Annotated in this window: 56 protein-coding genes and 2 tRNA genes (1 of these 58 only partly in view); 28 read left to right on the plus strand and 30 right to left on the minus strand. The window is 63.3% G+C overall.

The window, feature by feature from the left end; all coding sequences use genetic code 11:
- Window positions 1-564 precede the first annotated feature (564 nt).
- Window positions 565-750, plus strand: coding sequence for a hypothetical protein (locus tag AX724_RS02345; RefSeq protein ID WP_231736447.1), 186 nt, complete (start codon window positions 565-567; stop codon window positions 748-750).
- A 181-nt stretch (window positions 751-931) separates the two neighbouring features.
- Here AX724_RS02345 and AX724_RS02350 read toward each other — a convergent pair.
- A tRNA-Ser gene (locus tag AX724_RS02350) sits at window positions 932-1,022 on the minus strand.
- 102 nt (window positions 1,023-1,124) lie between these two features.
- Between AX724_RS02350 and AX724_RS02355 the strand changes: the two genes are divergently transcribed.
- On the plus strand, window positions 1,125-2,015 hold the full coding sequence (locus AX724_RS02355) for a peptidylprolyl isomerase (protein WP_066763285.1): 891 nt from the start codon (window positions 1,125-1,127) through the stop codon (window positions 2,013-2,015).
- Here AX724_RS02355 and AX724_RS02360 read toward each other — a convergent pair.
- Window positions 2,012-2,473: an Lrp/AsnC family transcriptional regulator gene (locus AX724_RS02360; protein WP_066763174.1), complete on the minus strand. Its 462-nt coding sequence runs from the start codon at window positions 2,471-2,473 to the stop codon at window positions 2,012-2,014. The genes AX724_RS02355 and AX724_RS02360 overlap by 4 nt on opposite strands.
- A 153-nt stretch (window positions 2,474-2,626) precedes the next feature.
- Between AX724_RS02360 and ald the strand changes: the two genes are divergently transcribed.
- Window positions 2,627-3,742: an alanine dehydrogenase gene (gene ald / locus AX724_RS02365; protein ID WP_066763286.1), complete on the plus strand. Its 1,116-nt coding sequence runs from the start codon at window positions 2,627-2,629 to the stop codon at window positions 3,740-3,742.
- Window positions 3,743-4,057: 315 nt separating this feature from the next.
- Entirely contained in the window at window positions 4,058-4,888 is an 831-nt protein-coding gene (locus AX724_RS02370; protein WP_066763181.1) for a sulfite exporter TauE/SafE family protein, read from the plus strand.
- Between the two features lie 58 nt (window positions 4,889-4,946).
- Here the strand turns inward: AX724_RS02370 and AX724_RS02375 are convergent, their stop codons facing one another.
- Window positions 4,947-6,185, minus strand: a complete 1,239-nt coding sequence (locus tag AX724_RS02375; RefSeq protein ID WP_066763183.1) for a phospholipase D-like domain-containing protein — start codon at window positions 6,183-6,185, stop codon at window positions 4,947-4,949.
- 86 nt (window positions 6,186-6,271) lie between these two features.
- Between AX724_RS02375 and rpoZ the strand changes: the two genes are divergently transcribed.
- Window positions 6,272-6,616, plus strand: a complete 345-nt coding sequence (gene rpoZ / locus AX724_RS02380; RefSeq protein ID WP_066763185.1) for a DNA-directed RNA polymerase subunit omega — start codon at window positions 6,272-6,274, stop codon at window positions 6,614-6,616.
- Window positions 6,617-6,740: 124 nt separating this feature from the next.
- Here the strand turns inward: rpoZ and AX724_RS02385 are convergent, their stop codons facing one another.
- Together AX724_RS02385 and ung are read right to left on the minus strand one after the other, a co-directional pair.
- On the minus strand, window positions 6,741-7,058 hold the full coding sequence (locus AX724_RS02385; RefSeq protein ID WP_066763189.1) for a glycine zipper 2TM domain-containing protein: 318 nt from the start codon (window positions 7,056-7,058) through the stop codon (window positions 6,741-6,743).
- Window positions 7,059-7,171: 113 nt separating this feature from the next.
- A complete protein-coding gene (gene ung / locus AX724_RS02390) occupies window positions 7,172-7,864 on the minus strand; it encodes a uracil-DNA glycosylase (RefSeq protein ID WP_066763191.1) in 693 nt (230 codons plus the stop codon).
- 85 nt (window positions 7,865-7,949) lie between these two features.
- On the opposite strand from ung, the gene AX724_RS02395 reads away from it, so the two are divergent.
- The 3 genes from AX724_RS02395 to AX724_RS02405 are packed head-to-tail and all read left to right on the plus strand — an operon-like array spanning window position 7,950 to window position 10,531.
- Window positions 7,950-9,005, plus strand: coding sequence for a serine hydrolase (locus AX724_RS02395; RefSeq protein WP_066763194.1), 1,056 nt, complete (start codon window positions 7,950-7,952; stop codon window positions 9,003-9,005).
- Window positions 9,006-9,056: 51 nt separating this feature from the next.
- Window positions 9,057-9,419 carry a DUF962 domain-containing protein gene (locus AX724_RS02400; RefSeq protein WP_066763196.1) on the plus strand — a complete coding sequence of 121 codons (363 nt, stop codon included), beginning with the start codon at window positions 9,057-9,059 and terminating at the stop codon, window positions 9,417-9,419.
- A 44-nt stretch (window positions 9,420-9,463) separates the two neighbouring features.
- On the plus strand, window positions 9,464-10,531 hold the full coding sequence (locus AX724_RS02405; protein WP_066763198.1) for a GNAT family N-acetyltransferase: 1,068 nt from the start codon (window positions 9,464-9,466) through the stop codon (window positions 10,529-10,531).
- On the opposite strand, the gene AX724_RS02410 is transcribed toward AX724_RS02405, so the two are convergent.
- Complete coding sequence (locus AX724_RS02410; RefSeq protein ID WP_066763199.1) at window positions 10,509-11,378, minus strand: cupin-like domain-containing protein; 870 nt, start codon at window positions 11,376-11,378, stop codon at window positions 10,509-10,511. The two genes, AX724_RS02405 and AX724_RS02410, sit on opposite strands and share 23 nt — an antisense overlap.
- Window positions 11,375-12,505 carry a GNAT family N-acetyltransferase gene (locus AX724_RS02415; RefSeq protein WP_066763201.1) on the minus strand — a complete coding sequence of 377 codons (1,131 nt, stop codon included), beginning with the start codon at window positions 12,503-12,505 and terminating at the stop codon, window positions 11,375-11,377. Before AX724_RS02415 ends, AX724_RS02410 begins: the two co-directional genes overlap by 4 nt.
- A 156-nt stretch (window positions 12,506-12,661) precedes the next feature.
- Here AX724_RS02415 and AX724_RS02420 point away from each other — a divergent pair, with 156 nt between their 5' ends.
- The 4 genes from AX724_RS02420 to AX724_RS02435 all read left to right on the plus strand — a co-directional run bounded on the left by AX724_RS02420 (window position 12,662) and on the right by AX724_RS02435 (window position 16,336).
- A complete protein-coding gene (locus AX724_RS02420) occupies window positions 12,662-13,663 on the plus strand; it encodes an NAD-dependent epimerase/dehydratase family protein (RefSeq protein WP_066763203.1) in 1,002 nt (333 codons plus the stop codon).
- 362 nt (window positions 13,664-14,025) lie between these two features.
- Complete coding sequence (locus AX724_RS02425; protein ID WP_231736448.1) at window positions 14,026-14,934, plus strand: KpsF/GutQ family sugar-phosphate isomerase; 909 nt, start codon at window positions 14,026-14,028, stop codon at window positions 14,932-14,934.
- 5 nt (window positions 14,935-14,939) lie between these two features.
- Window positions 14,940-15,740, plus strand: a complete 801-nt coding sequence (locus AX724_RS02430) for a 3-deoxy-manno-octulosonate cytidylyltransferase (RefSeq protein WP_269454110.1) — start codon at window positions 14,940-14,942, stop codon at window positions 15,738-15,740.
- Between the two features lie 5 nt (window positions 15,741-15,745).
- The gene (locus AX724_RS02435) at window positions 15,746-16,336 is read left to right on the plus strand and encodes a histidine phosphatase family protein (RefSeq protein WP_066763206.1); all 591 of its coding nucleotides are present in this window, start codon (window positions 15,746-15,748) and stop codon (window positions 16,334-16,336) included.
- A gap of 7 nt (window positions 16,337-16,343) precedes the next feature.
- On the opposite strand, the gene dmeF is transcribed toward AX724_RS02435, so the two are convergent.
- Window positions 16,344-17,330: a CDF family Co(II)/Ni(II) efflux transporter DmeF gene (gene dmeF, locus AX724_RS02440; RefSeq protein WP_066763208.1), complete on the minus strand. Its 987-nt coding sequence runs from the start codon at window positions 17,328-17,330 to the stop codon at window positions 16,344-16,346.
- A 5-nt stretch (window positions 17,331-17,335) separates the two neighbouring features.
- Complete coding sequence (locus AX724_RS02445; protein WP_066763210.1) at window positions 17,336-17,608, minus strand: metal/formaldehyde-sensitive transcriptional repressor; 273 nt, start codon at window positions 17,606-17,608, stop codon at window positions 17,336-17,338.
- Between the two features lie 75 nt (window positions 17,609-17,683).
- Here AX724_RS02445 and crtY point away from each other — a divergent pair, with 75 nt between their 5' ends.
- The 4 genes from crtY (at window position 17,684) to AX724_RS02465 (ending at window position 21,895) form a co-directional block, all read left to right on the plus strand.
- The gene (crtY, locus tag AX724_RS02450; protein ID WP_066763213.1) at window positions 17,684-18,826 is read left to right on the plus strand and encodes a lycopene beta-cyclase CrtY; all 1,143 of its coding nucleotides are present in this window, start codon (window positions 17,684-17,686) and stop codon (window positions 18,824-18,826) included.
- Complete coding sequence (locus AX724_RS02455) at window positions 18,826-20,313, plus strand: phytoene desaturase (protein ID WP_066763290.1); 1,488 nt, start codon at window positions 18,826-18,828, stop codon at window positions 20,311-20,313. The genes crtY and AX724_RS02455 overlap by 1 nt, the downstream gene beginning before the upstream one ends.
- Complete coding sequence (locus AX724_RS02460) at window positions 20,314-20,895, plus strand: TIGR00730 family Rossman fold protein (RefSeq protein ID WP_066763215.1); 582 nt, start codon at window positions 20,314-20,316, stop codon at window positions 20,893-20,895.
- Between the two features lie 103 nt (window positions 20,896-20,998).
- Window positions 20,999-21,895: a phytoene/squalene synthase family protein gene (locus AX724_RS02465; protein ID WP_269454111.1), complete on the plus strand. Its 897-nt coding sequence runs from the start codon at window positions 20,999-21,001 to the stop codon at window positions 21,893-21,895.
- A gap of 140 nt (window positions 21,896-22,035) precedes the next feature.
- Here AX724_RS02465 and AX724_RS02470 read toward each other — a convergent pair whose 3' ends face one another.
- From AX724_RS02470 to araD1, 13 genes are all read right to left on the minus strand, one after another.
- Complete coding sequence (locus AX724_RS02470; protein ID WP_066763294.1) at window positions 22,036-23,475, minus strand: ammonium transporter; 1,440 nt, start codon at window positions 23,473-23,475, stop codon at window positions 22,036-22,038.
- A gap of 13 nt (window positions 23,476-23,488) precedes the next feature.
- Window positions 23,489-23,827 carry a P-II family nitrogen regulator gene (locus AX724_RS02475; protein ID WP_004209785.1) on the minus strand — a complete coding sequence of 113 codons (339 nt, stop codon included), beginning with the start codon at window positions 23,825-23,827 and terminating at the stop codon, window positions 23,489-23,491.
- A 154-nt stretch (window positions 23,828-23,981) separates the two neighbouring features.
- Window positions 23,982-24,557, minus strand: coding sequence for a DUF924 family protein (locus tag AX724_RS02480; RefSeq protein WP_066763217.1), 576 nt, complete (start codon window positions 24,555-24,557; stop codon window positions 23,982-23,984).
- A 127-nt stretch (window positions 24,558-24,684) separates the two neighbouring features.
- On the minus strand, window positions 24,685-26,127 hold the full coding sequence (tldD, locus tag AX724_RS02485) for a metalloprotease TldD (RefSeq protein WP_066763295.1): 1,443 nt from the start codon (window positions 26,125-26,127) through the stop codon (window positions 24,685-24,687).
- A gap of 91 nt (window positions 26,128-26,218) precedes the next feature.
- Window positions 26,219-26,446: a zinc-finger domain-containing protein gene (locus AX724_RS02490; protein WP_066763220.1), complete on the minus strand. Its 228-nt coding sequence runs from the start codon at window positions 26,444-26,446 to the stop codon at window positions 26,219-26,221.
- A 46-nt stretch (window positions 26,447-26,492) separates the two neighbouring features.
- Entirely contained in the window at window positions 26,493-26,657 is a 165-nt protein-coding gene (locus tag AX724_RS23850; RefSeq protein WP_197421450.1) for a hypothetical protein, read from the minus strand.
- Window positions 26,658-26,929: 272 nt separating this feature from the next.
- Window positions 26,930-27,005, minus strand: a tRNA-Val gene (locus AX724_RS02495).
- 48 nt (window positions 27,006-27,053) lie between these two features.
- Window positions 27,054-28,076 carry a winged helix DNA-binding protein gene (locus AX724_RS02500; protein ID WP_066763222.1) on the minus strand — a complete coding sequence of 341 codons (1,023 nt, stop codon included), beginning with the start codon at window positions 28,074-28,076 and terminating at the stop codon, window positions 27,054-27,056.
- Window positions 28,077-28,296: 220 nt separating this feature from the next.
- Complete coding sequence (locus tag AX724_RS02505; protein ID WP_066763223.1) at window positions 28,297-29,148, minus strand: D-amino-acid transaminase; 852 nt, start codon at window positions 29,146-29,148, stop codon at window positions 28,297-28,299.
- Window positions 29,149-29,325: 177 nt separating this feature from the next.
- Window positions 29,326-30,840 carry an RNA polymerase factor sigma-54 gene (rpoN, locus tag AX724_RS02510; RefSeq protein WP_066763224.1) on the minus strand — a complete coding sequence of 505 codons (1,515 nt, stop codon included), beginning with the start codon at window positions 30,838-30,840 and terminating at the stop codon, window positions 29,326-29,328.
- A 46-nt stretch (window positions 30,841-30,886) separates the two neighbouring features.
- The gene (gene lptB, locus AX724_RS02515) at window positions 30,887-31,669 is read right to left on the minus strand and encodes an LPS export ABC transporter ATP-binding protein (protein ID WP_066763229.1); all 783 of its coding nucleotides are present in this window, start codon (window positions 31,667-31,669) and stop codon (window positions 30,887-30,889) included.
- 190 nt (window positions 31,670-31,859) lie between these two features.
- Window positions 31,860-33,428, minus strand: a complete 1,569-nt coding sequence (locus AX724_RS02520; RefSeq protein ID WP_066763231.1) for an alpha-N-arabinofuranosidase — start codon at window positions 33,426-33,428, stop codon at window positions 31,860-31,862.
- 60 nt (window positions 33,429-33,488) lie between these two features.
- Entirely contained in the window at window positions 33,489-34,481 is a 993-nt protein-coding gene (gene araD1, locus AX724_RS02525) for an AraD1 family protein (protein WP_066763233.1), read from the minus strand.
- Window positions 34,482-34,660: 179 nt separating this feature from the next.
- Between araD1 and AX724_RS02530 the strand changes: the two genes are divergently transcribed.
- Entirely contained in the window at window positions 34,661-35,425 is a 765-nt protein-coding gene (locus AX724_RS02530) for a FadR/GntR family transcriptional regulator (RefSeq protein ID WP_066763235.1), read from the plus strand.
- Window positions 35,426-35,505: 80 nt separating this feature from the next.
- Here AX724_RS02530 and AX724_RS02535 read toward each other — a convergent pair whose 3' ends face one another.
- Complete coding sequence (locus AX724_RS02535; protein WP_066763237.1) at window positions 35,506-36,813, minus strand: sugar MFS transporter; 1,308 nt, start codon at window positions 36,811-36,813, stop codon at window positions 35,506-35,508.
- A 127-nt stretch (window positions 36,814-36,940) separates the two neighbouring features.
- Here AX724_RS02535 and AX724_RS02540 point away from each other — a divergent pair, with 127 nt between their 5' ends.
- A complete protein-coding gene (locus AX724_RS02540) occupies window positions 36,941-38,101 on the plus strand; it encodes an aldose epimerase family protein (RefSeq protein WP_066763238.1) in 1,161 nt (386 codons plus the stop codon).
- A 254-nt stretch (window positions 38,102-38,355) separates the two neighbouring features.
- On the opposite strand, the gene AX724_RS02545 is transcribed toward AX724_RS02540, so the two are convergent.
- Window positions 38,356-38,598, minus strand: coding sequence for a hypothetical protein (locus AX724_RS02545; protein WP_066763239.1), 243 nt, complete (start codon window positions 38,596-38,598; stop codon window positions 38,356-38,358).
- Between the two features lie 218 nt (window positions 38,599-38,816).
- Here AX724_RS02545 and AX724_RS02550 point away from each other — a divergent pair, with 218 nt between their 5' ends.
- Window positions 38,817-40,715: a potassium transporter Kup gene (locus AX724_RS02550; RefSeq protein ID WP_082733376.1), complete on the plus strand. Its 1,899-nt coding sequence runs from the start codon at window positions 38,817-38,819 to the stop codon at window positions 40,713-40,715.
- Window positions 40,716-40,721: 6 nt separating this feature from the next.
- On the opposite strand, the gene AX724_RS23855 is transcribed toward AX724_RS02550, so the two are convergent.
- From AX724_RS23855 to AX724_RS02560, 3 genes are all read right to left on the minus strand, one after another.
- Window positions 40,722-40,874 (minus strand): hypothetical protein, encoded by a 153-nt coding sequence (locus AX724_RS23855; protein WP_197421451.1) that lies wholly within the window; start codon window positions 40,872-40,874, stop codon window positions 40,722-40,724.
- A gap of 19 nt (window positions 40,875-40,893) precedes the next feature.
- On the minus strand, window positions 40,894-41,604 hold the full coding sequence (locus tag AX724_RS02555) for a hypothetical protein (protein WP_066763240.1): 711 nt from the start codon (window positions 41,602-41,604) through the stop codon (window positions 40,894-40,896).
- 64 nt (window positions 41,605-41,668) lie between these two features.
- The gene (locus tag AX724_RS02560) at window positions 41,669-42,880 is read right to left on the minus strand and encodes a toxic anion resistance protein (RefSeq protein WP_066763241.1); all 1,212 of its coding nucleotides are present in this window, start codon (window positions 42,878-42,880) and stop codon (window positions 41,669-41,671) included.
- Between the two features lie 156 nt (window positions 42,881-43,036).
- On the opposite strand from AX724_RS02560, the gene AX724_RS02565 reads away from it, so the two are divergent.
- Both AX724_RS02565 and AX724_RS02570 read left to right on the plus strand, forming a co-directional pair.
- A complete protein-coding gene (locus tag AX724_RS02565; RefSeq protein WP_066763242.1) occupies window positions 43,037-43,357 on the plus strand; it encodes a DUF485 domain-containing protein in 321 nt (106 codons plus the stop codon).
- Window positions 43,354-45,048: a cation acetate symporter gene (locus AX724_RS02570; RefSeq protein WP_066763243.1), complete on the plus strand. Its 1,695-nt coding sequence runs from the start codon at window positions 43,354-43,356 to the stop codon at window positions 45,046-45,048. Before AX724_RS02565 ends, AX724_RS02570 begins: the two co-directional genes overlap by 4 nt.
- Before the next feature lie 207 nt (window positions 45,049-45,255).
- On the opposite strand, the gene AX724_RS02575 is transcribed toward AX724_RS02570, so the two are convergent.
- Window positions 45,256-46,806, minus strand: a complete 1,551-nt coding sequence (locus AX724_RS02575; protein ID WP_066763244.1) for a S10 family peptidase — start codon at window positions 46,804-46,806, stop codon at window positions 45,256-45,258.
- Between the two features lie 210 nt (window positions 46,807-47,016).
- On the opposite strand from AX724_RS02575, the gene typA reads away from it, so the two are divergent.
- The 7 genes from typA (at window position 47,017) to AX724_RS02610 (ending at window position 53,117) form a co-directional block, all read left to right on the plus strand.
- Complete coding sequence (gene typA / locus AX724_RS02580) at window positions 47,017-48,837, plus strand: translational GTPase TypA (protein ID WP_066763247.1); 1,821 nt, start codon at window positions 47,017-47,019, stop codon at window positions 48,835-48,837.
- A 209-nt stretch (window positions 48,838-49,046) separates the two neighbouring features.
- Entirely contained in the window at window positions 49,047-49,538 is a 492-nt protein-coding gene (locus AX724_RS02585; RefSeq protein ID WP_066763249.1) for a helix-turn-helix domain-containing protein, read from the plus strand.
- Between the two features lie 67 nt (window positions 49,539-49,605).
- On the plus strand, window positions 49,606-49,950 hold the full coding sequence (locus AX724_RS02590; RefSeq protein ID WP_066763253.1) for a hypothetical protein: 345 nt from the start codon (window positions 49,606-49,608) through the stop codon (window positions 49,948-49,950).
- A 5-nt stretch (window positions 49,951-49,955) separates the two neighbouring features.
- Window positions 49,956-50,432, plus strand: coding sequence for a hypothetical protein (locus tag AX724_RS02595; protein WP_231736449.1), 477 nt, complete (start codon window positions 49,956-49,958; stop codon window positions 50,430-50,432).
- Window positions 50,410-50,877, plus strand: coding sequence for a MarR family transcriptional regulator (locus AX724_RS02600; RefSeq protein ID WP_066763254.1), 468 nt, complete (start codon window positions 50,410-50,412; stop codon window positions 50,875-50,877). Before AX724_RS02595 ends, AX724_RS02600 begins: the two co-directional genes overlap by 23 nt.
- A gap of 86 nt (window positions 50,878-50,963) precedes the next feature.
- On the plus strand, window positions 50,964-52,277 hold the full coding sequence (locus tag AX724_RS02605) for a NupC/NupG family nucleoside CNT transporter (RefSeq protein WP_066763256.1): 1,314 nt from the start codon (window positions 50,964-50,966) through the stop codon (window positions 52,275-52,277).
- A gap of 138 nt (window positions 52,278-52,415) precedes the next feature.
- A complete protein-coding gene (locus AX724_RS02610; protein WP_066763298.1) occupies window positions 52,416-53,117 on the plus strand; it encodes an HAD family hydrolase in 702 nt (233 codons plus the stop codon).
- On the opposite strand, the gene egtD is transcribed toward AX724_RS02610, so the two are convergent.
- On the minus strand, window positions 53,114-54,073 hold the full coding sequence (gene egtD, locus AX724_RS02615; protein ID WP_066763257.1) for an L-histidine N(alpha)-methyltransferase: 960 nt from the start codon (window positions 54,071-54,073) through the stop codon (window positions 53,114-53,116). The genes AX724_RS02610 and egtD overlap by 4 nt on opposite strands.
- Window position 54,074: 1 nt before the next feature.
- A protein-coding gene (gene egtB / locus AX724_RS02620) for an ergothioneine biosynthesis protein EgtB (protein WP_066763259.1) crosses the window boundary here: on the minus strand, window positions 54,075-55,296 show its 3' portion. Its footprint extends 47 nt past the window's final position; only the last 1,222 of its 1,269 coding nucleotides appear in the window; the start codon falls outside the window, past its right edge; its stop codon occupies window positions 54,075-54,077.

Here is a 55,296-nt window from a genome sequence, read left to right on the forward strand (position 1 = left end):
AAAGGGGGTCCCTCTTCGACGCCGATCGGGGGTCCCTTTTGAACGCCGTTTGACAATCTGACACCGCACGAAATCACGTTTACCGGGCCAGCAGCGGACGCTCGGCCGAGGTGCCCCCGCCGACCGTCGCTTGAAGCGCGCTAGGGCAGCCACCGCGGATTCGTCGATCGGGTAACCACCGGATTGGCGGAAGTTCATGTCAACATGCTGATAGGGCAAATCAGAACTATCGATCCCAGCTATCGGCTGGACCCGCTCGAGTTTCCGACAACGCTCGAAGGGCAGGCAAATCTGATACGCCAGCTTCGTCTCGAACGGGCAGTTGCCTTTTATCGGCTGAAGGGAGAGACCCCACCGTTACAGGTCGAGGTGCTGCGATATCTTCAGGAACTAACGGATGATGCCTAGAGCAGGGTGTCAAGAAATTCGACGGTGGCCGCTTGAAAGTCCGTTTATCGCGCGAAGAGGCCATCGGGAACTATGTGGACCGTGAGGTCAGGATAAACTTGAAAAGGGCTTCCTGAGCGCAACATCGACACGGCCTTCTTCGCGCTCAACGAAGGATTGAAAACCATCCGCAAGAAAGTCGGTGAGGAGAATTACCAGATGCTCGTCGCGCTGTCCCACAAGACGCGGGCGCATTTCGAAGCCGATCCCGAAGACGAGACCCAGGACGGTATCAAGGGCCGGGATTGCATCATTGAGATGGAAGATATTCTGAAAGCCAGCACTCGGGGCAAGTCACGCTGATTTCGAGCTTTTGCCCTTCTCAAATCCGGTAGCACGCAAAAGGCCAAGAGAGAAAGTCGACCGAAAATGCAGGATTTACACATATTCGGTGGTTCTCCGGCGTGTGAATGACACCAGAAAAGGCCAGAACCCGCCTCAAAAACGGGAAATATATCCTTTTTTATCAACAAGTTAAATGAAATGGCGGAGCGGGAGGGATTCGAACCCTCGATACGCTTTTGACGTATACTCACTTTCCAGGCGAGCGCCTTCGACCACTCGGCCACCGCTCCGCATGCACTGGAAGGCGGCTCCCTATCGCCATGCGGGCGGCGAGGCAAGGGGCATTGGCGAGGGCTTTACTTTATCCGTGATGCCCTGTTTCATGGGGCATGATGCATCGCCCGCTTGCCCTATCCCTGTCCCTTGCTTTGCTCCCGTCCGCGGCGTGGTCGGCCGACGCGCCCGCCACGCCCGCCGCCGTTGTGGCGCAAGCGCCGGCAAGCGCATGGCTGCCTGTTCCGGCGGAGGAATTGCTGGTCCTGACGATCAAGGGCGGACGACGCGTCCTGATCCAACTCGCGCCAGCCTTCGCGCCGCGCCATGTTGAAAACATCCGCTTGCTGGCCGCGCGGCACTGGTGGGATGGAACGAGCATCAACCGGGTCCAGGACAATTATGTCGTGCAATGGGGTGACGCCACCGAGAAGAAGCCGCTGCCGCCCGGCCTCTCTACCACCAGCGCGCAGGACTATGTCATGGATTTGACGACGCGCAGGATGCGCATCACGCCGCTTCCCTATGCTGATCCCTATGCCAGTGCGACCGGCTTCAGCGGTGGATGGCCGATGGCGATGGATGGAGGTTCTGCCTGGCTGCCCCATTGTTACGGTTATGTCGGAGTGGGCCGCAATGTTTCACCCGATGCCGGGACGGGGGCCGAACTTTATGCTGTCATAGGCCAGGCGCCGCGCCAACTCGATCGCAACATCGCTGTGGTCGGACGGGTTGTTGACGGGATGCCCGCGCTGTCGAGCTTGCCGCGTGGCACCGGAGATCTGGGCTTTTACACAGCGAAGGAGCGCAAGACGCCCATCCTGTCCGTTCGCCTCGCCAGCGAGATGCCAGAGGCGGTCCGCCCCCGTGTCGAGGTGATGGATACAGGTTCGGACAGCTTCGCCGACTATCTGCGCCTGCGCGCCAACCGCAAGGACGATTTCTACGACCGCCCCGCCGGAGGCGTCGATATCTGCAACGCTCCGGTGCCCGTCCGCATGCGCAACTAAAGGCTCCGCACGCGATAGCCGCGCCAGTCGCGGATGCGGCGGATTGCAAAGCTGGTGCGGATCGCGGCGACGCCCGGCAGGCGGGCGAGGCAGTCGCGGTGGATCGCATCAAAGCCTTTGAGGTCGGCCGCTGCCACGCGCAGCAGATAATCGGCCTGCCCGGCCATCAGGTGGCATTCCAGGATTTCGGGGAAATCCGCCACTGCCGCTTCGAACCGATCCATGGTTTCCCGGCTCTGACTGGTGAGCGACATTTCGACGAACGCATGAAGGGTAATGCCAAGCACGTCGGGATCGAGACGGGCGGCATAGCCTGCAATCAACCCCGCTTCCTCAAGCGCCTTGACGCGTCGATGACAGGCGGAAGAAGAAAGGCCGATTACTTCGCTCAGTTCGGTTACGGACTTGCGCGAATCCGTTTGAAGCGTTTCCAGCAAAGCGATGTCGAAGCGATCCATAGGATGATATCCCTGATAATGCCAATATGCCGGGATAGTTTCCCGATCCGTTCGTGAACAGGGATAAAATCAGGGAACTTTCCCTGGCCCGCTCGCGCTATGATCGGGCCAGCGGCCGGCTTCGGCGCGCCGATGGGATATTGGAGAGCCTGGATGATCGTCGGGACCGTCAAAGAAATCAAAAATCACGAATATCGGGTGGGGCTGACTCCCGAAAGCGTGCACGAACTGGCCAGCCACGGTCATCAGCTGCTCGTCGAAAGCGGTGCAGGCGACGGGATCGGCGCTGGCGATGACCTGTATGTAAAGGCAGGGGCGGAGATCGTTTCGACCGCTGCGGAAATCTTCGATCGTGCTGAGATGATCGTGAAGGTCAAGGAGCCGCAGGCCGGTGAACGCGCCATGCTGCGCCCCGGCCAGATCCTCTATACCTATCTCCATCTGGCGCCGGATCCCGATCAGACGCGTGACCTGATCGCCAGCGGCGCGACCTGCATCGCCTATGAAACCGTGACGGATGCGCATGGCGGCCTGCCGCTGCTGAAGCCCATGAGCCAGGTTGCCGGACGCATGGCGATCCAGGCGGGCGCGACTGCGCTCGAAAAGGCGCATGGCGGACGCGGCGTGCTGCTCGGCGGCGTACCGGGCGTATTGCCGGCAAAGGTGGCGGTGATCGGGGGCGGCGTCGTCGGCTTCAACGCAGCGCAGATGGCGGCGGGACTTGGTGCCGACGTCACCATTCTCGACCGCAGCCCCGAAGTGCTCGAGAAGCTAGGCATGTATTTCGAAGCTCGCGCGAAGACGCGCTTTTCAAACCGGGCGAACCTGGCGGAATGCGTGGCCGAGGCCGACCTTGTCATCGGCGCAGTGCTCATCCCGGGCGCGGCCGCGCCCAAGCTGGTGAGCGCGGACATGCTCAAGACCATGAAGAAGGGTGCGGTGCTGGTGGATGTCGCCATCGATCAGGGCGGATGCTTCGAAACCAGCCATGCCACGACCCATGCCGATCCCACCTATATCGTGGATGGCGTCGTCCATTATTGCGTCGCCAACATGCCAGGCGCGGTCGCGCGGACCAGCACCTACGCGCTCAACAATGTCACCTTGCCCCATGCGCTGCGCATCGCGGAACTCGGTTGGAAGGAAGCCTTGCGCACGGACCCGCATCTGCGCGCTGGCCTGAACGTCTGGAACGGCAAGATCACCTATCGCGCGGTCGCCGATGACCTTGGCCTGCCCTATACCCCCGCCGAAGAGGCGGTCGCCTGAACCCTTCGCGAGACGCTCCGACCAGCGCTTGAAGAAGAAGCGCCAGCCTTCCCTTGGGCTGGCGCTTCTTCTTTTTTGGCCATTCCCCCTCGGCCTGACGCAAAGGACGTCGAACCGGGGTGAGGGTTTGCGGACCATCATTCGTCTAGGGCCAGCAGGGGGACATTGCCACATGCCCCCCATGCAGCTTTGTTCCGCCGAAGAGAGGCATGGTCTAGACGTGATGGTCGATTTTCCTACATTCGCAGCCTTGATACGACAGGGTGTATGCCGCAATATCGTTGCGCCCCGTGGCGGACAGGGAGGGGCGAAGTAATGCATCTGGACGTCATGACCTGGCTGGTGCCGCTTGTCGCCATGCTGGCCGCCGGTCTGCTGGCGGGCTTTGCCGCCGGCATCTTTGGCATCGGCGGCGGCTTCGTCGTCGTGCCGGCGCTGCTTGTGGTGTTGCCGCTGCTCGGCGGGACCAAGGATGCCATCGCTCATGTCGCGATCGGCACATCCGCCGCGACCATCATCGTGACTTCCATCCGTTCCCTGATGGCCCATGCCAAGCGAGGAGCGGTGGAATTCGAAGTGCTCAAGACCTGGGCGCCGTGGATCATCATGGGCTGCGGCGCGGGCGTGCTGCTTGCCAGCCATGTGGACGGGCGCACGCTGAAGATGATCTTCGGCTGCGGCGTCATATTGATGTCGTTGAACTTCCTGTTGCCCAAGGTCAGCGGCAAGGTGGTGAGCGACACCATGCCCTCCGGCATCATCCGGGTCGGCATCGCGGGCGGCCTCGGCACATTTTCGTCCTTGCTTGGCATCGGCGGCGGCACCATCGCCATCATGGTCATGACGCTGTGCGGCCGCACTATCCACCGGGCGATCGCGACGGCGTCCGGCATTGGCACCCTCATTGCCGTGCCGACGACGATCGGTTTTGCCATCATAGGCCTCAAGGAAGGCGGGCTGCCCTGGGGGTCGCTGGGCTATATCAACATCCCCGCAACCCTGGCGATAGCGTCCATGTCCATGCTGACCGCGCCGCTTGGCGTCGCCGCAGCGCACAGCCTGCCCGCGGGCCCGCTGAAGAAGATTTTCGGCGTCTATCTGCTCATCATCGGCGCGCTGATGCTGCGCAACGGGCTGAAGATCTAGAGGGCTGAAGATCTAGGGGGCTGGAGGACGGCGGTTGCCCTGCGCGCCGCCGACCATTTCAGTCGGCGTCGGGATCGCGGAAGTTCAGCCGCCTCGTAACCGTATAGTCCAGCACGCCGACCAGCAGATAGCTGATCCACTGCTTCAAAAGGGTGAGCGGGGTGCGTCCAGCCCTGTGGGCTTCCAGGCTGATGACCCGGCTGTCCGCTTCCTCCCGGTCGATAAAGGCGCGAACATCTCTCGCGAAGGCGTGGTCCTCGATCCGCAGCATGAGCTCCAGATTGAGGAAAAGGCTGCGCATGTCGAAATTCGCCGACCCGACGAAAACGGCGTCGTCGATCACGATCAGTTTCATATGCAGCTTGCAGGATTGGTATTCCGCAATCTTCACGCCGCGTTTGAGCAGGGGGCCATAGAGCAGCCTGGCGGCGGCGACCGTGGCCCCATTGTCCGATTTCGCTGGCAGGATGACACGCGCGCCCTGACGCCGGGCAGCACGGGCGATCCGCTTCAACATGCCGCGGCCTGGCGAGAAATAGGCTTCGACCATGTCGACCCGAGACGCTTTCTCAAGATCATGTTTCACCACCTGCGCCCAGGGGCTCAAGCGACGCGTCGGCCCGCCGATCAGCCAGCGGAAGGGTGTATCGGACGCCAGCCGGCGGGGAGGGCGCCAGCGCCTGACCATTCTGCGCAGGTCTCGGAAGCGCTGGCGTCGGCCCGATACCCAGCGCCAGATCTGGCCGTACCAACCGCTCATCGCCGCGACCTGATCGCCTTCTATCCACAGGCCGACATCGCGCCAGCAATCGGTGGCAGGGATGCCGAAATAGCCGTCCTCGACATTGAATCCGCCCATCAGCAACCGGCTATCGTCGGCCATTGCCATTTTCTGGTGGTTGCGGATCAGATAGCGGGTGGACCTGCGCGTGCCGAACCGCGCGAACCGTGCGCCGGCCTTCACCAATGGATCGAAAAAGGCGTCCGGCGTGGCGCTGGATCCGAAGGCGTCGATCATCAGCGTAACAGCCACCCCGCGCGCGCGCGCCGCGATCAGCGCGTCGCGTACGAGCGTACCGCTGCCGTCGGCCGCAAAGATATAATAATAGAGCTTCAGGCTGCTGCGCGCGCCCCCGATCAGCGCGATCAGCGCATCGCGCAACGCTGGCCCTTCCACGATCAGGCGAAGCTGGTTGTCCCACAGGTCGGCGACGATCGTCGATGCGTCGTTGAAAGGTGGGGCGGATGTCACGGTCGCCATCGCGCCGTCATGCCGTGTTCGAGGGGGATGCGCCATGGCTTTATGGGCTTTTCATTGACTCTTAAGGGGCAGGCTGTTAGGCGATCGCTTCGACATTTCCATTGCTTGTTCAGGAGGCCCGTTTGGCCCGCGTTACTGTCGAAGATTGCGTCGACAAGGTTACCAATCGTTTCGATCTCGTTCTTCTTGCTGCGCAGCGTGCGCGCGAGATTTCGGGTGGTGCTGAACTGACGCTCGATCGCGATCGGGATAAAAATCCGGTCGTTGCCCTGCGCGAGATTGCCGAAGAAACCATATTGCCCGCCGATCTTCATGATTCGGTTGTCGCGTCGCTGCAGAAGGTGCAGATCGACGATGATGATACGCCTGATGAGATTGGTTCGATCGCACAGTCGGCGGAAGCGCTGCGCCTGACCGCTGCTGCTCCGCCGAGGAACCAGAATATCGGCGGCGACTACGACGGCTGAACGACGGACAAGTTTGGAGAGGGAATGAGGCCCGGCCTGCGCAAGCAGGACCGGGCCTCGACCGTTTTAGGCGGAAAATTTGGAAAGCCAGGGACGTTCAGCGACGACCCTGGCCCCCTTCGGATCAACAGCGCGAATTGCGGTCGATCGCGCGGCCGGCCAGCGCGCCTGCGCCCGCTCCGATGATCGTGCCCGGAGCGCGGTCGCCGCGGGTGTCGACGGCCCGGCCCAGCAGCGCGCCGGCGACACCGCCGAGCAGCAGGCCGGTCGTGCCGCCCGACTTGCGGCAGCGATAGCGATAATCGTCGCGATAATCGCCGCGACGGTCATAGTCGCGGTAGTGGCGTTCGCGATGGGGACGCGCCTCGGCAGCCGCTGGAACAACCGAAGAAACGGTGGCGGCGGCGAGCGCGGTAGCCAGAATGGCCTTGCTGATCTTCATTGTCTTCTCCTCCAGACGATGACTCATTGACTGTGAGGAGCGTTATGCGTCCGGTCTCATGGGCCGAAGCTGAACCGAGCCGTTATTCTGCGTTCAGCAAATTGTGTTAGCGATCAGGGATCGAGCGCCGGCAAGGCCCAGTCGATCGCGCCGCGGCCATGGGCCTCCAGAAAGGCGTTGGCGCGGGAAAAGGGACGCGATCCCAGGAAGCCATTATGTGCGGACAATGGGGAGGGATGGGCAGATTTGATCACCAGATGGCGGTTCTGGTCGACGAACCCCGCCTTACGCTGGGCATAGGCGCCCCATAGCATGAAGACGACCGGCTTTTCGCTCTGCGCCACCAGACGCACGACTGCGTCGGTGAAGAGTTCCCAACCCTTGCCCTGATGCGATGCTGCGCGGCCCATCTCGACCGTTAGAACGCTGTTGAGCAACAACACACCTTGCCGCGCCCAATGTTCCAGAAATCCGTGGCGCGCCGGAACGATCCCCAGGTCCGCCTGCATTTCCTTGTAGATGTTTACCAGTGAAGGCGGCGTTCGCACACCGGGGCGCACGGAAAAACACAGGCCATGCGCCTGGCCCTCGCCATGATAGGGGTCCTGCCCCAATATCACTGCCTTCACTTGATCCAGCGGCGTCAGGTCCAGCGCCCGGAAATATTCGCTGCCCCTGGGAAAGACGCGCTTGCCGGCTGCTTTTTCGGATTGAAGAAAGCTTTTGAGATTCTGCATATGAGGCGCAGCGAACTGCTCGGTCAGGGGTTTGCGCCAACTTTCGTGCAGCTTGATCGTCTCGCTCATGCGTCCTGTGATGGCCCGTCCTGCAAAGTGCTGTCAACGGCGTGAACCTACTTGCCTCGCCGCTTGTGATTCGCGACAGTGGCGCATGGATTTTCTTCGTCCGATCAGCGTCCTTACCGCTTTCAGCCTGTTCGTTGCGCCGCTGCCGGGCGCAGATGCGTTCGGCCCGCCGCCCAAGCCGCTGCTCCAGCAAACGGCCGAGGCGAAGTTGCTGGGAGAGTTCGCCCGTTTCGCCACCCTGTCGGACGGCACGGTCGGGATTGCAGTGCGCGACCTTCAGACCGGGGAAACGCAAGCGCTGAACGGCGATACGCTCTTTCCCATGGCCAGCGCCTACAAGGTTGCGGTCGCCGGGCGCATCTTCGCCTTGATCGATGCAGGCCAACTCAAGCTCGAAGACCAGCTCGCCCTGGACCCCGCCTTGGCGAGTGAAGGCGGGATCGCCTGGATGTTCTCGCAGCCTGGCGCGCACCTTTCCGTCGATCGCCTGTTGCAACTGATGATGCAGAAGAGCGACAATAACGCCACCGACGTTCTGGTGGCACGGGCAGGCGGTCCGCAGGCAATCACCCAGTTCGTGACTGGACTTGGCGTGCGGGGCTTGCGGGTGGACAGCGACACGGCGCACCTTCTGTATCGCGCCATGGGCATTCATCCGCTCTCGGGCACCTTCAGACAGAATGCGGAAGCCGCGCGCAAGGCCGATCCGCAAATCGCCGTGCGCGACATCCGGGATCTTCCGAACATCGCCTTTGCCGCCGAGCCGGAGGACACATCGACGCCCACGGCCATGCTCGATCTGGTCACCGCGTTCGAGGCTGGGCGCGCCCTGTCGCCGGCAAGTACGCAGCGGCTCTTCACCATCATGGCCGGATGCGAAACGGGCAAGGCGCGGATCGTTGGAATGCTCCCGCCCGGCACGGCGGTCGCGCACAAGACCGGATCGCTCAATGGCGTTGGTAACGATGTCGGGGTGGTGCGGCTGCCGGACGGGCGGCGGTTCGCCGTTGTGATGTTCGTCATGAAGGACAGCAAAGGCCATGTGTCGCGGGACCGCGTGATCGCCGAAGCGGCGCGTGCGGCATATGATTATTTCCTCTACGCCCCGGACAGGGAGCACGGTCGGGCGCACAACGCTTAACGCCGACGACATAGATCGTTACGCTGCCAGCCCAAAAGAGGATGGCTGGTGATGCGTATAAAGAGCTTCCGCGATTTCTGGCCTTATTATCTGCAGGAACATGCACGGCCCGGCACGCGGGCGCTGCACTATACGGGCACCAGCATCGTCGTGGGGCTGCTCGCGACCTTGCCCGTGTCGCGTCATTGGTGGACGGGATTGGCGCTGCCGCTCGCCGGCTATGGCTTTGCCTGGGCGGGCCACTGTCTGGTCGAACGCAACCGGCCGGCAACGTTCCGCTATCCATTTTGGTCGCTTCGCGCGGATTTCGTGATGTGGCAACGCTTCCTGACTGGCAGGATCGGCCGGGATCTTGAGCTGGCAGGCGTCAGGACCGACGGCACGGTCGATCCTGCGCGGCGAATCCTCGCCTGATCGATCCGCTTGACCGGCCGTCGCGCTCTGCCACAAAGAGCGCGATGTCTCTTGCCGCCACATTCACCCAACTCGATCGCAGCAGCCTGGCCCGGCGTTGGCAAGCGTTGGAGGCTCGGTCCGACGCCTCCTTTTTCCTACGCTGGACCTGGATCGGCGCCTGGCTGGACAGCTATCCGGTGACGCCCGAGTTGATCGCCGTGACCCGCGAAAATGGCGAGGATATCGCGCTGGCGCTGCTGGGTCACGCGATGATGCCTCGGCTGCTGGGAAGCGCGGCGACCCTCAGCCTCAACCAGTCGGGGGATGCCGCTGCTGACAGGCCCTATATCGAATATAACGGCCTCCTGGTGGCCCGGGGCAAGGAAGAGGACGCTGCTCAGGCTGTCCTGGCGGCCCTCATGCGTCGGCGGGACTGGCGGATCCTGCGTCTTGGCGGCGTGGTTCCGGGTTCGCCGCTCCTGCAATTGCCGGCCCGCCGCCATCTTCGCGTCGACGTCTCTCCCGTCTATCAGGTGGATCTCGGCGCGGTTCGATCCGCTTCCGGCGACTATCTCTCGCTGCTCAGCGCCAACACGCGCAGCCAGATACGCCGGGCGATGAAGGATCGTGATTCCGGCTTGCCCCATGTGACCGTCGCCACATTGGATGAAATCGGACCCTGGCTGACGGAAATGGCGGCTCTCAATGCGGGGCGCCATGCCGACAATGCCTGGGATGATGAAGGCTTTCGCAGTTTCGTTGCGACGCTCGCTGCTCGTGGCCTCACGACCGGCGATGTCGAACTGCTTCGCCTGGACGATGCCGGGGGCATCGTCGGCCTGTTGCTCAATTTCGTCCAGGATGGCGTCGCGATGAACTACCAGTCCGCCTTTGCCGAGGCGCGTAGCGCGAAAGACAAGCCTGGCCTTCTTTGTCATGCCGCCGCCGTTGGTCACTATGCTGACCGGGGCCTGTCTCGCTACTCGCTTCTCGCAGGCAAGGATCGATACAAACAGAGCCTCTCCACCTGCGAGGAGCAATTGGAGTGGTGGCAGATCGAGCGGGTCAGCCCTCGCCTGGAGCTGGAAGCGATATTACGTCGCCTGTTCAGGCGCCCAGCTTCCGCATGAAGCGGTAAGCGAAGCGGCGAAGGCCCTGCCGTTCGGGCCTATTACTGACTTTCCCCGTCGGCAGCCCCCGCCTGCGCAGAAGCGCGTTGAAGCTGTGCAATTCGCCTTCCGCGACGCTCCGTTCCGACCGCCATGTCACGGACAGGCTGACCGACACGGTCGGCCCGTTTTCTACGAAGTGGGGGGCCTTTACCGGCACATGGATGGCGTCTCCCGGCTCGAGCCTCACGGCCATGCCCCGCGCCTTGAATCCATCCTGCCAGACGAGATTGCGGTGACCGCCACCGTGAAAATCCTCGCTTTTCTGGGCCGGAACCAATTGTTCGTCACGGGCGGGGAAGACGGTCATCGTCTTTACCCCCATGATCTGGAGCAGGATATTATGTTCCGGGTCCATGTGGAACGGGGTCACGCTGCCGGGCGAGGACAGGAAGATGAAGGCTTCCCGATGCAACATCGGCCCGGTCTTGTCCCGCACGGTCGGTTCCAGCTCCGCAAGCGCGCCGTCGAGCAGCGCGCCGTAGGCGTCGTCGCGCTCCACATTCTTGAGCACTGCCCAACTGCCGTTGCTTTCGATGGTGCGGATCGTCTCCCCCAGCGTCAATCCATTGGACGGCGTTTCTTCTGGCTTCACGCCCAGCGGAAGCTTGCCGAGATTATATTCGACCGACGTCGCGGGCATCCGTTCGGCCAGCGCGGCGAGCGCGTCCAGCGTCAGCAGCGGATGGCCGGCCATGTTGTGGGACAGTTTGGCAGGGCGGTCCGGATAGGCCGCACCGAAATCGGCGAGCGCCTGAGCGGGGAAGATCGCGCCGCTGTCGGCGGCGACGGGGCTATGAAGGGTCATCCCTTTCCTTTCAGCAGACGGGATACAGCCTCAAGTCCGTTCGCGGCAGACAATGCGGCATTGCGCCGCAACCGCACGGTGCCAAGGCCATGCAGGGCGACACGGTACTGCACGATCGTGCGTCGTTCCGCCCAAAGGCTGTCGATCATCGGATGGTCGGCGGCAGCGCAACTGTCCATCCAGGCGATGTGCGGATCGTCCTGCACATCGTGAAGATTGGCGATCTCGATCAGCACGCCGGGGGAAAAGCGGCCGAGCGCTTCATCGAAGGCGATCTTGAAGGAAAAGGCACCGGACCCATGCCGGAAATTGACCAGCATCGCGATCGGCCGCTCGTCGAGGTCAATGCGCAGCATGTGCAGATTACCGGATGCGAAGGCCGCAGAACAGGCCGCACGGAAGAAGGCGCTATGCTCAGGCCGGTTGGCAAGAGCCGTACCTTGCTCACCCTTCCACCCGGACGCTTCCAGCGCCAGAAATTCATCGCACCACAAGGCGAGTTCGGCGGGGTTGCCCAGCCGGCGCGTCGCAACAGTCCCCAGTTCGCCCAAACGTTTCTGAAGGCGCCGCAATTCCTTTCGCTTCTTGGACCGAACCTGCGTTTCCCAATAGGCGTCGGCGTTCAGGTCGGACCGGAGCATCGCGCGTTCGTAGCGATGGATTTCGCGCCAGTTGCGGCCCTGTTCGACGCAGACCGCCTCGATCGCGGCAGCGTTCGCGCCCGCCGCGTCCAGGCCCTCCAGATGCAGGAAGCCCGCGGCCCAATCGGCCCCATCCAGCTCACGAAAAAAACCGCGCCACGCGGCCGCTTCATGGCCCCGGCGCAGGATCGGCGCGCCAAAAAAACAATGGTCGTGCATCCAGTTGGCGACGCAGCCGATCGGCAATCGGCCGTGACGGGGTGAAAGGACGACCGGCAGCAGCCCGATCACCTTGTCCTGCTCCGTCACCTCGACCAGTCGCACATGACGTTCGCCCGCAAGATGATCGAGCGCCGCGATCAGCATGTCCGGCGCATAAAAGGCATTGGCTTCGGCCGCATCCTGAGCGAGGTCCCGCCATGCGCCTTGGCTGCCTGTATGCGCGGCGGACGTCGCGGAAAGCGAGGGGTGGGCGGCCATGTCCATAGAAGCCGTCTCCTAGCCGATAAATATTAGGGAAAACCTAAGTCGCCGGTCCACCATCATCGCATATGGCCGGTGCGGCGCTCCATCCGCTATGCTATCGGCGGACGGCATGCCGGCATGTCTGTATCCACGGCGATCTAACGGGAGAAGAAGAGCGTGACCATATTGGTAACCGGCGTGGCGGGCTTTATTGGCATGCACGTCGCCGACCAGCTTCTCGCCCGGGGCTTTGCCGTCATCGGGATCGACAACATAAACGACTATTATCCGGTCTCGCTCAAGCGCGACCGGATCGCCGCGCTGCAGGCGGCGCATGGCCGCTTGTTCACCTTTCACGAACTCGACTTTGCCGACATGGGCGCGTTGCAGGCGGCGCTCGCCGATCAGGTGATCGAATCGGTCGTCCATCTGGGAGCGCAGGCGGGGGTGCGCTATTCGCTCGTCAATCCGCACGCCTATGTGCGTTCGAATCTTGCGGGGCACGTCAACATTCTGGAACTGGCGCGCGAGCGCCGAGTCCGCCATCTGGTCTATGCCTCATCCTCCTCCGTTTATGGGGGCAACGATACGCTCCCCTTCCGCGTCGAGGATCGCGCCGATCACCCGGTGTCGCTCTATGCGGCAACCAAGCGTGCCGACGAGTTGATGAGCGAGACCTATGCTCATCTCTTCCGAATCCCGATGACGGGCCTTCGCTTCTTCACCGTCTATGGTCCCTGGGGGCGTCCCGACATGGCGATGTGGATCTTCACGTCCAGGATCCTTGCCGGGCAGCCGATCCCGGTTTTCAACCATGGCCGCATGCAGCGTGATTTCACCTATATCGACGACATCGTTGCTGGCGTCCTTGGCTGCCTGGACCATCCTCCGGCGGATGATGGCGCGGTGAAGGCCGGCGGCAGCCGCGCGCCGCATCGGCTCTACAATATCGGCAACAATCGGCCCGAAGAGCTGATGCATCTGATCGCGGTGCTTGAGGAGGCGCTGGGCCGCAAGGCGGAGATTGATTTCCAGCCGATCCAGCCCGGTGACGTTCACGCCACTTATGCGGACATCAGCGCCATCGCCCGTGACATCGGCTTTGCCCCCACCACCGGAATTGAGACAGGCGTGCCAGAGTTCGTTGACTGGTATCGATCGTATCACCGCGTTGCATGATCTCGCTACGTTGAGCCGCATTATCGGTTCATCGCCCACGAAGAGCGGCGCAAATGCAACGCCCTAGCTCTATTCTCGCTTCGCGGACGCAAAATGGATTGCCATAAGTGTCTGAAAGCGCGTAAGTCATCGGCCAGGCCAGCTGGGGCGAGTTGGTCAAGGGGGGTCGCGGAACGAGGAGGGACGGCACATCCTAGTCGATGGCCGTCGCCGCTGGACGACCGGTTCCTGGTCGCACATGCGGAAAAAAGGGCAAACGCGTGTCGATATCAGCTTCGAAGATCATCCCTTTTGGCAATGGCGGACATATCGTAGAAAGCGCCTGCCGAAGCCTTTCCATTGCGGCTTCAGGACTGAGCGCGATGGAATCGAGATTCTCGGACCGGGAATTTTCGGCCACCTTCCTGCGCGTCGTTGGCGTCATCATGAACGTTCGGGGACGGGTGATCGTCACCGGTATCGGCAAGAGCGGCATTGTCGCCCGCAAGATGACCGCCACCCTGACGTCCACAGGGACGCCGGCGATCTTCCTGCATCCGGCCGACGCCGGTCATGGCGACCTGGGCATGATCACGCCTGACGATGTGGTGTTGATGTTGTCGCACTCGGGAGAGTCGACGGAGCTTGGCCCGATCATCCAATATTGCAAGCGTTTCGCCATCCCTCTCGCGGCGATGACCGCGCGCGGAACGAGCACGGTGGCGCTGGCCGCGGACCTGTGCATCCTGATGCCGGAAGTGGAGGAAGCGTGCCCCAATGCGCTTGCCCCCACCACATCGACGACCGTGCAGATGGCTTTCGGGGATGCGCTGGCGATCGCGCTCATGGAAATGCGTGGCTTTTCAGCGGACGATTTCCATAAATTCCATCCCAATGGCCGTCTTGGCGCGCAACTCGTCAAGGTGCGGGAACTTATGGCCGCCGGAACGGATGTTCCGAGCGTCAGGGAAGACGCCTCGCTGCTGGACGCCACGATCGAAATGACGCGCGCGCGCCTTGGCGGCACGGCGGTGGTCGACCGGAACGGATGTCTTATCGGCGCCTTCACCGATGGAGACTTGCGCCGGACTGTAACGGGCAAGCAGAATCTCACGGAGTCCGTCGGGCGCTTCATGACCGTCCAGCCTCTGGCGATCGGCCCTGAAGAACTGGCGTCCGAGGCGCTTCGCCTGATGCATGAGAAGAACATCATGCTGCTCTTCGTATGCGACAACAGCAAGCTGGTGGGGGCCGTGCACATGCACGACCTGCTGCACGCCGGGGTTGCCTGAGCGTTCTGGTCGTCATTCCCGCGCGGGCGGGATCGTCCCGCCTGCCGCGCAAGCCACTCCGCCTGATTGCCGGGCGGACGTTGCTTCATCGCACGATTGCGATGGCGCGCTCCGCGATCGACGCACGGAAGGATGTGGCGCTCGTCGTGGCGACAGACGACCGGGAAATCGCGGATCATGCAGCCGCGGTCGGCTGTACCGCAATCATGACCGACAGCGCCATTGCTACCGGCTCCGGCCGCGCTCTGGCCGCTGCCTTGTCGCGGTCGCACTTGCCCCGTTTCGTCGTCAATCTTCAAGGCGATTCGCCCTTTCAGCCCAAAGGCGCTCTCGATGCTGTCATCGCCGCGTTGCAGATGGGGGCGGACGTCGCGACTCCGGTCATCGGGCTGGATTGGGCGGCGCTCGACGCGTTGCGCGAACACAAGGTGCAGTCTCCCTTCAGCGGGACGACATGCGCCCGGTCGCCAGACGGACGCGCGCTCTGGTTTTCCAAGATGATCATCCCCGCGATCCGCGACGAGGCGGCCTTGCGCGCCAGCCAGCCAGGCTCGCCGGTTTGGCGGCATGTGGGCCTCTATGGCTATACGCTTGATGCGCTTCGGCGCTTCGAAGCCTCGCCGCCGACCAGTCTCGAACAATTGGAGGGATTGGAACAGCTTCGCTTGCTGGAACTGGGCATAGCCGTAACGGCGGTGGCGGTGGACCCACCGCTGTTCGACAGCAGCGGGATCGACACGGAAGCGGATATCGCACGTGTGGAAGCCCTTATCGCCGCCCATGGCGATCCCACGCCTTTGCTGTAATTGCCATGCGTCGGCTGTTCATAATTCGGCACGGAAATACGTTCGCCAGCAGCGCCGAAGCGCGGCGCGTTGGCGCGCGCACGGATATTCCCTTGGTGGAGTCAGGCCGCATGCAGGCGGAGCAACTCGGCCAATGGTTCGCACGGGAGAAACTGGCCGTGCGGCGCATTCTGTCCAGTCCGTTGCAGCGGGCGCGGCAAACGGCGGAACTCATCGCGGCGGCTGTCGGAGTTGAATGTGCCGGCTCCTGTGACTGGCTTGGCGAGATCGATCACGGGCCGGACGAAGACCAGCCCGAAGCCGCTGTCCTTGCCAGGATTGGCGCCGATGCCCTGGCCCGCTGGGACGAGCAGGCCATCCCGCCGGACGGCTGGATCGTCGATGCGGAGGCGCGGGTTCAGGCATGGAGGGCCTTCTTTGCGGAAGGTGGCGAAGGCGTCGACCTGCTCGTCACCAGCAATGGGGCAGCCCGCTTCGCCTTGGTGGCATCAGGGCTTTCGCGGGGCGCGCTGAAGCTGCGGACAGGTGCCTTTGGGGAGCTTGCCGTCGACGATGACGGGCGGGTCAGCCTGATCCGCTGGGACGTGCGACCCTAGGGCGCGGTCACCCGCATTCGACCGTTACATGCTCCATCCGGGGCAGGGCACTGATGCGGGCGCGCACCGCCGGGCCGTCTGCGCCGGGCGACAGGCTGATAATCGCGGCATGCGCATGGGGCCCTATGCGCCACACATGCAGGTCGCGGATGGTGGCGCCCTGCGCCTCTACCTCCCGCTGAACCGCCGCCATCAATGCAGGTTCGGCCGTGTCGAGCAGAATGGCGGCGGTGTCCTTCATCAGCCCCCACGACCAGCGGGCGATGACCGCAGCCCCCAACAGGCCTACCGCCGGGTCCATCCACCACCAGTGCAGATATCGCCCCGCCAGCAAGGCGCCGATCGCCAGCACAGACGTAAGGGCGTCGGTCAGGACATGGATATAGGCGGCACGCATGTTGTTGTCGGTATGGTTGTGACCATGGCCGTCATCATGACTGTGGCCATGGCCCAGCAGGAAGGCGCTGGCGATGTTGATGCCAAGGCCGATGATCGCGACCAGCGTAGCCTCGCCGAACGCAACTTCGACAGGCTGGAACAGCCGAATGCCCGATTCGACCGCAATGAAGACGGCGGTAAGCGCCAGCAGCAGCGCGGACGCAAAGCCGGCAAGATCGCCGACCTTGCCGGTGCCGAATGTGTAGCGCGGGTTTCGGGCATGGCGTCTGGCAAAGCGATAGGCGGCCGCCGCCACGGCCAACGCACCGGCATGGGTCGCCATGTGAAAACCGTCTGCGAGCAGCGCCATCGACCCGCTGATCCATCCGAAGACGATCTCGACGACCATGGTGGCCGCTGTCAGCCACACGACCCACAGGGTTCGCCTTTCATTCCGATCATGGCCGTGGGCCAGGTAGATGTGGTCGAAATAGTGGCTCTCGTCGGAAAAGACGCCAGCCGCCGACCCTTGGTCGGAATGGTTGGCATGACCATGGTCGTGCGCTTGATGGTCATGTGCATGATGATGGTCGTGGCGATGATGTGGGTCGCGCATCGCCCTTATTTCCCATAACGGCGGATCAGAGCCAGCATTTCTTCGCTCGCCAACGATCTCGCTTCGTCCGACAGGCCGGGCCTGGCGACATGCTCGCGCATATGTTGTTCGATCAGCTCTTCCATCAGGCTGCCGACCGCTCCCCGGACGGAGGCGACGAGCTGCAATGTTTCCGAACAACCAGCATCGCCGGACAATTGTCGTTCGACCGCCGCGACCTGGCCGGCAATGCGTCGGACGCGAGCGAGCAGCTTCTCTCTGTCTTTAACGGTATGCATAATATAGCCCCCTATACTATATATGAACCAAAGACAAGGGTGGATCACGGACCTCCACCCGCCTACCACGATGCCATGGATATGGAATGTGATCTGGCGATCATCGGCGGCGGCTTGTCGGGCGGCCTGATCGCGCTCGCCTTTGCAGCGTTGCGGCCGGACGTGCGCCTGCTTCTTGTCGAACAGGACGGGGAGCCGGGCGGCAACCACATCTGGTCCTTTTTCGACGGCGATGTCGCGGAAGAGCATCGCTGGCTGATAGATCCGCTGGTGGCCCATCGCTGGCCCCAGGGGCACGCCGTCCATTTCCCGGGCCACAGCCGCCGGCTGAACACGCCTTATAACAGCGTGACGGCTGTCCACTTCGCTGTCTCGCTAAAGCGCAGGTTGGGGGACGGATTGCTGACCAATGCGTGCGTGTCCGACATGTCTTCGAACCACGTCCGACTTGCCGACGGCCGCCGCATTGCCGCCGCTGCGGTCATCGATGCGCGGGGGGCAGGAGATTTAGGCGCGTTGGGCTGCGGCTGGCAAAAGTTCGTGGGTCACAGCGTGCGCTGCGCCGAACCGCACGGCGTGGATCGTCCGGTCATCATGGATGCCACGGTGGATCAGATCGACGGATATCGCTTCATCTACCTGCTGCCCTGGGACGACCGGACGCTGTTCATCGAAGACACCTATTATAGCGACTCACCCGACCTGGATGTCGCCGCCATCGGCCACCGCATCGCAGCCTATGCGGATGATAAGGGGTGGCGGGGCGACGTCTTGCATCGTGAACAAGGGGTGCTGCCGGTGGTTCATGGCGGCGACTTTGATCGATATTGGCCCGAGAGTGACGCCATCCCCCGCGCCGGTGTGAAGGCGGGCCTGTTCCAGCCGATGACCGGCTACTCGCTGCCCGATGCCGTCCGCTTCGCGCTCTGGCTTGCGGATCAGCCGCTTGATGGCTTGGCATCCGCCACGCGATCCTATGCGAAGGCACATTGGCGGAAGGGCGAATATTACCGGATGCTCGCCCGGATGCTGTTCGGCGCGGCGGCGCCCGATCAACGCTGGCGCATCTTCGAGCGCTTCTATCGGCTCGATCCTGCTCTCATCCAGCGCTTCTACGCCGGACGCTCGACCATGGCTGATCGTTTGCGCATCTTGTGTGGCAAGCCGCCTGTCCCCATAAGGAGCGCCATGCGAACATTGTGGAACCCGCCCGCCTGATGAACAGGACAGCCATCGTCATTGGTGCAGGCTTTGGCGGCCTGGCGCTCGCCATCCGGCTCCAGTCGGCCGGCATAGCCACGACCCTGGTAGAAGCCCGGGACCGCCCCGGCGGCCGCGCCTATATGTGGGAAAAGGACGGTTTCACCTTCGACGCAGGGCCGACCGTGGTCACCGATCCCGATTGCCTGTCTGAACTGTGGCGTCTGTCGGGCCATGACATGGCGCAGGATGTCACGTTGATGCCGGTGTCGCCCTTCTATCGGCTTAACTGGCGCGATGGCACGAATTTCGACTATTCCAACAACGAGGCGCAGCTTCGCGCGGAGATCGCGAAGCTCGATCCGGCCGACGTCGCTGGCTATGAACGATTCCTCGATTATTCCGCTGCCGTCTATGAGGAAGGCTATCGCAAGCTCGGCCACGTCGCCTTCCTGGACTTCGCATCGATGGTCCGGGCGGCGCCCGCGCTGGCGAAACATCAGGCGTGGCGCTCGGTCTATTCGATGGTGTCGTCATTCGTTAAGAGCGAGAAGCTGCGCGAGGCGCTAAGCTTTCACACCCTGCTGGTCGGCGGCAACCCCATGAAGACCAGCTCCATCTACGCCCTCATCCACAAGCTGGAAAAGGATGGCGGGGTCTGGTTCGCGAAGGGTGGCACCAATCGGCTCGTGCAGGGCATGGCGACGCATTTCGAGCGGCTGGGCGGAACGCTACGCCTTGGGGAGGCCGTCACCCGGATCGAAACCTATGGCGACAGAGCGACCGCGGTCCACACCGCGTCCGGCTGGCGAGGGGAGGCAGACGCCGTTGCCTCGAACGCCGACCTTATGCACAGCTATCGCGACCTGCTCGGCCACCATCCGCGCGGGACGAAGCAGGGGGAAGCACTGGCCCGAAAGCGCTGGTCGCCCAGCCTGTTCGTCCTCCATTTCGGTATCAAGGGCAGCTGGCCCGGCATCCCGCATCACATGATCCTGTTCGGGCCACGCTATGAAGGGTTGCTGACCGACATCTACGACCATGGCGTCCTGCCGCAGGATTTCTCGCTTTACCTGCATCACCCGACTGTCACCGATCCATCGATGGCGCCGGAGGGGCATTCCACATTCTATGCGCTGGCGCCCGTGCCGCACATGGGCAAGCTGCCGATCGATTGGGATCAGTTTGGCGCGGCCTATGCCGAACGTATCTTGGACGAGATCCAGCACCGCCTGATACCCGACATCCGATCGCGAATCGTCACGCGGTTCCATTATACCCCCCGCGATTTCGGTCGCGATCTTGCCGCGCACCATGGCAGCGCCTTCAGCCTTGAACCCTTGCTGACCCAAAGCGCCTGGTTCCGCGCGCATAACCGGGACGATGTCATTCCCAACCTCTATCTGGTAGGGGCGGGCACTCATCCCGGCGCCGGTATCCCCGGCGTGGTGGGAAGCGCCAAAGCCACGGCGGCGCTGATGCTGGAAGATCTGGGCAGGATGTAAATGAAGAGACTGGCGGTTTATTGCGGTTCGGCGACACCGGCTGACCTCACCTATATCGACGCGGCACGCCAGGTCGGCCGCACCTTGGCGCAGCGGGGAATTGGCGTCGTCTATGGCGGCGGACGGCTGGGCCTGATGGGCGCGGTGGCGGACGCGGCGCTGGAGGCGGGTGGCGAGGTGATCGGCGTCATCCCCGAAGCGCTCGTCGGAGCGGAAGTCGCGCACAAGGGCTGCACCGAACTGCACGTGGTTCAGACGATGCATCAGCGCAAGCAGATGTTCACCGACCTTTCGGACGGTTTCGTCACCTTGCCCGGCGGCGTCGGCACGATGGACGAATTGTGGGAAGCGATCAGCTGGGCGCAGCTTGGTTATCACAGCAAGCCGGTCGGGCTGCTGAATGTCGCGGGCTTTTACGACCAGTTGATCGGCTTTAATCGGCAGATGGTGGCATCAGGCTTCATCCGGCCGCAGCATGCCGGCATCCTGATCCACGCCGACAGCATTGACGCCCTGGTGGACGCGATGGGGGCGTACCAGCCGCATGAGACGATCTTCGCGATGAAGGCCGACCGATTGTGACGACCGTTCCCCTGCTGAAGCCGGGGAACGATGAGGACGGGTGTGCGTGAGTAGGTCCGACATTCCTGACCGCGCCGCCCTTGTCGCACACGCCCGCGAAAGCATCGCGCGCGGCTCGAAAAGCTTCGCCATGGCCTCCAAGCTGTTCGACCCCGTGACTCGCGAACGGGCCTGGCTGCTCTACGCCTGGTGCCGCAAGTGCGACGACATCGCCGATGGGCAGGACCATGGCGGTACGCTGGCCGGCGTGACCGATGGTCCGGCCAGGCTGGCCGACATGCGCGCGCGCACCGATGCGGCGCTGAGGGGCGAACTCACCGGCGATCCAGCCTTCGATGGCTTCGGCCTTGTGATGCGCGAATGCGCCATCCCCTCGCGCTACGCCCATGACCTGATCGACGGCTTCGCCCTCGATGCCGCGGAGTGGCGGCCAAAGAGCGAGGATGACCTGCTCCGCTATTGCTATCATGTGGCGGGGGCGGTCGGATGCATGATGGCGGTGCTGATGGGGGTTGATCCGGCCGACGAGGCCACGCTCGATCGCGCCTGCGATCTCGGCCTTGCCTTTCAGCTCGCCAACATCGCCCGCGATGTGGGGGAGGATGCGGCTGCCGGGCGATGCTATCTGCCCGCGGACTGGCTGGCGGAATCCCGACTGACGCCGGCGACCCTGATGACGGTGGAAGCGCGGCCTCGCTTGACTGTGCTGGGGCGCAGGCTGGCGAACATGGCGGCGGCCTATGAGGAAAGCGCGCGACACGGCACAGGCGCGCTGCCTGCCAGGGCCGCATGGGCGGTGTTGGCTGCGGCGGGCATCTATGGCGACATCGCTCGCGAAGTCGCCCGGCGCGGCGGTGCGGCCTGGGATGATCGGGTCGTGACCCCCAAGTCTGAAAAGCTCGGCTGGGTAGCGAAAGCCGCGGCCCAGCTTGTCGGGCGGCATCATCGTTGGCCCGCCACTGCGCCGCGGTCGGCCACCCTTTGGGTTAGACCGCGCTGATCGAAAAATAGGGCCGAAGCTCGCACATCGGCAGCAAAAAATGGGCCGATACTTTCGTATCGGCCCAAGGCATGTTCGCAGGAGGAACATCGGTTGGCGGGCGGCCCTTAGCCCTTTGGGAGCGGGCCGCCCTGCCGATCTCAGTAGTTGTAAGCGCGCTCGCCGTGGCTGGAGAGGTCGAGGCCCTCCTGCTCGGCGTCGGCGCTCGGACGCAGACCGATGGTCTTGTCGATCACGAAGTAGAGGATCGCGCTCAGCACGCCCGAATAGACGAGGGTGAAGACCACTGCCTTGATTTGCGTGACGACTTGGGTCGCGATGGAGTAGCTGTCGGCATTGAAGCCGGCTGGGAAGACCGTGTAATCGAACACGCCCTGGCCGCCGAGCGACGGAGCCGCGACGATGCCGGTGCCGATCGCGCCGACGATGCCGCCGATGCAGTGAACCCCGAACACGTCCAGGCTGTCGTCATAGCCGATCTTGCCCTTCACGAAAGCCACGAAGATGTAGCAGATCGGGGAGACGACGAGGCCGAGAACGATTGAGGTCATCGGTGCGCCAAGGCCGGCAGCAGGCGTGATGGCAACGAGGCCCGCTACCGCCCCGGTCACCGCGCCCAGCAGCGAGGGCTTCCCGTGGTGGAACTGCTCGACCAGCGCCCAACTGACCGCAGCCGCGCAGGTGGCGAGCATGGTGTTGATGAAGGCGACGCCAGTGACGGCATTGGCTTCCAGGTTGGAGCCGGCGTTGAAGCCGAACCAGCCGACCCACAGCAGACTTGCGCCGATCATGGTCATGGTCAGCGAGTGCGGCGGCATGGGTTCCTTGGGGAAACCGATGCGCTTGCCGATGATGATCGCTCCCACCAGACCGGCGATACCGGCGTTGATGTGGACAACGGTGCCGCCAGCGAAGTCGAGCGCGCCCCAGCCCCAGAGCAAGCCGGCGTCGGTCGGCGCGTCAGGCAGGAAGTCAGGGCCGGCCCAGTACCAGACCATGTGCGCCATCGGGAAATAGACGACGGTTAGCCACAGCACCACGAAGACGATCAGCGCCGAGAACTTCACGCGCTCGGCGAATGCACCGACGATCAGCGCCGGAGTGATCATGGCGAAGGTCATCTGGAACACCACGAACACCAGTTCGGGCAGATAGACATTGTTGCTGAAGGTCGCGCCATAGGTGGAACTGCTGACGTTCATCAGGAACGCTTTGTCCAAGCCACCGAAAATGGCGGGGAAGGGTGTATTGGTCGAGGTGAAGGCCATCGAATAGCCCCAGCAAGCCCAGACCAGGCCCGCGACCGACACGATCATGAACACCTGCATCAGGATGCTCAGCATGTTCTTAGTGCGCACCAGGCCGCCGTAAAACAGAGCAAGGCCGGGAACCGACATCATCAGCACCAGCGCCGCCGAAACCAGCATCCAGGCGACGTCGCCCTTGTTGACCATGCCCGCCATTGCGGCGGCATCGGGAGCCTTGATTGGCCCTGCAGCGGCGGCGAGCGCCGGCGACGCGGCGAGCAGGGACAGGCCGGCCGCCCCCGCAATGCCGCACATTATCTTGGAAAAGGTCATCATTCCCCCCTTCTTACAGCGCGGTTTCGCCAGTCTCGCCGGTGCGGATACGCACGGCCTGACCGACATCGAGGACGAAAATCTTGCCATCGCCGATGGCGCCCGAATTGGCGGCCGCCTGGGTCGCTTCAACAACGCGGGGCGCGAGGTCGTCGTCGCAGACCACCTCGATCTTGATCTTCGGGACCATGTTGGTGGAATATTCCGCGCCGCGATAGATTTCGGTCTGGCCTTTCTGGCGACCGAAGCCCTTCACTTCGCTGACCGTCATTCCCGCGATGCCGAGCGAGGATAGCGCCTCGCGGACATCGTCAAGCTTGAACGGCTTGATGATAGCCATGACAAGTTTCATGTCGCCCCCTTTATTGGTGTGCGGGGGCACATGAGCAAATGCCGTGCCAATTTGCTAAGGACGGGTTAATGCGCCGCTTGTCCAGGCGCGTTCCCATAATGTCGCTGAAAAAATGGGCAAAGAGTGAAAGCTGCTCAGTTTTTAGGCAGATCGGTCACCAGCGCGCACCTTCCGTAGCGGCTTCCGCTTCTTCCGGGCGGTTGACGCGGCCTAGGACGGCATTGCGGTGGGGGAAACGTCCGAACCGCTTTATGGTTGCATGATGTCGTCGCGCGAATTGGAGGGACTCTTCGTCGCCCGCGCCTTCGAACAGACTGAGCGACAAATCCTGATCTTCCAACGCTTCACTATGCATGAAGGGCATATAGAAGAACAGGCGCCCCGCACCACCGATCTGGACATCATAGCCATGGGCGATCGCGCCCCGCGAGATATCCCGTGCCAGGGGATCGGTCTGAAACGCGCGCGCACTGTCCCGAAACATATTTCGGGGAAGTTGATCGAACAGCAGGACCGCGGCCAGCGCGTCATCGGCCCGACCCAGAAAGGATGTCACGGGCTCGGCCTGCTTTGCCTCCCAAAGATCTGCAAATCGCGCGGAGCAGGTGCGGTCCAGTTCAGCGTCATGGCTCCACCAGCCGTCTTCGCCCACGTCGTTGAACCAGAAATCCAGAAGGGCGGCGGCCCAGTCCGCGGTCACGGCATCGTGGCTGTCTGTCAGCATGTTCATGATGGTCCAATGACGCAGCGGCGGTAGGGTTCCGCGATCCGACTGTCAGTGCGGCTCGGCCCGTCGCGCTATGCGCCTGACAACCGCTGTGAAAGCGGAGGCGGGCGTAGGGGCAGTGCCGTGTCGTTCAGGCGGCGGTGCCGCCCACTGTCAGCCCTTCCATGAGCAAGGTGGGCTGGCCGACCCCGGCGGGTACACTCTGCCCGCCCTTGCCGCACATCCCGATACCCTCGTCCAGTGCCCAGTCGTTGCCGATGCCGATTACCTTGGTGAGCGCGGTCGGGCCATCGCCGATCAACGTTGCGCCCTTGATGGGATCGCCCAGCTTGCCATTCTCCACCTTATAGGCTTCGGTGCAGGAGAAGACGAACTTGCCCGACACGATGTCCACCTGTCCGCCGCCGAAGCTCTTTGCAAAGATGCCGGACTTCATGCGGCTCAGCAGTTCCTCCGGGTCATCCTGTCCGCCCTTGATGAAGGTGTTGGTCATGCGGGGCATGGGCGCGTGGGCATAGCTTTCGCGCCGGCCGTTGCCGGTGGGCTCGACACCCATCAGGCGCGCGTTGAGCCGGTCCTGCATGTAGCCGCGCAGGATGCCGTCCTCGATCAGGGTATTCTCCTGCGTCGGCGTGCCTTCGTCATCGATCGAAAGCGACCCGCGCCGGTCCATGATGCTGCCGTCATCGACCACGGTGACGCCCGGTGCGGCGACGCGCTGTCCGATACGACCGGAAAAGGCGCTCGTTCCTTTGCGATTGAAGTCACCCTCCAGACCGTGGCCGATCGCCTCATGTACCAGAACGCCGGGCCAGCCGGACCCAAGCAACACCGTCATCTCGCCCGCCGGAGCGGCGACCGAACGCATGTTGACGCGCGCCTGGGCCAGTGCCTCGTCGATCGCGCGATTCCAGACCGCAGGGTCCATGACCTTGTCATAGAGATAACGGCCGCCGATGCCGAATACGCCGGTTTCCCGCCGCCCATTCTCTTCCAGAATGACCGATATGTTGAGGCGGACCAGCGGGCGGATGTCAGTCGCCGTAAAGCCGTCCGCCCGGACGATCTCAACGACCGACCAGCTGCCCGCGAGACTGACCGATACCTGTACGACGCGCGGGTCCCGCGCGCGCGCGGCCGCATCGACCTCTGCGCATAGCGCTACCTTTTCGGCGAAGGGCACGATCTCCAGCGGATTGGCGTCGGTATAGAGATGCCGGTTGGTCCGCTGCGGCGGGGGAGCAGGTTGAGCCTTGGCGGGATCGAGCAGGGTCAGCGTTTGGGCTGCCTTGCGAATGGCGGCCTCACTGATGTCGTTGGCATGGGCGAATCCCGTCATTTCGCCTGATACGCCGCGCAGACCGAAGCCGGCATCGGTCGAATAATCGGCGGTTTTCAGCCGACCATCGTCGAACCCGAAGCTTTCGCTGGCCCTATACTGCAGATAGAGTTCGCCATCGTCGCACGAGGCAAGGGCCTGCGCGGTCAATTGCCGTGCAGCGTCAGGGTCCAGAAGGCCCGGACGATAGAGAAGGCCGCGAGCGTCGGTGAAGAGGGGGGCGATATCAGTCATGCCCTTGATATAGGCGCGCCATTCGCTCAACCCAACCACAAAAGGCGCATGGCGAGCTTCGGCTGCCCGCCATGTGAACGAGACCGTTCGTTTAGAGGCTGGCGCCTGAGGCGATGTCGGGTTTGGACACGACGTCGCCATTGTCGGCAATACTGCCAATCAGGACGAAGCGGCGGTCGCAATAGCCGCAATCGACATAGCCATGCTCGTCGATTTCCAGAAAGACGCGCGGATGGCCAAGGGCGGCCGGTATGTCGCCCGATCCGTCACAGGATATGCGGGATTTGGAGACTCGGATGATTTCAGGCGGCTGGATCATGGCCGATGGCGTTAGCAGTGGTGACGGGGCGCTGCAATATCGGCGGTCACATCAGCATCGGCAGGGGACGCGGACAGGGCGTGGGCCTGACCTCGACGGATTGAGCGGCAGGGGCCGAGTCGGGACAGGCGCGTGCGGCCATGACGACGAACGGGGACAGCATCAGCACCAGGGGCAAGGCGGCGCCGAGGAGGGATGCTGCGAACGACATGCAGGATCAATGCGCCCTCCAAGCTTGCCGGGACATGAACGTTACGGATGCGGACTATGGAGACTTGCCGAGAATGTGCAAACAAGGCGGCTGGCCGTTCCGGCCCCTTCGGCTTTCGCTCGAAATTTCCAGTCCGCTGCATCTTCGCAGCATCGATGCTCGAAGATTTTCGGTCGCCTGTCCCCCGGATGGGCTCTGATTGCCGACACCCCTCGCTATCGCTCGGGAATTTTTCGGGAAAATGTTCCCCGGATTTTTCTGATCCGAAAAACTGGTGGGCGATGACGGGCTCGAACCGCCGACATTCTCGGTGTAAACGAGACGCTCTACCAACTGAGCTAATCGCCCCCTGGGCAAGCGCCTATTGCGGGCAAAAGGCGCGCCGGTCAAGCCGGGTCATGCGGTCCACAAACGTCGGCTGGCACCGAACCAGCGAATCAACGCGTCTGCGGTTTCCTGCGCCAGGGTGATGAAGACGCGCCGACCGTCATAAGGATCGGCCTGCCGCTCCACCAGCCCCCTGTCTGTCAGCGTCCTGATCCAGCGCAGCGCCGTGGTAGGCGGCACCGCCGCAGCGATGCACAGGCTGGATACCGAAACCCTTTCCTGATCCAGCCGTGCCGCCAAGAGGTCGAGCAACATGTCCCAGGCGGGATCGGCAAACAGGTCACCGGGCAGGAAATCGGCACGCAGGCGCCGCGCGCGCAGCAGATCCCGGATTTGCGCCGCGCTGATGTCGGTCGACATTTTGGCGGGCGCAGCACCGGCCGAGCCCATGGGGGTGAGGGCGGGCATGCCGATATAGTCGCTGGGCCGGTCCGAAATGCGCGGGCCAAGGTCGAAGCTGGGGGTTGCGCCGGGGCGGGCCCGCTGGGTCAGCGCGTCCAGCGTCCGTGCCAGACGACCGACCTCGTCGCTCAACTGCTGCAATCTTGCGCTTTCCCCATCGACTTCATGGACTCGACCGGCCGACGGCCGATGCTCGCCCAAGGCAACGATGGCAGCGGCCAGTTCCATCCGATCCGGGTCGCACAGCAATTGAGTATTGGGGCTGCGCACACAGCCATAGGCCAGGTCCACCGTATCCCATCCGGCCACAAGGATGACGGCCATGCCGGTCTGCACCGCCTGCGTTTCCACCTGAACAAGCAACCGCTCCAGCGACGGCGTCGCAGATCGGCAGAAAAGCAGGACGCCGTCGCAATGAGTCTGCCGGTCCAGGCGGTCGGACGCGTCTTCAAGACCGATCGCCCCCAGCAACCGGAAGCCGGCGGCATCGGCAAGGGGCCGGAAATCCTCCGCATCGAGCCAATCGCCGAAAACGAGAAGGCCGGGGCGATCATCGCGGGCAGCCAATGGCAGGGAGACCTGTCCATGGTGGCCTTCGATGGGCGGAGTGAGAGAATATTCTTCCAGCATCGCGTCGCTCCCGTTCTATCTTCGTTCCCGAGAATAAAGCAAGAACGGATTCAATCAGCCCGATATTGATCCAGAATAAAACGACGATGGAGGAAAATGCCGGGGCAAACCGCGTTTTCCGTTTCGGCCTTGGTCCGATGTCGCGGGAAATGCCGCCGATCTGGTGGCTTCCGATCACGTGGAGGTAAGCATCAAGGTTCATCCATTTCGGCGGTAATAGTCAGATGGCAGTGGATCGCGCGAATTCGATGTAGAGCGCGCGCAGCCGGTTCGCGACCGGACCTGGCATCCCATCGCCAATCCTGTGTCCGTCGATCCTCACCACCGACTGGCACAGAGTCGAGGCGCTGGTGATGAAGGCTTCCTTCGCCTTGAGCGCTTCGGCCACGGTGAAGGGGCGCCGAAGGACGGACAGGCCGCTTTCTTCCGCCAGGGCGGCGAGCGCGCTGGCAGTGCAACCGGCGAGAACCGCCTCGCTGTAGGGACGGGTGACGATCCCTTCGTCGGTTACGATGAAGGCGGTTGACGATGCGCCTTCGGTGATGAATCCGTCCTCGACCATCCACGCTTCCTGCGCTCCGGCATCCCGCGCCGCCTTCTTGGCCATGGCCTGGGCAAGCAGGCCAACGCTCTTGATGTCGCGGCGCTTCCACCGAAGGTCCGGCATCGTGGCGACGGAGATGCCGGTGCGGACGGCGGGCAGGTCCAGGAAGGGCCGATCCTGCGCGAAGAGGAAGAGCGTGGGATTGAGCGACGCAGGCGCGATGAAGTCGCGCGACACGTCTGCGCCGCGCGTGATCTGAAGATAGACCAGCCCTTCGGACAGGGCGTTACGGACGACCAGTTCCTTCTGCACAGCCTGAATGTCATCGAGCGGCAGCGGCAGCGTGATGCCGATCGCCGCGGTCGAGCGTTCCAGGCGCGCCAGATGGCCGGGATTGTCGACCAGCCGTCCGTCGATGACCGCCGCGACCTCGTATATGCCGTCCGCGAACAGGAAGCCGCGATCCAGCGGGGAGATGCGGGCGTCTTCCAACGGCAGGAAAACGCCGTTCAGATAGGCGATAGACATGGGGGAAACGTCCTTTCAGGCGGCAGTGCACCGGCTGTTGCCGAGTGGGCGCATAGGAATCAAGACCCTTAACTTCGCATATTTCCCGCAGATTTTGACATTTTGTTGCGAGTGCCTGATCCTATCGCAAAGGCATGTGCAGTATAGGGCGAGCCATGCCGCATAGGACAGGCGGGGTCAGGCGGCGCGGCCCTTGAGCGCCTTCTGTCGACGCCGCTGGATCGAGGAGCCGATGCCTAGCGCTTCGCGATATTTGGCGACGGTGCGCCGGGCGATGTCCATGCCGCGCGCGCGTAGCATGTCGACCAGCGTGTCGTCGGAAAGGATCGCCTGCGGATCTTCCGCGCCAATCAGCGCCTTGATGTGGCTCTTCACCGCTTCGGCCGACACTGCGCCATCGCCGGTGGCGGAGGAAACGCCGCTGGAGAAGAAATATTTGAGCTCGTAGAGGCCGCGCGGGCAGGAGAGATATTTGTTGGAGGTTACGCGGCTGACTGTGCTTTCGTGCATGCCGATGGCGTCGGCGACGGCCTTGAGCGTCATCGGCTTCAGGTGAGCGACGCCTTCGCGGAAAAAGGCCTCCTGCTGCTTCACGATCTCGCCGGCCACCTTTATGATGGTCTTCTGCCGCTGGTCGAGCGCCTTCACCAGCCAGTTGGCGCTCGCGAGGCAATCGGCAAGCCAAGCCTTGCTGTTCCGGTCCTGCGGGCCGCTTGCCAGTTCGACATAATAGCTGCGGTTGACGAGCAGCCGGGGAAGCGTGGCGCCGTTGATCTCGATCCCCCAGCCTTCGCGCGTCTTCCGCACGAACAGGTCGGGAATGACGGGCGCCGCGCGATCGCCGGAAAATCGCAGGCCCGGCTTGGGATCATAGCCGCGCAGCTCCGCGATCATGTCCGCCATGTCCTCCTCATCCACGCCGCAGATGCGGCGCAGTTGCGGCAGCGCGCCCTTGGCCAGCAGGTCGAGATTGGCGAGCAGGCGCGCCATGCAGGGATCGTAGCGGTCGGCGTCCTTCGCCTGGAGCGCGAGACATTCGGACAGGGTACGCGCGCCGACGCCCGTGGGCTCGAAGCCGTGAATGACGGCCAATACCCGTTCGACGTCGAAGAGCGGAACGCCAAGCGCATGGGCAGCTTGGAGCAGGTTCGCGTCAAGATAGCCGGCCTCGTCGATCTGCCCGATCAGATGCGCGGCAATGATGAGATCCATGCCGGAAAGGGCGGCGCGCGCCTGGTCCATCAGATGTTCGTGCAGGCCCACATCGGGCGCGGCGAAACTGTCGAAGTCGGGCGCTTCCTCGGCATAGCCGCCCGACGCGCCCAGCATGTCCATGCCGCCGCCCGATCCGGCCATGCGGTCGGCCGGGCCGTCGTCGATGAAGGTGGTCGTTCCGTGATCGACATCGAGCGGATTGTCCGCGGCACCCAGGCCCTGTGCGATCAGTTCGTCGCTCGCGCCGGTTTCGGCAGCAAGAGTGGGACGCTCCTCCGCTCGGTCGATCCCGTCCGGAACGGGGGTGGCGTCGGCGGGACTGCCGGGTTCGAGGAGGGGGTTTTTCTCCAGTTCCCCGGCGACGAACGCCTCTATCTCCAGATTGCTCAGCGCCAGCAGCTTGATTGCCTGCTGGAGCTGGGGCGTCATCACGAGCGACTGGCTCTGACGCAGATCGAGGCGCGGGCCTAGCGCCATCAGCGTTCGCTATCGACGGCGAAAGGAAAGCGCAGCGCCGCCATATCTAGAGCTGGAAATTCTCGCCCAGATAGAGGCGACGCACATCGGCGTTGGCGACGAGCTCGGTCGGGCTTCCGGCGAAAAGCACCTGTCCGTCATAGATGATGCAGGCGCGATCGACGATCTCCAGCGTCTCGCGGACATTATGGTCAGTGATGAGAACGCCGATGCCCCGGGTCTTCAACTGTTTCACCAGATCGCGGATGTCGGCGATGGAGAGCGGGTCGATGCCGGCGAAGGGTTCGTCCAGCAGCACGATGGACGGGTTGGCGGCCAGCGCGCGGGCGATCTCGCAGCGGCGACGCTCGCCGCCCGACAAGGCCATCGCGGCCGAATCGCGCAAGCGCCCAAGGCCGAATTCGGAGAGCAACTGCTCCAGCCGCGCCTCCCGCGCGGCCTTGTCCGGCTCGGCCAGTTCCAGCACCGCACCGATATTCTGCGCCACGGTCATGCCGCGGAAGATCGATGTTTCCTGCGGAAGATAGCCAAGACCCAGGATGGCGCGGCGATACATGGGCAGGTTGGTGATGTCCTGCCCGTCGAGGATGATGCGGCCATGATCCGGGCGGACGAGGCCCATGACGGAATAGAAACAGGTGGTCTTGCCCGCGCCATTGGGGCCGAGCAAGCCGACGACCTCTCCCTTGCCCACGGTCAGCGACACGTCGGACAGGACGACCCGCTTGTCATAGCTCTTCGCGATCGAGATGACCGACAAGCCGTCGCCGACTTCCAGCGGAATTTGCGGCCTTTGCGCCGTCCGGTCCGGGGCCATCACGTCGTCCATACGGTACGTCCTTACACGAAATCCTGAAACACGCGCGAAAATGGCGTCGCGCGCGACAATTGGCAAGCTTTGTGCATGGGAACGGGCGTGGAGCAAGGAGAAAATGTCGAAGCAGGCCGGTCGACGCGACGGGCCGCCAAACCGGTCGGCAGGCTTTCTATCGCGCGGACGGGAAGCCTGCCGGGCGGCATCATTGCAGGTCGAGGACGACCACCGACTTGGGCGGCAGGGTGACGGTCAGCGTGCCGTTGCCGAGCTGAGCGCCCGTGAACGGCGCAGGCTTCACCACATCCGGCGCGGCGAACGTGTTGTGGGCGTTGATCGCCTGCGCCGTCAGCACCCGGCCCAACACGGTGGCGGCGTTCAGTCCATCCAGCTTGACCGTGACTGTGTTGGGCTGGCTGGGATCGAGATTGGAGAGGCCGACATGGACCTTGCCATCCTTGCCGCGCACCGCCGAGCCGCTGACCGCCGGCATCACGAACTTGTCCTTGTTGTACCAGGGCGTCGTCAAGTCGATGGGAAGGACGGTCGCATCCTGCCACGGCTTGTACATCTCGAACACATGATAGGTCGGCGTCAGGATCATCTTCTTGCCGTCGGTCAATATCATCGCCTGAAGGACATTCACCATCTGCGCGATGGCGGTCATACGGACGCGGTCCGCATGCTTGGCGAAGATGTCGAGATTGACCGAAGCGACCAGCGCATCGCGCAGCGTGTTCTGCTGGCGCAGGAAACCGGGGTTGGTGCCGGGATCGGGCGCATACCATGTGCCCCATTCATCGACCGCCAGGAAGATGCGCTTTTGCGGGTCATATTTGTCCATGACCTTGGAATGGCCGGTGATCAGTTCGTCCATCTTCCAGGTCGCGGCCAGCGTGTCGGCCCAGGCGGTCTCGTCGAAATTGACCGGATCGGCCTTGGGCGGCCAGCCGCCCTGGGCCAGGGTATAATAATGAAGTGACAGGGCATCGAGCTGGTTGGCCGCGTCCCGCATCATCACTTCGGTCCAGTTGTAATCGCCGCCGTTCGCGCCGGACGCGATACGCACCAGCTTTTTGCCGGCGGGAACCTTCAGGAAGGCCGAGTAGCGTTTGGTGACGTCGGCGGCATATTCGGCCCGCATGTTGCCGCCGCAGCCCCACAGTTCGTTACCGATGCCGAAGGAGGGCAGCGCCCACGGTTCCTTGTGGCCGTTCTTCGCACGTTCGTCGGCCAGGCTGCCGGCGGGGGCGGTGATATATTCGATCCATTCCGCCATTTCCTGGGGCGTGCCGTTGCCGACATTGCCGGAGATATAGGCGTCCGCGCCGACCTGGCGCAGCAGTTCGAAATATTCATGGGTACCGACCGCGTTCGGTTCAGTGACGCCGCCCCAGTTGGTATTGACCTTGACCGGGCGCTTGTTGCGGGGGCCGACGCCTTCGCGCCAATGATATTCGTCGGCAAAGCAGCCGCCGGGCCAGCGAATGACCGGAACGGCCAGGTTGCGCAGCGCCCCTATGACGTCGTTGCGGAATCCGTTGGTGTTGGGAATGGACTTGTCGTTGCCGACCCACAGGCCGCCATAGATGCCATGGCCCAGATGCTCGGCGAACTGGGTGAAGATCCGCTTGTCATAGACGGGCCCCGGCTTGTCGGCGTGGATGGTCGCGGTGGTCGGCTTGCCGTCCGTGTCGGCCACGGCCGTGCCGCACGCCAGCGCGCTGGCGCAAAGCAGCAGCGCGGCGGTGGTGCGGCGCAGGGTCTTCATCATGATGCGTCCTCTCCTGAAGCTCTATTTGGTGATGGATGGTCTTGAGGGTCGGCAACGGCCCTAGAGCGGCTGGACGGTGACCTCCGCCGGTTGCGCGCGCGTGAGCGGGTTGCGAGCCGGCAGGGTGAAGGGGGCCGCCTCGATTTCGAAGACGTCGCCTTCCTGCGTGGTCACGCCGTCGCTGAACGAGAGGGTCGCGGTGCCGAAGAAATGGACATGCACGTCGCCGGGCCGGCGGAACAATGCATATTTGAAATGGTGATGCTCCAGGTTGGCCAGGCTGTGCGACATATTCGCTTCGCCCGAAAGGAAGGGCTTTTCCCACATCACCTGCCCGTCGCGCAGGATGCGGCTGACCCCTTCGACATGAGCGGGCGGGTCGCCGACCAGCAGTTCCGGCCCGAGCGCCGCCTGACGGAGCTTGGAATGGGCGAGCCAGAGATAATTGTGCCGTTCGGTGACATGGTCCGAAAATTCATTCGCGAGCGCGAGGCCCAGGCGATGGGGTGTGCCATCGTCACCGATGATATACACGCCCGCCAGTTCCGGTTCCTCTCCGCCATCCTTGGCGAAAGACGGCATGGTCAGCGCTTCTCCGGGGCCGACCAGTTGCGATCCGTCTCCCTTGTAGAACCATTCCGGTTGCTGGCCCACCTGCCCGGCGGCGGGCTTGCCACCTTCCAGACCTTCCAGGAACATGCGCATGCTGTCGGTCTGCTTTTCGGCCGCCGCGGCTTCTCGGTGCATCTTGTCGCGGCCTTCCGCGGACCCAAGATGGGTGAGGCCGGTGCCCGTCAGCAGCACATGCGCGTCGTCTTCATGATCGATCGGTGCGAGCAGGCGACCAGCCGCAAATTCGGCCGCGATGTCGACGCTGTCGCCTTGACCCGCCTGTTCGACAGCCTGGGCAAGGCCGATGCCCCCGGCGATCGCCCGCAGCGCCAGAGCGCGGATCGTGGCGACACCGGTCACGAAATGTGCAGCGTCGCCCCGTGCGGCGATAACCGATCGCTCGCCCCGGTCGGACCGATGCTGCAACAGGCGCAATGTCATGAAATCTTCCTTCCGCGCGCGATGGCGCCTTTTCGTCGATGGCCGCGCTGCTGCGCGCCGACAGGCACGCCCGCAACGATATGACCGATTTACTCCGACATATTTCAGGAGAGTAGTAATGGCAATCCTCGTGTTGTAGCACGAGCCATTTCGCGTCGGGGAAAGCGGGAGGAGCGGAAATGGTGCAGGACGATCCCTCGAAGCAGGGAACGGTTAAGGATGATGGCGGCGATGTCCGTCCGGTCAGGGGCCCTGGGCGACGGCTGCACGGCGCGATCGCCCACAAACTGGGCATGGCGATCCTGTCCGGCCAGTATCAGCCCGGCGACACGCTGTCGGGCGAGGTCGCGTTCGCGGAAGAGCTGGAAGTGTCACGCAGCGCCTATCGCGAGGCGATTCAGGTGCTGACCGCGAAGGGCCTGGTGGAAAGCCGGCCCAAGGCGGGCACCCGGGTATTGCCGCGCACGCGCTGGAACCTGCTTGACCCTGAAGTGCTGGCCTGGGCCTTCGCGGGGGAGCCCGACATCCAGTTCGTGCGCGACCTGTTCGAACTGCGCGCCATCGTCGAACCGGCTGCCGCGCGGCTGGCTGCGCAGCGGCGCGGCAAGGATGACCTCAAGGTCATGAAGGACTCGCTTGCCGCGATGCGCCGCCATACGCTGGCGACCGATGCCGGCCGCGCCGCCGACCGCGATTTCCACAATGCGATTCTCAAGGCCACGGGCAACGATGCGCTGATCGTGCTGACCGCCAGCATCGGCGCGGCGGTCAACTGGACCACCCAGTTCAAGCAGCGTGCCCGCGCCCTGCCGCGCAACCCGATCCCCGACCATGTCCGCGTGTTCGACGCCATCGCCGCCGGCGATGCCCAGGGCGCGGCCGACGCCATGGGCGCGCTGGTGCAACTGGCGCTGGAGGATACGGCCAGCGCCATGCAAGGATAAGGCGAAGCCGATCCGGCAGGACAAGAAAAGGCCGGCGCGGTCGTCCCGCGCCGGCCTTTTCTGTTTTCGACGCCCCCGCGTCAGTCAGCGATTTGCTGGTCCGGCAGGGCGTTCGTCACCTTGCAGCCCCACAGCGCGTAGAAGAGCACATAGAGTTCGCAAACGGCAGTCAGCAGGAAGCTGGTCTGCAAGCCGTAGATGTCCGCGAGCCAGCCCTGCACCACAACCAGCGCACCGCCCGCGATGGCCATGATCAGCAGGCCGGAGCCTTCCTCCGTAAGCGGTCCCAGACCCTTGATGCCGAGGGTGAAGATGGTCGGGAACATGATCGAATGGAACAGGCCTACCAGGATCAGCGACCACATGGCGACCGGTCCGGTGGTGAACACCGTGACCAGCATCACCAGGAACGCGCCGATGGAAAAGGCGGCGAGGACATGGCCGGCATCGAACTTCTGCATGATGGCGGAGCCGACGAAGCGGCCGACCATCATCCCGCCCCACAGGAAGGTGAGGTAATTGCCCGCCTGCTCGTGCGTCAGATTGGCGATCTGCGGCTGGCTGACGAAGTTGACGAACAGGTTGGCGACGCCGATTTCCGCGATCAGGTAAATGAAGATGGCGGGAATGCCGAATACCAGGTTGCGGTGGGTCCAGAGTGAATATTTCTTCCGTTCTTCTTTGTTGTGACGCTGCGTCGCGGCGCCCATTGCGGGCAGGGGGAAGCGCGCGATCACGACGGCAAGCACGACCAGAACGATCGCCACCAGCACATAGGGAAGGACCACCGACTGCGCGTCGGCCAGCCGTTCCGCCTGGGTCAGGACGACATCGCCTTGCGCCGTGCCGCCCTTCGACCGGCCAAGGATCAGATAGGCGCCGAACATCGGCGCCAGCATCGTACCGGCCGAATTCATCGCCTGAACCAGATTGAGGCGTGAGGAGGCTGTTTCGGGTTTTCCGACGACGGCAACATAGGGGTTGGCCGCGACCTGGAGCAGGGTGATGCCGCTGGCGATGACGAACAGCATGACCAGCGTCACGCCATAGGATGGGATGGAAGCCGCCAATGTCATGCCGAGCGCGCCGGCCGCCATGATGAGCAGCCCGATCACCATCGACTTCTGGTATCCGACCCGTTCGATCAGCTTGGCGGACGGGATGGATGCGAAGAAATAGGCGATGAACCAGACCGATTCGATCAGCGTCGTCTGGGTGTAGCTCAGGTCGAACACGCTCCGCAGATGCGGTAGCAACGTGTTGTTGATGACGGTGATGAAGCCCCACATGAAAAAGAGGCTGGCAAGCAGGGCCAATGCAGGGCCGTAGCGCGTGCCGGGATTATAGGTCGCGGAAGCCCCCGCGCCTGACGAGATCGGTCCAGCCATTGATCCTCCTCCGCAAGCAATCTTGATGCGAACCGCCACGTCAAAGGCTTGCGTCCGCTCAATATGTCCGAGTATATGGCCACCAACCGCCCGTCAATGGGCGACCGCGCGCGTAGAGAGGACGTCCATGAAAAAGGCCAGCATCATCAGAATTGCCCTGAAATCCACTTTGTCCCTGGGGGCCATGGGCGCGGTCATGACCGTAGGGGCCGCGTTGGCGGCAGAGGCGAGCCGGGCGCCGGCCGGAAGCGCGAACGGCGCGGCGGTGGAGACGATCACCCTCCGCAACGGACAAGGGATGTCGGCGAAGATACTGACCTACGGCGCGACACTGCAGTCGCTGTCGGGGCCGGACAAGTCGGGCAAGACGGCGGACGTCCTGCTGGGCTATGACGACCTTGAAGGCTATGTCGAGCACCCCAATTATTATGGCGTGACCGTGGGGCGGTATGCCAACCGGATCGCCGGCGGGAAGTTCATGCTCGACGGCAAGACCTATCAGTTGCCGCTCAACGACAAGGTCAATTCGCTGCATGGCGGCGGCAAGGGATTCGACAAGCAGGTGTGGACGGTCGTGTCCATGAAGAGCGGTCCCAAGGCCAGCGTGGTGCTGGGTCTCACCAGCCCGGACGGTGACGCGGGTTATCCCGGCAAGCTGGACGTCACCGTCACCTACACGCTGGACGAGGCCAACAACCTAGCCATCGCCTTCGACGCAAAGACCGACAAGCCCACTATCGTCAACATGACCAATCACGCCATCTTCAACCTGGCGGGCGAGGGCGCGCCAGAAGGGACGGTCAATCACCTGCTGACCATCCCTGCCAAAGCCTTCACGCCAGTCGATGACCACCTTATCCCGACGGGCGAACTCAAGCCCGTGGACGGCAGCGTCTTCGATTTTCGCACGCCCCGGCGCGTGGCGGACGGCATTCGCGACGGACGTGATCCGCAGATCGTCGCCGGCCATGGGTACGACCATAATTTCGCGCTCGACAAGGGGCTGACCAAGGTTCCGGGGTTGGCGGCTCGGCTGGAAGATCCCCAATCCGGCCGCGTGCTCGATGTGTTGACGACAGAGCCGGGTGTCCAATTCTACACCGGCAATTTCCTCGACGGGTCGCTGGTGGGGAAGGGAGGCCACCTCTATCGCATGAGCGACGGCATCGCGCTTGAACCGCAGAAATTTCCGGACGCGCCCAACAAGCCCAGTTTCGTGTCGGCGCGGGTCGATCCGGGCAAACCCTATCATCATGAGATGATCTATCGCCTGTCGGTCAAGCGCTGAGCGGCGCGCAGCGGACGCTGCTCCTCTGAACAACGTCGCGGCCTGGTGCCCCCGTCGCCGCAACCTCGCCCTTCAAAACGGGCAAGGTTGCCGCCCTCATCAAAGAGGGTTGCAAGGCGACGGGAAATCTCCTAGAGGGGCGGGGACAACGTTGTCATGCCTCTCCAAGATTGGCGACGTTGCGATCCCGGACAGCTGATCGGCGAACTGCACACGCCCGTCGCTGTCCGGGTTATTTTTCCCCCATGTCGTTTCTAGCCAGCCCATCGCGCCGTGACCGGAACGGTTTTGAGCAGCGCTGCCCCCGCGACGAGCAGCGCGATACCTACCGAAGCGCAGAGGAAACAGGCCCCGGCCAGCAGGAACTGCCCTGTCGTGACAGCGGCGGTGCGATGCACCGACGCGGCGAGGTGGGAACCCATCGGCCGAACGCATAGCAGCAGGGCAAGTCCGGCCAATCGCAATCCGACCGATGTCGGCCAACCATGACGGGTCATGCAGACGGCTCTCCTCCAAATGTCGAAGGAGACTCTACCTACGGCTGGTCGCGTAGCATTTCGAGAGCATCAACCGTCCCGCTCCATTGTATTTGCGTAGGAATTTGCGTCGTCCAGAGAGATTCATATGGAAATACTATGGACCGACCCGATCATTCATATGGAAATCCCCTCGGCGCTCATGCATCGACGGGAGAAGTGACGGAGAATGATCAGCTATGCAGGGCGAGGTCGAAGGAAATGCGGGGAGCGGCCATGGTCCTGCTCAGGGATTGGGGCCGCTGGCGCTGGGCGCGCTGGGCGTGGTGTTCGGTGACATCGGCACCTCACCGCTCTACGCGTTGAAGGAAAGCTTCGTCGGCCATCATCCCCTGACGGTCGATCCGCTGCATATCTACGGGGTGTTGTCGCTGATCTTCTGGACGATGACGCTGATCGTCACGGTCAAATATGTGTTTATCGTCATGCGCGCGGACAATCATGGCGAAGGCGGCAGCATGGCATTGCTGGCGCTGATCCGGCGCAATCTGGAAGGGTCGGGCCGAACCCCGTTGATCGCGGCGCTTGGCGTGCTGGCGACGGCGCTCTTCTATGGAGACGCCATCATCACGCCCGCCATTTCAGTGCTTTCGGCCGTGGAAGGCCTGACGGTGGTTGAGGCGAATCTTACGCCGCTCGTCCTGCCGATCGCGATCGCCATCCTGGTGGGGCTTTTCCTGATCCAGCGATTCGGCACGGCGCGGGTCGGCGCGTTGTTCGGTCCGGTGATGGTCGTCTACTTCATCGTGCTGGCGCTGCTCGGCGTCATGAACATATGGCGTCATCCAGAGATCGTCGCGATCGTCAATCCTCTATGGGCGTTCCGTTTCTTCGCCCTGGATCCGGTGCTGGCCTTCCTGGCGCTGGGTTCGGTGGTGCTGGCGGTGACGGGCGCGGAGGCGCTCTATGCCGACATGGGTCATTTCGGGCGAAAGGCGATCAGCATCGCCTGGCTCTACGCGGCATTCCCCTGCCTGCTGCTCAACTATCTGGGGCAGGGTGCGCTGCTGATCGACCAGCCGGCTGCGGCGGCCAATCCCTTCTTTCTGATGGCGCCGGACTGGGCGCGTCTGCCGCTGGTGATTCTTGCCACGCTGGCCACGATCATCGCCAGCCAGGCTGTCATTTCCGGCGCCTTTTCAGTGACGCAGCAGGCGGTGCAATTGGGATTTCTGCCCCGCCTTCGCATCCTGCACACCAGCGCGTCGGCAGCGGGGCAAATCTATGTACCGCTGGTCAACCATGCGCTGCTGATATTCGTCATCATGCTGGTGGTCGGTTTCGGCAGTTCGACGGACCTTGCGGCGGCCTATGGCATCGCGGTCACGGGCACCATGGTGATTACCGCCTGCATGCTGGGCGTGCTGACTTTCTCCATCTGGCGCTGGCCGCCGCTGGCGGCAGGCGGCGTGACCGGCCTGTTCCTGTTGATCGATGGGGCCTATTTCGCATCCAACGCGACCAAGATTCCCGATGGCGGATGGTTTCCGCTGATGGTGGCGACGGTGGCGTTCGTCATCTTGACGACCTGGGCGACGGGCCGCCGGATCATGCGCGAACGGTTGCAGGAAGGCGCGATGGAACTGGACCTTTTCATCCAGTCCACCATGACGTCGCTGAAACGCGTGCCGGGCACCGCCATCTTCCTGTCGTCCAGCACCGCCGGCGTCCCGCCGGCTCTGCTCCACAACGTCAAGCACAACCGCATCCTGCACGAACGCAACATCATCCTGACGGTACGGACGCATGGCGTGCCGCACCTGCATGAAGCGCTGCGGTCGCAGGTGGAGGATCATGGCGCGGGCTTCTATCGCCTTGTCCTGAACCATGGTTTCATGGAGGAGGTGGACATTCCGGCCGTGCTGAAATCGGTCCAGGATTGCGGCGGGCCGATCACGGTGAAGGACAGCAGCTATTTCCTCAGTCGCCAGACCCTGATCCCCTCGGCGCGGCCGGGCATGGCGATGTGGCGCGAAAAGCTGTTCGCCTGGATGATCCGGAACGCGGAAAGCCCGATGGACTTCTTCAAGCTGCCGGTGAACCGGGTGGTGGAACTGGGATCGCAGCTGGAAATCTGATCGTCGTTATTTCCGTCGCCATCTCCGAAACAGCGACACGCCCATAAAGCCGCCGCCCAGCACCGCCGCGATCGCCCCGCCGGCCGAAGCCAGCGCCCATGCGCCCGCCGCCAGCAGGCCGGTCAGGAAATCCACGATGATCAGGGTGAGATGGATCATGCCGCAAGGAGCGCAGGGCCTACTGCCCTAGTTCCTTGGCTTCCTGATATTTGAGTTCGAGAAACCGGTTCTGCACGGCGAGCTTGTCCAGATCGCCGCTGGCGAGGGTCTCGCTCATCCGTGCGATTTCAGCGTCTATGACGGAAAGCCCTTCGACGAGTTGCGTTTCCGGGACACGGCCGTTGCGTTCCTGACGCCGAAGCGGCTGGGGAATGGATTGATAGCCGGTGACGAGTTCGGGAAGATGATCGGCCAGGAGCTTGCGGATTTCCTGCGCCGCCGGATCACCTTCGCCCATGCGTTCGAGCTGCGGGGCCAGCGTTTCCAGCCGCACGCCGATGCTGTCGACCAGGGTTATGGCAGGCGCGGGCAGCGCCTTTCGCTGGTTCTCAAGCCAGATTTCGGTCTTGAGGGGCAGGGCGGCGAGTTCCGTCTGCGCCAGCGCCTCGGTGCGGACGCGGGTTTCGGTAGGGACGAGGGCGATCAGGACCAAAGCTGCGATGATGACGCCCAGCGCGATCATGACGCCTGATACGCCCAGGGGCATGATGAAGCCCGCGACCGCACTGGCGAGCACGATCGCCAGCACTGCCCAGAAAGCATATTTGACCTTGCGGATCAGGCCGGCATTGCGCCGTTCCCGCGCCCGCGTGGACAGGCTGCGCGCCCGGTCGCTATGGCGGCGCAGCACCGCTTCTGCATCGGCCAGAACGCGGTCGGAGCGGCTCATCGCGCCAAACTCCGTTCGTTTCTCGACTTTGCTCGAAACGAACGGATGAAGATGGTCGACATCCTCACCCCTCGATCGCGCTCAGCAACGGGTTTTCCACCCGCGCTTCCTGTGCCGCTTGCGCCTGACCCTCCGCGCGGGCGATATAGCCCTTGGACTTCTCCACTTCGTTCGACAGCGTGTTCACCGTCGTCTTCATATTTTCCAGCGCCTTCAGCTTGAAGGTGTCGATATTGTCCATCGTGTCGTAGATATTCTGGAAGGCGCGCTGCAGCGTTTCGATGGGGATGGTGCTGGACGCGGCCTGCTCATGAATCTGCGCGGTCTGGTTCTTGAGCAGTTCGCCCGTGCGATCGATCATGTTCGCGGTCGTCGTGTTGAGGGCGGTGATCTGCTCCAGCACCAGGCGTTGCCCGACCAGTGCCTGCGCCACCGTCACCGCCGTCCGCAGCGCCGCGACTGTGGTGGTGCTGGCGCGGTCGACGCCCTTCACCAACTCGACATTGTTCTTCTTGACGAGATCGAGCGCGAGATAGCCCTGCACCGTCACCGCCATTTGCGTCAGCAGGTCCTGCGTGCGCTGGCGGATGTAGAAGAGCGCGCTTTCCCGGATCGCCTTGGCCTTGGCAGGATCGATCGAATCCAGCTCCAGCGCTTTGGCCTCCAGCCGGGCGTCCATCGTCTTGCTGATATGGATCATCTGCTCCAGACGACCCATCGTTTGCCACATATTCTGCCGCTCGACATCGATGGCGGCATTGTCCTTGATCAGCGTGTCCTTGCCGCTGGCGAGGCTGCCCAGGATCGAATTGATGTGGCCCTGCGCGCTCTTATAGCCGTCGAAATAATCGCGCATCTTGTTGCCGAAGGGGATGATGCCGAACAGCTTCTTGGGCGCGAGCAGGCTGCCGCGCTTGCCGGGATCGAGATCCTCCACCGTGCGCCGCAGTTCGGCAAGGTCGGCGCCGACCTTCGTGTCGCTGTCCATGGCGCGGACGGGGCGGTCGAGGAAGCGGTTGCTGTGCCCGGCCGCCTCGGCGATCTCCTTGCGGCCCATGTTGGTGAGCTGGTCGACGCGCTTGCCGAATTCGGGGGAGTTTGCATCCTGCGCGACAAGATCGTCGATAAAGGCGTCGACTTTCTCGTCCAGCTTGCTGCGCGTCCCCTCCTCGATGGGGACGAGCCCTGACGCCTTTTCCGGCGCGACGACGGGCACCGGATCGGGCGGGGTCAGGTTGAGCGTGTCGGCAGTAGCGGTCGGCGCGGTCGAAGCCATGTCATCTCCCAGAAGCCATTGGCGGCATTTACTGTCATATGTGCATAAAACAGTCGCGCCGCAAGTCAGCGCCTCCGTTTATAAAGGCGCACCCGATGGCATTGCAATCGCTTGAGGTGAGGCTAGGTTGCGGGTCGAAGACAGGAGGGAGGGGGCATGGACCCGAACAGGGATGACGCGTTGATCGCGGCGGTGGGTAGCGATCCCCGCTATATCGCACTGGTGGCGCGTCGTGCGCGATTGGGCTGGCTGCTGTCGGCACTGATCTTCATCGCCTTCGTCGGCTATCTGCTGCTGATCGCGTTCGACAAGGCTTTGCTGGGCGCCCCCGTGGGATCGGGCGTGACATCGGTCGGCATTCCCGTGGGACTGGGCCTCATCCTGTTGGCCATCGCGCTGACCGGCGTATATGTCGTCCACGCCAATCGCCACCATGACGCGCAGATGGCCGCCATCCTTGCGGATCATGCCGCATGAAGGCGCTGGTCGCAGCGCTCGCGGTCCTGATGCCCGTTCCCGTTTTCGCCGCCGCGCTGGAGGGGGAGGCCCAGCGCCAGCCGATCAACTGGGTCGCGATATTGATGTTCGTCGCCTTCGTCGGGCTCACGCTGTGGATCACCAAGGCGGCAGCGGCGCGCACCCGCACCGCGTCCGACTTCTATACGGCGGGCGGGGGCATCACTGGGTTCCAGAACGGCCTTGCCATGGCGGGGGACTATATGTCTGCCGCGTCCTTCCTGGGCATTTCGGCCCAGATCTTCAACGATGGCTATGATGGCCTCATCTACTCCACCGGCTTCCTCGTCGGCTGGCCCATCCTTCTGTTCCTGATGGCGGAGCGGCTGCGCAACCTTGGCCGCTTCACCTTCGCTGATGTCGCTTCCTACCGGTTCGCACAGCCGCCGGTACGCAGTTTCGCGGCGGTCAGCACGCTGCTGGTCGTCAGCTTCTATCTCGTCGCGCAGATGGTGGGGGCGGGGCAGTTGATCAAATTGCTGTTCGGCCTGCCCTATGCCGCCGCGGTCCTGATCGTTGGCGGCCTCATGATGCTCTACGTCCTGTTCGGCGGGATGCGCGCGACGACCTGGGTGCAGATCATCAAGGCGGTGCTGCTGCTGGGCGGCGCGAGCTTCATGGCGATCATGGTGCTGGCGCAGACGGGTTTCAGCCTGGAGACGCTGTTCGCTCGCGCGGTGGACGTCAAGACCCAGGCGGCCCTTGCCGACGGCGCAAGCGTGGCAGAGGCGGCGGAGCGGGGCCGGTCGATCATGGCTCCGGGCAACTTCATCAAGGATCCGGTATCGGCCATCTCCTTCGGCCTGGCGCTGATGCTGGGGACGGCCGGCCTGCCGCACATATTGATGCGCTTCTTCACGGTTCCCGACGCGAAGGAAGCACGCAAGTCCGTGCTCTGGGCGACGGGCTGGATCGGCTATTTCTACATCCTCACCTTCATCATCGGTTTCGGCGCGATCGTGCTGGTCGGGACGGACGGGAGCTATCTGGACGGGGAAGGGGCCTTGCGCGGGGGCGGCAACATGGCTGCCATCCATCTGGCCCATGCGATCGGCGGCAATGCGTTTCTTGGCTTCATATCCGCCGTCGCCTTCGCCACCATCCTGGCCGTGGTGGCGGGCCTGACACTGTCGGCCGCCTCTGCGGTCAGCCACGATCTTTATGCGACGGTATTCAGACGGGGAGAGGCGAGTTCGGCCGACGAACTGCGCGTGTCGCGCCTGACCACGCTCGCGCTTGGCGCGCTTGCGGTACTACTGGGGCTGGTGTTCGAAAAGCAGAATGTCGCTTTCATGGTCAGCCTCGCCTTCGCGCTGGCGGCGTCGGGCAACTTCCCCGTGCTGATCCTGTCGCTGCTGTGGAGCGGATGCACGACGCGCGGCGCGGCGTGGGGCGGGACGATCGGGCTGTTGACCGCGTTCGTCCTGACCCTCTTGTCCCCGGCGGTCTGGACCACGACCTTCGGTCTTGGGCACGCGCCGTTCCCCTATAGTTCAGCGGCGATTTTCTCGGTGCCGGCCGGTTTTATCGCCATCTGGCTGATCTCGCTCATCGACCGTAGCCCTCGCGCGGCAGTGGACCGGGCAGGCTATGCAGCGCAGCGGGTGCGGGCGGAAACGGAAATAGGGGCGTTCGCCGCCAGCGATCATTGACCTTCCGGGAAAAGACGGCTCCATGACCGGCCCCCCGATCTCGTCAACGCGGATGGCAGCTAAAGCCCGCCCTCGTCGTTTTTCGACGGGACCGGGACAGTGTCCGCCTCTTGCGGGGAGACGAGATGCGCGCGGGAGACAGCCCGACGCCGGGGGGGGCGCGCCCCGGATTGGTTCCGCCCCTGCTTTACTGACGAAGGAGCGTCTTTAGCGCGCCCCTTCCGCATAATAGCGTTCCATGTCGAGCCGCATCTGGTGCAGCGCCTCAGGGTTCAGATAGACCATGTGCCCGGCGGGATAGTAGCGGAACTGAAGGTTCTGGCGCAGCTTGGGCTCAAGCATCATGTACTTCAAATCCCGTTCGGTCGAGAAGAACGGCGTCGCCATGTCATAATAGCCGTTGAGCGACAGCAGGCGCAGATGCGGGTTGGTGCGCATCGCGGCGGAAAGGTCGGCGGTCACATCCGCGACATTCTGCTTGCCGCCTTCAGGCGCCTGATGACTCCAGTCCCACTTGAAATCGCCGCCCTCGCGCGCGCTCAGCCGATAGGATAGGTCGGTCTTGTAGCCGATCTGGCGCGTCACCTGATCGAGGAAGCTGCCCACGTAAAGACCGGTGATGCCGGTGCTTGACGGATCATATTCCGGCTCCTCGCCCGCGGTGTCGGCGTCAATGCCGGTGTAGCGGCTGTCGAAGCGTCCGATCGTCTCATGCGCGTCGCGCAGCAGTTCCTTGCGGAAGCGGGACAGGTTGACGCGCAGGTTGGCGCGCTTCAGGTATTCCACCGAAAGGCCGGTGAAGCGGCTGAGCTGCTGCGCGATCTGATCGGTTTCGGTGTCGCTGATGTCCTGTCCCTTCAGCAGCGCGGTAGCGTAGGGGCCGCTGGCGAAGGCGCGCGCTTCCTCCACGAACGCCTCCAGACTGGGCGGACGGCCGCCTGGCACGCGGTTGTGGTACCAGGCGGTCGCGGCATAGCTCGGCAGATAGCCGATGTAGATCGTGTCGAAGCCCGATTGGCGCACGCCATAGTTCATGATCGACGACAGCAGGACCACGCCGTTCAGCGCGAGCCCGCGATCCTCAAGCTGATAGGCAAGCGCTCCCGAACGGGTGGTGCCGTAGCTTTCTCCGAAGATATATTTGGGATCGGCCCAGCGGCCGTTTTTGGTGACGTAGCGAATGATGGCCTTCGCAAAGGCGTCGACATCCTGATCGACGCCGTAGAAATCGGACGGCTTGGCATCGCCCAGCGGCCGGCTGTATCCCGCCCCGATCGCGTCGAGGAACACCATGTCGGTGCTGCCGATCAGGCTGTCGTTGTTCGGTCCCACATCGAAGGGGGCGGGCTTGACGGCTTTCGGGTTGCCGGTGCGCACATGCTCCGGCGCAAAGCTGCCCATCCGCAGCCACAAGGAGGAAGAACCCGGACCGCCATTGTAGAAGAAGGTCACCGGGCGGCTCTTCCCCGTGGCCGTATAGGCGGTGTAGAACATGCTGGCGACGGGCTTGCCCTTTTCGTCGCGGATGGTCAGCGTCCCGGCGGTCTGGGTGTAGGGGATCGCCTTGCCATCGACTCGCGCCGTCCCCTTGCTGCTCTGCGTCACTTCTTCGACCGGGGCACTGGCCCAGTTGGCCGCGACCGCTTCTGCCACCTTGTCGGCATGTTGCTTTGCCGCGTCGGGCGCGTCCTTCTGCGCCAGGGCGGCGGCCGGCAGGCAGGTGAGGGACAAGAGCGAGAGGGCTATAGTCAGCCGCATGGGGCCATGATCCTTTTTCGAAGAGGGCGATCCTGTATTGCCTCCATAAGCCAGTTGTACGGCTGTTCAAGTGGACCAAGGATATTCTGTTACATGAAGGGCGAACCCCGCTCGCCCTTGCCGCATTGCGTCATTTCCTGTAGGGGCGCGCCCGATAGTTCCACAGCCGGCGTCGTGTCGGCCGGAAAGCCCGTTCCACAAAGGCAGTTCATGTCCCAGCGTAACATCGCCATCATCGCGCACGTCGACCATGGCAAAACGACTCTCGTCGACCAGCTTTTCCGCCAGTCCGGCACCTTCCGCGACAATCAGCGCGTGGAAGAGCGCGCGATGGACAGCAACGACCTGGAAAAGGAGCGTGGCATCACCATTCTGGCCAAGCCCACGTCGGTCGAATGGAACGGCACCCGCATCAATATCGTCGACACGCCCGGCCACGCCGACTTCGGCGGCGAAGTGGAGCGCATCCTCTCCATGGTCGACGGCGTCATCCTGCTGGTCGACTCCTCCGAAGGCGCGATGCCCCAGACCAAGTTCGTCACCGGCAAGGCGCTGGCACTGGGCCTTCGCCCCATCGTGGTCGTCAATAAGGTCGATCGCCCCGACGAGCGCATCCAGGAAGTGCTGGACGAGGTGTTCGACCTGTTCGTGACGCTGGATGCGACCGACGAGCAGCTCGACTTCCCCGTGCTGTATGCCTCGGGCCGCAATGGCTATGCCAGCGAAGACCCGCAGCGCCGCGAAGGCACTCTGGAACCGCTGTTCCAGAAGATCGTCGATCATGTCCCGCCGCCGGCGCTGGACGAGGATGCGCCGTTCAGCTTCCTCGTGACGCTGCTGGACCGTGACAATTTCCTCGGCCGCATCCTGACCGGCCGGGTGCAGTCGGGCACGCTCAAGGTCAACCAGCCGATCCACGCGCTCGATGCCGAGGGCAATGTGATCGAAACCGGCCGTGCGTCGAAGATCCTGTCGTTCCGCGGCCTGGACCGGGTGCCGGTGGACGAGGCGAAGGCCGGCGACATCATCAGCCTTGCAGGTCTGACGGTTGCCACCGTGGCGAACACCATCGCCGATCCGCAGGTTTTGGTGCCGATCAAGGCGCAGCCCATCGACCCGCCGACGCTTTCGATGCGCTTTGCGGTGAATGATTCGCCCATGGCGGGGCGTGAGGGCAGCAAGGTGACGAGCCGCATGATTCGCGACCGCCTGATGCGCGAAGCCGAATCCAATGTCGCGATCAAGGTGACGGAATCGGCCGACAAGGACAGCTTCGAGGTCGCCGGTCGTGGCGAGCTTCAGCTTGGCGTTCTTATCGAAACCATGCGCCGCGAAGGATTTGAGCTTGGCATTTCGCGCCCGCGCGTGTTGTTCGGCGAGGATGAGAATGGCGGCAAGACCGAGCCTTATGAAACCGTGGTCATCGACGTGGACGACGAATTTTCCGGCACGGTCGTTGACAAGATGAACATCCGCAAGGCGGAGATGACCGACATGCGGCCGTCCGGCGGCGGCAAGACCCGCATCACCTTCTCCGCGCCCTCGCGCGGCCTGATCGGCTATCATGGCGAATTCCTGTCGGACACCCGGGGCACGGGCATCATGAATCGGCTGTTCGAGAAATATGGTCCGCACAAAGGCAAGATCGAAGGGCGCAAGAATGGCGTGCTGATTTCGAACGGCGCAGGCGAGGCCAATGCCTATGCGCTGGGTCCGCTCGAAGAGCGCGGCATCCTGTTCGTGGGCGTGGGCGAGGCGCTTTACGAAGGCATGATCATCGGCGAGAATGCCAAGCCGGAAGACCTTGAAGTCAATCCGATGAAGTCGAAAGCGCTGACCAACTTCCGCGCGAGCGGCAAGGACGATTCGATCCGGCTGACGCCGCCCAAGAAAATGACGCTGGAACAGGCCATCGCCTATATCGACGATGACGAGATGGTCGAGGTCACTCCCAAGACCATCCGCCTGCGCAAGCGCTTCCTTGATCCCAACGAGCGCAAGCGGATGAGCCGGGCGAAGGCCGCGGCCTGATCACACAAGGGCGGGGTCATCCCGCCCTTTTTTGCTGAGACGCGCTGTCAGAAGGTCGAAAGATTGCGCGTTCATCCATGTTCGTGGCACTTTGCAGTGCAACGCATACCGAATCGCAACCCTGTTTTCCTTAAATGAAGGGGATAGCTGGGGCCTTGGCTGCCGGTCGTTCGTTGTCCGGCAAGGGGCCTTGCAGGAGGAAAGATGGAGTGGCGGACACCCTGCCTGAGTTGAGCGAGGGGGAAAAGCAGTGCCTGCGCCTTGTCGCGCAGGGCTTCAATTCCAAGGAGATCGCGCGTCAGCTCCATGTATCGGAGCATACGGTCGACCAGCGCGTCCGCACCAGTTTGCGCAAGTTCGGCGTGCCGTCGCGAAAGGAAGCCGCGCGCCTGTTTGTTACGGTGGGGCAACATACGCCCCAAATCGACACATATCAGCCTTTGATATATCAAGCGCAGCCGCTTGCCTCGGATCCCGAACCTGGGTCATCCCTTGCTCAGCCGGACGGGGCGGATGCGGAGCCGGAGCGGACATCGCTCTTACGTCGCATCCTCGCTTTCGGCCCGCCGCTTGGGGGATCGACCAATGAACTGAGCATCGATGGCCGCATATTGGCGATGGTTCGCGCCGCCGTTCTGACTGGCGTGGGGGTCGTCACATTGCTGCTGCTGATTGCCGGAGCTTTTCGGGTTCTGGCCTGATCCTTTCCAGATCGCCATGCTGATAGACGCACCGCCTGAGACGGCGTTTGTGCGAAGGAGATGACTTGTGCTGAACCTTGACCGCGAAAAGACCCAGGCCGTCGCCGACCAGAACCGTCAGGCATTCGTCGCCCTAGACCATGCCCTGGTGGAGGCCGCGCAACTGACGACAGCCTTCCTCACGGCCTCGCAAGGCTCGGGCCTCACCGCCAGCGAAAGCCAGCGCATCATCAAACAGATTCACGATAGCGCCACCAAGATCATTGAAGGCCGGAGCGACATGGTTCGCGCCACCGCCTTGCTGACACGCTGCCTGCAGCAGAGCGCCATCCCGGTCACATCCGTCGGATGCCCGATCGGCCTCGAACTCGAACAGCGCGAAACCGCGCGTCACCTGACCCTGGTCGCCTGACCCGGGTGGAAGTCGCCGGCATCCGCATGACCTTTGGCCCCCCCTCTCAACCGGAAATGCAGATGCTGGCGGCTTTCTTCTGGCTCTTGACCCTTATGACCTGCGTCTTCGCCGTCTGCTTCGGCGGACGCGACGGGCGATGGTTCACGATGATTTTCATAGGAAGCGTCCTGCTGACGATTCCTGCACAACTGGCCGGTACCTGGCATCAGACCCAGTTCTGGCTGGCGATCGTCGACCTGATGCTGCTGGCAGGATTGATATGGCTGATGCTGGAAAGCTCGCGCTACTGGCCGATATGGGTCGCTGCCTGTCAATTGATGACCGTCTTGACCCATATCGTCACGCTGCTGCTGGGTAATTTCTCCGACCGCATCTACGCGGGCCTCAGTACCGTGTGGGTGATACCGCTGATGCTGTTCACGATCATCGGCATCGAACTGGACCGGAAGGCGTCGCATGACCGCGCATATTCCGCCTGATCGTTCCCTTCCGAGCCAGGAGGCGGTCGATCTGGTGGTCGCGTTGCAGCGATGTCTGACGAATTTTCATGCCCGCACCGAAGAGCCGGCCATCCTGGATGGCGAGGCGGAGGAACAGCGGGCCGCGCTGTCCCGCTATCTGGATGCCCGCCGGTCGCGGGCGATGCTGCTGGGCCAGAATCTCTTTTCCGATCCCGCGTGGGATATATTGCTCGCGCTCTTCCGGGCCGAACTGGAAGGCGGCGACATGACGCTGGAGCAATTGAGCGAGACGCTGCACCTGTCGCTCAGCGTCGTCGTAGGGCAAGTGGGCGCGATGGAGCGGCGCGGTCTGTTGGTCGAAAATCGCACTTCGCCAAACAGCCGGCGCCGGCGTGCGGTTCGGCTGTCGCCGCTCGCGACCGACGCCATGGCGTCCTGGACGTCGCTCGCCTTCGGCGACTGACAGTCCGACTGGCGCAGCAAAGCGCTGGCATCGGTGCCTTCCGCCTCATATAGTCGCACGGTCTGTCCTTCACGCGAAAGCGCTTCATGCATCTTCTCATTGGTCTGGCCGGCATTCTTCTGATCCTGGCCATCGCCTTCGCCCTGTCCTCCGACCGCCGTGCCATCAAGCCTCGCGTCGTCGGGGCCGCCTTCCTTCTTCAAGCGGGCATCGCCCTGCTGGTGCTCTATGTGCCGGCCGGGCGCAGTGTCATCGGCGGCATGTCGAAGGGCGTGGCTAACCTGCTGGGCTATGCGCAGGCAGGCACCGACTTCATCTTCGGCCCGCTGGCACGGCCGGATATCGGGGGCGCGAGCTTTGCCATCGCCGCCCTGCCAGTGATCATCTTCTTCGCCAGCCTCGTGTCGATCCTCTACTATCTGGGCATCATGCAGTTCATCGTCCGCTGGGTCGGCGGAGCGATTGAAAAGGTCACAGGTGTGTCGAAGGTGGAAAGCCTGTGTGCGGCCGCGAACATCTTTGTCGGGCAGAGCGAAAGCCCTCTGGTCATTCGGCCCTATCTGGCCGGGCTGACGCCGCCGCAATTGTTCGCGGTGATGACAAGCGGGATGGCAGGCGTAGCAGGCACCATTCTTGCCGCCTACGCGTCGATGGGGGTCAAGATCGACTATCTGCTCGCGGCGAGCTTCATGTCGGCGCCCGGCGGCCTGTTGATGGCGAAGATCATGATGCCCGACGAACCGGTGCTGGAACCGGAACTGCCGCTGGATGACGACATTCACCTCCCCGAGGCGCGGCGCAGCGCGGCGGGCCCCGCGGCGCTGATGGCGGAAACCACGCCGGGCGAACCGCTGCCCGTGGCTTCGCACGACGAGGAAAAACCCGCCAACCTCATCATGGCCGCCGCACAGGGCGCGCAGACCGGCGTGAAGCTGGCGGTAGCGGTCGGCGCGATGGTGCTCGCCTTCGTTGCCCTGGTGGCCTTGGCGAACGGGATATTGGCCGGTATCGGCGGGTGGTTCGGCTATCCTACGCTCAGTTTTCAGATGCTCCTCGGCTATGTCTTCTCGCCGGTCATGTATCTGCTCAACATCCCCTGGCAGGAAGCGCAGGTGGCGGGCGGACTTTTCGGCACGAAGGTCGTGCTGAACGAATTTGTGGCCTATATTGCGCTCGGCCAGGCGCAGAGCGCATTGTCGCCCGCCACGATCGCCATCATCACCTTCGCGCTGTGCGGATTCGCCAATTTCAGCTCGATCGCGATCCAGATGGCCGTGACCGGCAACCTCGCGCCCAATCAGCGGCCGATGATCGCGAAACTGGGGCTGAAAGCACTGGTGGCCGGGAGTCTGGCCAATTTGATGAGTGCGGCGCTCGCCGGACTGATGCTCAGCCTTTGATGGATCCGGGCGATGTCGCGGAAGCGCCGTCGCCCGTCCGCCCATAGTGTCGCAACCCTTGCGGGTGTGAAACTTATTCGCAATCACCGTCGCGGCTTTTGCAATGGCAATGCCGCGCGAAGCGCACATATGGATTGCATGACCTTGACCCTGCCGACAATCGTCGCATCCGCTTTCAAGCTGCCCGATCCGATCCGCGCCGTGATCTTCGACATGGACGGGACGCTGCTGGACACGGAAGCCGTTCACCTCAACGCCTTCGCGCGAACGGGCGCCGCCATCGGCTGGCCCATGCCGCAGGAGTTGTTGCTGTCGATGGTGGGCATTCACCGCGATGGCAACCGGCAGATGCTGGCGGACCGTCTGGGGCCGGAGTTTCCGCTCGAGCGTTTCTATGCGGACAGCGACGCCCTGTTCGAGGCGGCGGTCGACGCGGGCATCCCGTTGCGGCCAGGGGCCGACTTGCTGCTGGATCATCTGGCGCGCAGGGGAATCCCCATGGGGCTCGCCACATCGACGGCCGCGCCCTTCGCTCAGGACCGGCTGGAAAAAACCGGCATTGCGCAGTATTTCGACGTGGTGGTGACGCGGAGCGACGTGATGCACCCCAAACCTCATCCAGAGCCTTACCTGCTTGCAGCCGCCAGGCTCGGTCTCGATCCAAAAGATGTCGTGGCGGTGGAAGATAGTTATGCCGGTGTGCAATCTGCCACCGCAGCGGGCATCGCAACTGTCCTGGTGCCCGATCTGCTGCCACCCACGGGCGAATTGGCATTGGCCTGCGCTGCGATATTGCCAAGCCTTGCCGACCTGCGCGATCTACTGGTGACGACGGCCTAGGCCGCGGTCGCAAGGACCAGGGCGAACAACCCGTCTGCGTCGGTCCATTCCTTTACCGGTTCCCATCCTCCGGCGCTGAGCAGCAGCCTTCCGTCGCGGGGGCCATATTTATGGCTGCTCTCGGTATGGATGGTCTCGCCCTCCTCCATTTGGAAGCATTGGCCGGCGACATGGAAATGAAGTGGCCGAACCGCCTCCAGATGCATTTCTATGCGCGCTTTCTGATCGTTCCAGATTGCTTTGTGGGCAAAACCATTGATCGGCAGGTCGCCTTCAAGTTCCCGATTGATCCGCTCGATCAGGTTGAGGTTGAACGCTGCCGTCACGCCTGCCGCGTCGTCATAGGCGGCGATGAGCCGATCCCTGTCCTTGATCCGGTCCATGCCGATCAGCAGCATCGCGTCCTGCCCCAGCAGCGCACGCATGGCCCGCAACAGGTCGACCGCCGCGTCGGGCTCCATATTGCCGATGGTGGAGCCCGGAAAGAAGCCGAGGCGTGGCAGGCCATCGATGGCGGAAGGCAGGTCGAGCGGCCCGTTGAAATCGCCCACGACGGGCAGCACCGGAAGACCGGGAAAGGCGCTCGCGAGTTCGGCGCTGCTGGCGCGAAGGAAGTCGCCACTGATGTCGATCGGCACATAAGCAGCAGGGGTGATCGCGCGCAAAAGATGCGGGGTCTTGCGCGAACTGCCTGCGCCGAATTCCACGACAGCACGGCTTTCGCCGATGGCAGCGGCAAAGTCGGGGCCGTAAGCCTTCAGCAAGGCGGTTTCGGTTCGCGTCGGATAATATTCCGGCAGGTCGGTGATCTGCTCGAACAGTTCTGACCCTTTGCGGTCGTAAAACCAGATGGGCGGAGTTGCCTTTCGGGAGCGCGACAGCCCTTCCAATATGTCCTGCCGAAACGCCGGATCGATGCTGGTGGCGAAAGCGGCGGCCTGATCGGTCAACAGCATGTCAAAGATCCTTCGCGAGCCGCAGCCCGGTGAACTGCCAGCGCTGGTGGGGGTAGAAGAAATTGCGGTAGCTGGCGCGCATGTGGCCGCGCGGGGTGGCGGCGCTGCCGCCCTTCAGCACGAACTGGCCGGACATGAATTTGCCATTATATTCGCCCACCGCCCCGGCGGCGGCTCGGAAGCCGGGATGGGGACGATAGGCGCTGCCTGTCCATTCCCACACATCGCCGAACATCTGCGTCAAGTTGGTCGTGTCGCCCGCAGGGCGGGGACGAGGGCAGCCAGCGCCATCAAGCTGATTGCCACTGGTGGGGGAGATGTTGGCGGCTGCACATTCCCATTCCGCTTCGGTCGGCAGGCGGGCACCCGCCCAGCTGGCGTAGGCATCCGCCTCGTACAGGCTGATGTGGGTAACCGGCGCGGCGGGGTTCACAGGCTGGCGACCATCCAATCCAAACCGTGTCCAGCCTTTGTCACTTTCCTTCCAATAGAGCGGGGCCTCCACTCCTTCCGCCTGGACCCACGCCCATCCATCGGACAGCCAGTGCGCGGAATTGCGATAGCCCCCGTCCTCCATGAAGCTGATCCATTCGCCATTGGTTATGGGACGGTGCGCCAGAGCATGGGGCGACAGAACGGCCTTGTGACGGGGCCCCTCGCAGTCGAAGGCGAACGCACTGCGTCCGTCATCGCCCAACTCCACCAGTCCCTCACGCCCTTCGATCCAATGGAGCGGCCCTGGAAGGTCGACCGGCGCGGCGCTGGGACCGTCGAACAGGGCAGGTTCCAGCGGGTTCATGCAAAAGAGGTGAAGCAGGTCGGTCAGCAGCAGTTCCTGATGCTGCTGTTCGTGGTGCAGGCCGAGCGTGGCGAGGGCGCGGGCGGACTGCGGCAACATGCCCAGCGCCTTGACGAGCGCTGCATCGACATGGGCGCGATAGGCGCGGATGTCAGCGAGGGTAGGGCGCGTGAGAATCCCTCTTAGCGGGCGAGCGTGGCGCGCGCCCTCCGCCTCATAATAGCTGTTGAAGAGATAGGCGTAGCGCGCGTCGTAGGGCTGATAGTCCGCCACATGATCGCGCAGAATGAAGGTTTCGAAGAACCATGTGACATGGGCCATATGCCATTTGGCGGGGGACGCGTCGGGCATCGACTGCACCGTCGCATCCGCGTCGGACAGGGGGGCGACCAGTGCTTCCGTCAATCCACGAACGGCGCGATAG

The sequence above is a fragment of the Sphingobium sp. CCH11-B1 genome, assembly GCF_001556865.1.
GTDB lineage: Bacteria > Pseudomonadota > Alphaproteobacteria > Sphingomonadales > Sphingomonadaceae > Sphingobium.

Coding starts and splice junctions, on each gene's coding strand:
- AX724_RS02370 (WP_066763181.1), top strand. CDS start 4,058: ATGCATCTGGACGTCATGACCTGGCTGGTGCCGCTTGTCGCCATGCTG.
- AX724_RS02555 (WP_066763240.1), bottom strand. CDS start 41,604: ATGAGCCGCTCCGACCGCGTTCTGGCCGATGCAGAAGCGGTGCTGCGC.
- AX724_RS02610 (WP_066763298.1), top strand. CDS start 52,416: ATGACCTTGACCCTGCCGACAATCGTCGCATCCGCTTTCAAGCTGCCC.
- AX724_RS23855 (WP_197421451.1), bottom strand. CDS start 40,874: ATGATCCATCTCACCCTGATCATCGTGGATTTCCTGACCGGCCTGCTG.
- AX724_RS02545 (WP_066763239.1), bottom strand. CDS start 38,598: ATGACCCGTCATGGTTGGCCGACATCGGTCGGATTGCGATTGGCCGGA.
- AX724_RS02375 (WP_066763183.1), bottom strand. CDS start 6,185: ATGGCGCATCCCCCTCGAACACGGCATGACGGCGCGATGGCGACCGTG.
- tldD (WP_066763295.1), bottom strand. CDS start 26,127: ATGACTGATATCGCCCCCCTCTTCACCGACGCTCGCGGCCTTCTCTAT.
- AX724_RS23850 (WP_197421450.1), bottom strand. CDS start 26,657: ATGTCGTTCGCAGCATCCCTCCTCGGCGCCGCCTTGCCCCTGGTGCTG.
- typA (WP_066763247.1), top strand. CDS start 47,017: ATGTCCCAGCGTAACATCGCCATCATCGCGCACGTCGACCATGGCAAA.
- AX724_RS02480 (WP_066763217.1), bottom strand. CDS start 24,557: ATGAACATGCTGACAGACAGCCACGATGCCGTGACCGCGGACTGGGCC.
- ald (WP_066763286.1), top strand. CDS start 2,627: ATGATCGTCGGGACCGTCAAAGAAATCAAAAATCACGAATATCGGGTG.
- AX724_RS02520 (WP_066763231.1), bottom strand. CDS start 33,428: ATGATGAAGACCCTGCGCCGCACCACCGCCGCGCTGCTGCTTTGCGCC.
- AX724_RS02395 (WP_066763194.1), top strand. CDS start 7,950: ATGGATTTTCTTCGTCCGATCAGCGTCCTTACCGCTTTCAGCCTGTTC.
- AX724_RS02400 (WP_066763196.1), top strand. CDS start 9,057: ATGCGTATAAAGAGCTTCCGCGATTTCTGGCCTTATTATCTGCAGGAA.
- AX724_RS02605 (WP_066763256.1), top strand. CDS start 50,964: ATGCATCTTCTCATTGGTCTGGCCGGCATTCTTCTGATCCTGGCCATC.
- AX724_RS02505 (WP_066763223.1), bottom strand. CDS start 29,148: ATGTCTATCGCCTATCTGAACGGCGTTTTCCTGCCGTTGGAAGACGCC.
- AX724_RS02535 (WP_066763237.1), bottom strand. CDS start 36,813: ATGGCTGGACCGATCTCGTCAGGCGCGGGGGCTTCCGCGACCTATAAT.
- ung (WP_066763191.1), bottom strand. CDS start 7,864: ATGAGCGAGACGATCAAGCTGCACGAAAGTTGGCGCAAACCCCTGACC.
- AX724_RS02385 (WP_066763189.1), bottom strand. CDS start 7,058: ATGAAGATCAGCAAGGCCATTCTGGCTACCGCGCTCGCCGCCGCCACC.
- AX724_RS02565 (WP_066763242.1), top strand. CDS start 43,037: ATGGACCCGAACAGGGATGACGCGTTGATCGCGGCGGTGGGTAGCGAT.
- AX724_RS02425 (WP_231736448.1), top strand. CDS start 14,026: ATGGAATCGAGATTCTCGGACCGGGAATTTTCGGCCACCTTCCTGCGC.
- AX724_RS02575 (WP_066763244.1), bottom strand. CDS start 46,806: ATGCGGCTGACTATAGCCCTCTCGCTCTTGTCCCTCACCTGCCTGCCG.
- dmeF (WP_066763208.1), bottom strand. CDS start 17,330: ATGCGCGACCCACATCATCGCCACGACCATCATCATGCACATGACCAT.
- AX724_RS02540 (WP_066763238.1), top strand. CDS start 36,941: ATGAAAAAGGCCAGCATCATCAGAATTGCCCTGAAATCCACTTTGTCC.
- AX724_RS02355 (WP_066763285.1), top strand. CDS start 1,125: ATGCATCGCCCGCTTGCCCTATCCCTGTCCCTTGCTTTGCTCCCGTCC.
- AX724_RS02410 (WP_066763199.1), bottom strand. CDS start 11,378: ATGACCCTTCATAGCCCCGTCGCCGCCGACAGCGGCGCGATCTTCCCC.
- AX724_RS02470 (WP_066763294.1), bottom strand. CDS start 23,475: ATGACCTTTTCCAAGATAATGTGCGGCATTGCGGGGGCGGCCGGCCTG.
- AX724_RS02560 (WP_066763241.1), bottom strand. CDS start 42,880: ATGGCTTCGACCGCGCCGACCGCTACTGCCGACACGCTCAACCTGACC.
- AX724_RS02500 (WP_066763222.1), bottom strand. CDS start 28,076: ATGCTGGAAGAATATTCTCTCACTCCGCCCATCGAAGGCCACCATGGA.
- AX724_RS02530 (WP_066763235.1), top strand. CDS start 34,661: ATGGTGCAGGACGATCCCTCGAAGCAGGGAACGGTTAAGGATGATGGC.
- AX724_RS02435 (WP_066763206.1), top strand. CDS start 15,746: ATGCGTCGGCTGTTCATAATTCGGCACGGAAATACGTTCGCCAGCAGC.
- AX724_RS02570 (WP_066763243.1), top strand. CDS start 43,354: ATGAAGGCGCTGGTCGCAGCGCTCGCGGTCCTGATGCCCGTTCCCGTT.
- araD1 (WP_066763233.1), bottom strand. CDS start 34,481: ATGACATTGCGCCTGTTGCAGCATCGGTCCGACCGGGGCGAGCGATCG.
- AX724_RS02600 (WP_066763254.1), top strand. CDS start 50,410: ATGACCGCGCATATTCCGCCTGATCGTTCCCTTCCGAGCCAGGAGGCG.
- AX724_RS02405 (WP_066763198.1), top strand. CDS start 9,464: ATGTCTCTTGCCGCCACATTCACCCAACTCGATCGCAGCAGCCTGGCC.
- AX724_RS02490 (WP_066763220.1), bottom strand. CDS start 26,446: ATGATCCAGCCGCCTGAAATCATCCGAGTCTCCAAATCCCGCATATCC.
- rpoN (WP_066763224.1), bottom strand. CDS start 30,840: ATGGCGCTAGGCCCGCGCCTCGATCTGCGTCAGAGCCAGTCGCTCGTG.
- AX724_RS02475 (WP_004209785.1), bottom strand. CDS start 23,827: ATGAAACTTGTCATGGCTATCATCAAGCCGTTCAAGCTTGACGATGTC.
- crtY (WP_066763213.1), top strand. CDS start 17,684: ATGGATATGGAATGTGATCTGGCGATCATCGGCGGCGGCTTGTCGGGC.
- AX724_RS02460 (WP_066763215.1), top strand. CDS start 20,314: ATGAAGAGACTGGCGGTTTATTGCGGTTCGGCGACACCGGCTGACCTC.
- AX724_RS02455 (WP_066763290.1), top strand. CDS start 18,826: ATGAACAGGACAGCCATCGTCATTGGTGCAGGCTTTGGCGGCCTGGCG.
- AX724_RS02550 (WP_082733376.1), top strand. CDS start 38,817: ATGCAGGGCGAGGTCGAAGGAAATGCGGGGAGCGGCCATGGTCCTGCT.
- AX724_RS02415 (WP_066763201.1), bottom strand. CDS start 12,505: ATGGACATGGCCGCCCACCCCTCGCTTTCCGCGACGTCCGCCGCGCAT.
- lptB (WP_066763229.1), bottom strand. CDS start 31,669: ATGGACGACGTGATGGCCCCGGACCGGACGGCGCAAAGGCCGCAAATT.
- egtD (WP_066763257.1), bottom strand. CDS start 54,073: ATGCTGTTGACCGATCAGGCCGCCGCTTTCGCCACCAGCATCGATCCG.
- AX724_RS02445 (WP_066763210.1), bottom strand. CDS start 17,608: ATGCATACCGTTAAAGACAGAGAGAAGCTGCTCGCTCGCGTCCGACGC.
- AX724_RS02360 (WP_066763174.1), bottom strand. CDS start 2,473: ATGGATCGCTTCGACATCGCTTTGCTGGAAACGCTTCAAACGGATTCG.